Annotated in this window: 52 protein-coding genes and 1 tRNA gene (1 of these 53 only partly in view); 28 read left to right on the forward strand and 25 right to left on the reverse strand. The window is 72.4% G+C overall.

The annotated features are described in order from the left end of the window. Positions 1 to 225 precede the first annotated feature (225 nt). The 5 genes from ACFV20_RS24615 (at position 226) to ACFV20_RS24635 (ending at position 3203) form a co-directional block, all read left to right on the forward strand. Positions 226 to 510 carry a hypothetical protein gene (locus tag ACFV20_RS24615; RefSeq protein WP_385659752.1) on the forward strand — a complete coding sequence of 95 codons (285 nt, stop codon included), beginning with the start codon at positions 226 to 228 and terminating at the stop codon, positions 508 to 510. After that, a complete protein-coding gene (locus ACFV20_RS24620; RefSeq protein ID WP_385659754.1) occupies positions 507 to 1112 on the forward strand; it encodes a vitamin K epoxide reductase family protein in 606 nt (201 codons plus the stop codon). The genes ACFV20_RS24615 and ACFV20_RS24620 overlap by 4 nt, the downstream gene beginning before the upstream one ends. A gap of 136 nt (positions 1113 to 1248) precedes the next feature. Further along, a complete protein-coding gene (locus ACFV20_RS24625) occupies positions 1249 to 1767 on the forward strand; it encodes a hypothetical protein (RefSeq protein WP_385659756.1) in 519 nt (172 codons plus the stop codon). 106 nt (positions 1768 to 1873) lie between these two features. Beyond that, on the forward strand, positions 1874 to 2353 hold the full coding sequence (locus ACFV20_RS24630; protein ID WP_385659757.1) for a tyrosinase cofactor: 480 nt from the start codon (positions 1874 to 1876) through the stop codon (positions 2351 to 2353). Continuing rightward, the gene (locus ACFV20_RS24635) at positions 2337 to 3203 is read left to right on the forward strand and encodes a tyrosinase family protein (protein WP_385659759.1); all 867 of its coding nucleotides are present in this window, start codon (positions 2337 to 2339) and stop codon (positions 3201 to 3203) included. Before ACFV20_RS24630 ends, ACFV20_RS24635 begins: the two co-directional genes overlap by 17 nt. A 294-nt stretch (positions 3204 to 3497) precedes the next feature. On the opposite strand, the gene ACFV20_RS24640 is transcribed toward ACFV20_RS24635, so the two are convergent. Together ACFV20_RS24640 and ACFV20_RS24645 are read right to left on the reverse strand one after the other, a co-directional pair. Next, complete coding sequence (locus ACFV20_RS24640; RefSeq protein ID WP_385659761.1) at positions 3498 to 3779, reverse strand: chaplin; 282 nt, start codon at positions 3777 to 3779, stop codon at positions 3498 to 3500. A 166-nt stretch (positions 3780 to 3945) separates the two neighbouring features. Then, a complete protein-coding gene (locus ACFV20_RS24645) occupies positions 3946 to 4905 on the reverse strand; it encodes a D-2-hydroxyacid dehydrogenase family protein (RefSeq protein WP_385659763.1) in 960 nt (319 codons plus the stop codon). A gap of 544 nt (positions 4906 to 5449) precedes the next feature. Between ACFV20_RS24645 and ACFV20_RS24650 the strand changes: the two genes are divergently transcribed. Then, positions 5450 to 5725, forward strand: a complete 276-nt coding sequence (locus ACFV20_RS24650; RefSeq protein WP_385659765.1) for a hypothetical protein — start codon at positions 5450 to 5452, stop codon at positions 5723 to 5725. Next, entirely contained in the window at positions 5722 to 6498 is a 777-nt protein-coding gene (locus ACFV20_RS24655) for a hypothetical protein (protein WP_385659767.1), read from the forward strand. The genes ACFV20_RS24650 and ACFV20_RS24655 overlap by 4 nt, the downstream gene beginning before the upstream one ends. 144 nt (positions 6499 to 6642) lie before the next feature. Here the strand turns inward: ACFV20_RS24655 and ACFV20_RS24660 are convergent. Beyond that, a tRNA-Arg gene (locus ACFV20_RS24660) sits at positions 6643 to 6715 on the reverse strand. A gap of 321 nt (positions 6716 to 7036) precedes the next feature. On the opposite strand from ACFV20_RS24660, the gene ACFV20_RS24665 reads away from it, so the two are divergent. From ACFV20_RS24665 to ACFV20_RS24680, 4 genes are all read left to right on the forward strand, one after another. Next, positions 7037 to 8644, forward strand: coding sequence for a dynamin family protein (locus tag ACFV20_RS24665; protein ID WP_385659769.1), 1608 nt, complete (start codon positions 7037 to 7039; stop codon positions 8642 to 8644). 3 nt (positions 8645 to 8647) lie between these two features. After that, the gene (locus ACFV20_RS24670; protein ID WP_385659771.1) at positions 8648 to 10468 is read left to right on the forward strand and encodes a YfjP family GTPase; all 1821 of its coding nucleotides are present in this window, start codon (positions 8648 to 8650) and stop codon (positions 10466 to 10468) included. 195 nt (positions 10469 to 10663) lie between these two features. Beyond that, positions 10664 to 11128 carry a single-stranded DNA-binding protein gene (locus tag ACFV20_RS24675; RefSeq protein WP_385659773.1) on the forward strand — a complete coding sequence of 155 codons (465 nt, stop codon included), beginning with the start codon at positions 10664 to 10666 and terminating at the stop codon, positions 11126 to 11128. Positions 11129 to 11406: 278 nt separating this feature from the next. Beyond that, positions 11407 to 12816, forward strand: coding sequence for a Cys-Gln thioester bond-forming surface protein (locus ACFV20_RS24680; protein WP_385659774.1), 1410 nt, complete (start codon positions 11407 to 11409; stop codon positions 12814 to 12816). Positions 12817 to 12870: 54 nt separating this feature from the next. On the opposite strand, the gene ACFV20_RS24685 is transcribed toward ACFV20_RS24680, so the two are convergent. Beyond that, a complete protein-coding gene (locus tag ACFV20_RS24685) occupies positions 12871 to 13272 on the reverse strand; it encodes a DUF4234 domain-containing protein (RefSeq protein WP_385659776.1) in 402 nt (133 codons plus the stop codon). A gap of 340 nt (positions 13273 to 13612) precedes the next feature. On the opposite strand from ACFV20_RS24685, the gene ettA reads away from it, so the two are divergent. From ettA to ACFV20_RS24700, 3 genes are read left to right on the forward strand one after another with little or no spacing between them, the layout of a single operon-like run. After that, positions 13613 to 15277: an energy-dependent translational throttle protein EttA gene (ettA, locus tag ACFV20_RS24690; protein WP_234847448.1), complete on the forward strand. Its 1665-nt coding sequence runs from the start codon at positions 13613 to 13615 to the stop codon at positions 15275 to 15277. Positions 15278 to 15283: 6 nt separating this feature from the next. Then, positions 15284 to 15697, forward strand: coding sequence for an acyl-CoA thioesterase (locus tag ACFV20_RS24695; protein WP_385659777.1), 414 nt, complete (start codon positions 15284 to 15286; stop codon positions 15695 to 15697). Beyond that, positions 15694 to 16362 carry a hypothetical protein gene (locus tag ACFV20_RS24700; RefSeq protein ID WP_385659778.1) on the forward strand — a complete coding sequence of 223 codons (669 nt, stop codon included), beginning with the start codon at positions 15694 to 15696 and terminating at the stop codon, positions 16360 to 16362. Before ACFV20_RS24695 ends, ACFV20_RS24700 begins: the two co-directional genes overlap by 4 nt. 33 nt (positions 16363 to 16395) lie before the next feature. On the opposite strand, the gene ACFV20_RS24705 is transcribed toward ACFV20_RS24700, so the two are convergent. Beyond that, positions 16396 to 16809, reverse strand: a complete 414-nt coding sequence (locus ACFV20_RS24705) for a globin (RefSeq protein WP_234847451.1) — start codon at positions 16807 to 16809, stop codon at positions 16396 to 16398. Between the two features lie 78 nt (positions 16810 to 16887). On the opposite strand from ACFV20_RS24705, the gene ACFV20_RS24710 reads away from it, so the two are divergent. Then, entirely contained in the window at positions 16888 to 17871 is a 984-nt protein-coding gene (locus ACFV20_RS24710) for a methyltransferase domain-containing protein (RefSeq protein ID WP_385659780.1), read from the forward strand. A 30-nt stretch (positions 17872 to 17901) separates the two neighbouring features. On the opposite strand, the gene ACFV20_RS24715 is transcribed toward ACFV20_RS24710, so the two are convergent. The 14 genes from ACFV20_RS24715 to ACFV20_RS24780 all read right to left on the reverse strand — a co-directional run bounded on the left by ACFV20_RS24715 (position 17902) and on the right by ACFV20_RS24780 (position 37295). Next, positions 17902 to 19314, reverse strand: a complete 1413-nt coding sequence (locus ACFV20_RS24715) for an FHA domain-containing protein (RefSeq protein ID WP_385659781.1) — start codon at positions 19312 to 19314, stop codon at positions 17902 to 17904. A gap of 32 nt (positions 19315 to 19346) precedes the next feature. After that, complete coding sequence (locus ACFV20_RS24720; protein WP_385659783.1) at positions 19347 to 20693, reverse strand: VWA domain-containing protein; 1347 nt, start codon at positions 20691 to 20693, stop codon at positions 19347 to 19349. Positions 20694 to 20792: 99 nt separating this feature from the next. Then, positions 20793 to 22208, reverse strand: coding sequence for a PP2C family serine/threonine-protein phosphatase (locus ACFV20_RS24725; protein WP_385659784.1), 1416 nt, complete (start codon positions 22206 to 22208; stop codon positions 20793 to 20795). A 3-nt stretch (positions 22209 to 22211) separates the two neighbouring features. Then, entirely contained in the window at positions 22212 to 24878 is a 2667-nt protein-coding gene (locus ACFV20_RS24730; protein WP_385659785.1) for a tetratricopeptide repeat protein, read from the reverse strand. 17 nt (positions 24879 to 24895) lie between these two features. After that, positions 24896 to 26230, reverse strand: a complete 1335-nt coding sequence (locus tag ACFV20_RS24735; protein WP_385659786.1) for a hypothetical protein — start codon at positions 26228 to 26230, stop codon at positions 24896 to 24898. Positions 26231 to 26296: 66 nt separating this feature from the next. Beyond that, a complete protein-coding gene (locus ACFV20_RS24740; protein ID WP_385659923.1) occupies positions 26297 to 27277 on the reverse strand; it encodes a glutamate ABC transporter substrate-binding protein in 981 nt (326 codons plus the stop codon). Between the two features lie 68 nt (positions 27278 to 27345). Next, entirely contained in the window at positions 27346 to 28803 is a 1458-nt protein-coding gene (locus ACFV20_RS24745; RefSeq protein ID WP_385659788.1) for a hypothetical protein, read from the reverse strand. A gap of 416 nt (positions 28804 to 29219) precedes the next feature. Further along, complete coding sequence (locus ACFV20_RS24750) at positions 29220 to 30191, reverse strand: N-acetylglucosamine kinase (RefSeq protein WP_385659790.1); 972 nt, start codon at positions 30189 to 30191, stop codon at positions 29220 to 29222. After that, positions 30182 to 31447, reverse strand: a complete 1266-nt coding sequence (locus ACFV20_RS24755) for a 6-phospho-beta-glucosidase (RefSeq protein ID WP_385659792.1) — start codon at positions 31445 to 31447, stop codon at positions 30182 to 30184. The genes ACFV20_RS24750 and ACFV20_RS24755 overlap by 10 nt, the downstream gene beginning before the upstream one ends. Before the next feature lie 5 nt (positions 31448 to 31452). After that, positions 31453 to 32346, reverse strand: coding sequence for a carbohydrate ABC transporter permease (locus ACFV20_RS24760; protein WP_385659793.1), 894 nt, complete (start codon positions 32344 to 32346; stop codon positions 31453 to 31455). Next, positions 32343 to 33287, reverse strand: a complete 945-nt coding sequence (locus ACFV20_RS24765) for a carbohydrate ABC transporter permease (RefSeq protein WP_385659795.1) — start codon at positions 33285 to 33287, stop codon at positions 32343 to 32345. The genes ACFV20_RS24760 and ACFV20_RS24765 overlap by 4 nt, the downstream gene beginning before the upstream one ends. A 3-nt stretch (positions 33288 to 33290) precedes the next feature. Continuing rightward, positions 33291 to 34628, reverse strand: a complete 1338-nt coding sequence (locus ACFV20_RS24770; RefSeq protein WP_385659797.1) for an ABC transporter substrate-binding protein — start codon at positions 34626 to 34628, stop codon at positions 33291 to 33293. A gap of 61 nt (positions 34629 to 34689) precedes the next feature. Next, positions 34690 to 35901: an ROK family protein gene (locus ACFV20_RS24775; protein ID WP_385659799.1), complete on the reverse strand. Its 1212-nt coding sequence runs from the start codon at positions 35899 to 35901 to the stop codon at positions 34690 to 34692. 314 nt (positions 35902 to 36215) lie between these two features. Beyond that, positions 36216 to 37295: a mechanosensitive ion channel family protein gene (locus ACFV20_RS24780; protein ID WP_385659925.1), complete on the reverse strand. Its 1080-nt coding sequence runs from the start codon at positions 37293 to 37295 to the stop codon at positions 36216 to 36218. Positions 37296 to 37637: 342 nt separating this feature from the next. Between ACFV20_RS24780 and ACFV20_RS24785 the strand changes: the two genes are divergently transcribed. After that, the gene (locus ACFV20_RS24785) at positions 37638 to 38174 is read left to right on the forward strand and encodes an HNH endonuclease (RefSeq protein WP_086560153.1); all 537 of its coding nucleotides are present in this window, start codon (positions 37638 to 37640) and stop codon (positions 38172 to 38174) included. A gap of 99 nt (positions 38175 to 38273) precedes the next feature. On the opposite strand, the gene ACFV20_RS24790 is transcribed toward ACFV20_RS24785, so the two are convergent. The 4 genes from ACFV20_RS24790 to ACFV20_RS24805 form a co-directional block, all read right to left on the reverse strand. Continuing rightward, on the reverse strand, positions 38274 to 39629 hold the full coding sequence (locus ACFV20_RS24790) for an ABC transporter permease (RefSeq protein ID WP_385659800.1): 1356 nt from the start codon (positions 39627 to 39629) through the stop codon (positions 38274 to 38276). Next, complete coding sequence (locus ACFV20_RS24795; RefSeq protein ID WP_385659802.1) at positions 39626 to 40312, reverse strand: ABC transporter ATP-binding protein; 687 nt, start codon at positions 40310 to 40312, stop codon at positions 39626 to 39628. The genes ACFV20_RS24790 and ACFV20_RS24795 overlap by 4 nt, the downstream gene beginning before the upstream one ends. Then, on the reverse strand, positions 40309 to 40842 hold the full coding sequence (locus ACFV20_RS24800; RefSeq protein ID WP_385659803.1) for a helix-turn-helix transcriptional regulator: 534 nt from the start codon (positions 40840 to 40842) through the stop codon (positions 40309 to 40311). The genes ACFV20_RS24795 and ACFV20_RS24800 overlap by 4 nt, the downstream gene beginning before the upstream one ends. Positions 40843 to 40921: 79 nt before the next feature. Continuing rightward, positions 40922 to 43774: a beta-N-acetylglucosaminidase domain-containing protein gene (locus tag ACFV20_RS24805; protein WP_385659805.1), complete on the reverse strand. Its 2853-nt coding sequence runs from the start codon at positions 43772 to 43774 to the stop codon at positions 40922 to 40924. Positions 43775 to 43996: 222 nt separating this feature from the next. On the opposite strand from ACFV20_RS24805, the gene ACFV20_RS24810 reads away from it, so the two are divergent. The 8 genes from ACFV20_RS24810 (at position 43997) to ACFV20_RS24845 (ending at position 51822) form a co-directional block, all read left to right on the forward strand. Further along, a complete protein-coding gene (locus ACFV20_RS24810) occupies positions 43997 to 44251 on the forward strand; it encodes a hypothetical protein (RefSeq protein WP_385659807.1) in 255 nt (84 codons plus the stop codon). After that, positions 44252 to 46336, forward strand: a complete 2085-nt coding sequence (gene malQ, locus ACFV20_RS24815; protein WP_385659809.1) for a 4-alpha-glucanotransferase — start codon at positions 44252 to 44254, stop codon at positions 46334 to 46336. A gap of 63 nt (positions 46337 to 46399) precedes the next feature. Further along, positions 46400 to 46687, forward strand: a complete 288-nt coding sequence (locus tag ACFV20_RS24820; RefSeq protein WP_385659810.1) for a hypothetical protein — start codon at positions 46400 to 46402, stop codon at positions 46685 to 46687. Positions 46688 to 46796: 109 nt separating this feature from the next. Beyond that, entirely contained in the window at positions 46797 to 47807 is a 1011-nt protein-coding gene (locus ACFV20_RS24825) for an ABC transporter permease (RefSeq protein WP_385659812.1), read from the forward strand. Continuing rightward, on the forward strand, positions 47804 to 48886 hold the full coding sequence (locus tag ACFV20_RS24830; RefSeq protein ID WP_385659814.1) for an ABC transporter ATP-binding protein: 1083 nt from the start codon (positions 47804 to 47806) through the stop codon (positions 48884 to 48886). The genes ACFV20_RS24825 and ACFV20_RS24830 overlap by 4 nt, the downstream gene beginning before the upstream one ends. After that, complete coding sequence (locus ACFV20_RS24835) at positions 48883 to 50043, forward strand: ABC transporter ATP-binding protein (protein ID WP_385659816.1); 1161 nt, start codon at positions 48883 to 48885, stop codon at positions 50041 to 50043. The genes ACFV20_RS24830 and ACFV20_RS24835 overlap by 4 nt, the downstream gene beginning before the upstream one ends. Before the next feature lie 64 nt (positions 50044 to 50107). Then, entirely contained in the window at positions 50108 to 50782 is a 675-nt protein-coding gene (locus ACFV20_RS24840) for a trimeric intracellular cation channel family protein (protein ID WP_385659817.1), read from the forward strand. Between the two features lie 179 nt (positions 50783 to 50961). Next, positions 50962 to 51822 carry a thioesterase family protein gene (locus ACFV20_RS24845; RefSeq protein ID WP_385659818.1) on the forward strand — a complete coding sequence of 287 codons (861 nt, stop codon included), beginning with the start codon at positions 50962 to 50964 and terminating at the stop codon, positions 51820 to 51822. Positions 51823 to 51907: 85 nt separating this feature from the next. Here ACFV20_RS24845 and ACFV20_RS24850 read toward each other — a convergent pair whose 3' ends face one another. Then, the gene (locus tag ACFV20_RS24850) at positions 51908 to 52546 is read right to left on the reverse strand and encodes a TetR family transcriptional regulator (RefSeq protein WP_385659820.1); all 639 of its coding nucleotides are present in this window, start codon (positions 52544 to 52546) and stop codon (positions 51908 to 51910) included. A gap of 116 nt (positions 52547 to 52662) precedes the next feature. On the opposite strand from ACFV20_RS24850, the gene ACFV20_RS24855 reads away from it, so the two are divergent. The 3 genes from ACFV20_RS24855 (at position 52663) to ACFV20_RS24865 (ending at position 54448) form a co-directional block, all read left to right on the forward strand. Continuing rightward, positions 52663 to 52827: a hypothetical protein gene (locus ACFV20_RS24855; protein WP_385659821.1), complete on the forward strand. Its 165-nt coding sequence runs from the start codon at positions 52663 to 52665 to the stop codon at positions 52825 to 52827. A gap of 44 nt (positions 52828 to 52871) precedes the next feature. After that, positions 52872 to 53138: a DUF4190 domain-containing protein gene (locus tag ACFV20_RS24860; RefSeq protein WP_385659823.1), complete on the forward strand. Its 267-nt coding sequence runs from the start codon at positions 52872 to 52874 to the stop codon at positions 53136 to 53138. A 140-nt stretch (positions 53139 to 53278) separates the two neighbouring features. Continuing rightward, positions 53279 to 54448, forward strand: a complete 1170-nt coding sequence (locus ACFV20_RS24865) for a cysteine desulfurase family protein (RefSeq protein ID WP_385659825.1) — start codon at positions 53279 to 53281, stop codon at positions 54446 to 54448. Positions 54449 to 54468: 20 nt separating this feature from the next. Here the strand turns inward: ACFV20_RS24865 and ACFV20_RS24870 are convergent, their stop codons facing one another. Further along, a complete protein-coding gene (locus ACFV20_RS24870) occupies positions 54469 to 55134 on the reverse strand; it encodes an N-acetylmuramoyl-L-alanine amidase (protein WP_385659826.1) in 666 nt (221 codons plus the stop codon). Between the two features lie 59 nt (positions 55135 to 55193). Between ACFV20_RS24870 and mnmA the strand changes: the two genes are divergently transcribed. Beyond that, positions 55194 to 56019, forward strand: partial view of a tRNA 2-thiouridine(34) synthase MnmA gene (gene mnmA / locus ACFV20_RS24875; RefSeq protein ID WP_385659828.1) — the 5' portion only. The gene runs 305 nt beyond the window's last position; only the first 826 of its 1131 coding nucleotides appear in the window; it begins with the start codon at positions 55194 to 55196; its stop codon lies off the right edge, out of view.

A 56019-nucleotide genomic window follows, 5' to 3' on the forward strand; every position in this document is an offset into this window, starting at 1 on the left:
TGGGGTGTCCCCCCGGGGGGGGGGGGGGGGGGGGGGGGGGGGGGGGGGGGGGGGGGGGGGGGCGGGCGGCCCGCCACGGGGTGCGGCCCCCCAGACCGGCACGACTTCCGCTTGAGCGACTCATATGAGGTTCTGCCGACGGGGTTTCCGCACCGCACAGGCATCGTTAGGCACGGCGTCCGAATTCCCCGCCGGTGACGACAGTCGCCGAAGAAAGGATTCACGATGAAGTCCCTGAAGGCCGCCGCCGTCGTCGCCGGTTCCCTCGTCGTCGCCGGTGCCGCCGCACCCGCGCACGCCGACTACGACCCCGCCCACGTCACCCCCACCAGCCTCAACGGCGCCGTCAACGCGCTCACCAGGGAGCCCATCGACCCGATGCCGCTCAAGCACCAGTCCAACGCGCTCGACACCGAGAACAAGGACTCGATGCTCAGCACCGTCAAGCAGGCGACCACGCAGCTCAACTCGAACGGCGGGCTCCTCGGCGGTCTTCCGCTGCCGAAGTGACCCCGCCCGCACCGGCCCGGGCGCGCACGGCGGGCGCCGGCCGGGCGTTCGCCCTGCTGCTCGTGGGCACGGGAGCGGCCGGGCTGCTGGCGTCCTGGATCATCACCCTCGACGAGTTCAAGCTGCTGAAGGACCCGGACTTCACGCCCGGCTGCAGTCTGAACCCGGTGGTGTCCTGCGGCAGCGTCATGAAGAGCGACCAGGCCGAGGTCTTCGGATTCCCCAACCCGATGCTGGGCCTGGCCTCCTACGGCGTCGTGATCTGCGTCGGCACGAGCCTGCTGGCCGGGGCCCGCTTCCCCCGCTGGTACTGGCTCGCCTTCGACGCCGGATGCCTGTTCGGCGTGGGGTTCGTGACGTGGCTGCAGTTCGAGTCGCTGTACCGGATCAACGCGCTGTGCCTGTGGTGCTGCCTGGCCTGGGCCGCGACGATCCTCCTGTTCTGGTACGTGACGTCGTTCGCCGTACGGCAGGAGTTCCTGCCGGCGCCCGGGGCGGTGCGCCGGTTCCTCGACGAGTTCGCCTGGGTGCCGCCGGTGCTGCACCTCGGCGTCGTCGGCATGCTGGTCCTCACGCGCTGGTGGGACTTCTGGACGGGCTGAGCGGCACCCCGCCCCCGGGGGACCGGTCCGTCGTATTACTGCGGCAGTCGGGGGAATTGTGCGCTCGTGCGGTTCCCCGGCTCGTTACTCGGTACGCACGCTGAGCCCCCGACACGCGAAAGGGACCGTACCCCAGATGAAGTCGACCACCCGAGGAACCCTCGCCGCAGTGATCACGTGTGTGGCGGCCGCGGCCGGTGCCGCCGCCGCGACCCCCGCCGCCGCGGTCGGCACGGTCCCGGTCCCCCTGCCGCTGGGCGGCGCCGAGAAGGCACTCGGCATGGAACTGCCCGAGGTCACCGGGGAGCTCCCCGTGCCGCTGCCGGGCTCGCCCGAGGGCCCCCGCTATGTCGAGGGCCGGCTCCTCCCCGAGCGCGCCGTCCCGCAGCTGCCCCTCCACGGCGGACTGCCCGGCGCCGATGTGCGCGCACCCCTGCCGCACCTCCTCGGCACCGGTTTCGACCACATCGGCGTCGACGCCCCCGCCTCCGACCTGCGGACGCTCGCCCCCGGCGTCTCGGTCGACGCGCCGCTCACCTCCCCCACCGCGGACGGCTTCGGCCTGCCCCAGGCGAAGCTCCCGCAGGTGGGCCTGCTGGCCCCGCTCGTGCAGACGGTACCCACCGCCGACCTGGGCGTGGGCCCCGGCCTGTAGGACGTCGAGTCGTACCGGGTGTGCTCGTGTGGCCCCCGCGGTGGTGACCGCGGGGGCCTTCGGGCTGTTACCGCTACGACAACCCGAGCGGAACGAGGAGCGCGACATGGTCGTAGGCGTAGGCGGAGTACCGGTGGGAGCGGCGGGCGACGGCGAGGCCAGAGGCAGCAGGCGGGGCGTGCTGCGCGGCCTGGTGGCCGCGGCGGCCGGCGCCGCCCTCACCCCCGTGGCCCTGGCCGCCTGGCCCGACGAGACCGACGGCAGGAACACGGACGTGTGGGCCGACGACGGCATGTTCGAGGAGACCTACCGGGGCCGCCGCATCCGAGGCGTCCCGCTCACCTCCCCGGAGCAGCGGGCCGGTGACGCGGACTGGCACGTCACCGTGGACGGCCGGCCCCTGCACCTGATGCGCCGCGCCGACGGCAGCTGGCTGAGCATGGTCGACCACTACCGCTCCTACCCCACCCCCCTGGCGGCGACCCGCGCGGCCGTCGACGAACTGGGCCCGGGGCAGCACCTGCGCGACCTGCCCGGCCACGGCCCGGGCCACCTGGACGGGGGAGCCCATGGTGTACACGCGTAAGGACGTCAGCACCCTCACCCGTACCGAGAAACGCCGGTTCGTGAAGGCGCTGCTGGAGGTGAAGCGGCGCGGCGAGTACGACGAGTTCGTACGAACGCACATCGAGTACTACACCTCCGACGGCGAGGACGGCCTGCGCACCGCCCACATGGCGCCGTCCTTCCTGCCCTGGCACCGGCAGTTCCTGCTGGACCTGGAGAAGGCGCTGCGCCGGGTCGACTCGTCGGTGTCCGTGCCGTACTGGGACTGGACGCGCGACCGCACGACCACGTCCGCGCCCTGGACCGCGGACCTCCTCGGCGGCACCGGACGGCGCTCCGACCGCCAGGTGATGACCGGGCCGTTCGCCTACGCGGAGGGCAACTGGACCATCAAGGAGGGCGTCACCGACGAGGAGTTCCTCACCCGGGACCTGGGCCGCTCCCGCGACCCGATCCAGCTGCCCACCAAGACCGAACTCGAACGGGCCCTGAAGGACCCGCTCTACGACGCCTCCCCCTGGGACTCCACGGCGGCGAAGGGCTTCCGCAACAAGCTGGAGGGCTGGGGGAGCGGGCGGGGCAGCGCCTCCTGGCAGAACCACAACCGGGTGCACCGCTGGGTCGGGGGCGCCATGGTCGGCGGCGCCTCCGTCAACGACCCGGTGTTCTGGCTGCACCACGCCTTCGTCGACCTGGTGTGGTCCCGCTGGCAGCGGCGCCACCGCGAACACCGCTACCTGCCCGCGAAGCCGCCCGCCCGCGGCAGCGCGCAGTACCGGCGGATCGTGGCGAGACACGAGAAGCTGCCGCCGTGGGACGTGACGCCGGATCAGCTGGAGGATCACGGGCGGATCTACCGCTACGCGTGAGTCCTGCGGACGCGAGCACCGATGCGTGAGCCGTGGCTCCCTGGCCTCGGCGCTGCCGGGTATCGGCGCTCCCGGGTTTCGGCGCGCGTGGGCCGTGGCGCACGGGCCTCGGTGCTTGCGGGCCTCGGTGCTCACGGGTATCGGCGCATACGGGCGTCGGCGCTTGCGGACGTCGGTGCTCGCGGGTGTCGGTGCTCGCCGGGTGTCGGTGCTCGCCGGGTATCGGCTGCACGAGGAGAGCCCCGGCGCTCGAGGTGCCGGGGCTCTCCGTGCGTGCACGGGTGTCGCGTGCGATCAGTGGCCGTACCCGTAGCCACCCGGGTGGCCCTTGTGCTCGCTCTTGTTCTCGCACTCGTTGCCGAACGCGGGGTTCAGCAGACCGATCACGTTGACGGTGTTGCCGCACAGGTTGACGGGGATGTGGACCGGGACCTGGACGACGTTGCCCGAGAGGACGCCCGGCGACCCGACGGCCGTGCCCTGGGCACCCGCGTCGGCCAGGGCCAGGCCGGCCCCGCTGATGACCACGGCACCGGTGCCGAGCGCGACACCGGCTGCCTTCGCGATGCGAGACATCACGTTCTCCTTCTGACTCGGTGAGCACGCCGGCAGGTGGCGCCGCCGTGCTCACCGTTCAACGCGCCCGTGCACGGGTGGTCACGGCGATCATGGCCGGATCACCCGTCTTGGAGGGGCACGCACGCCATATGGGTCGTCCGGCGCCCGGATGCCCGTGCGACGGTCAGGGGAGCCGCCGCACGGGCGCCCCGTCGAGGAACGCGCGGATGTCCTCGACGGCCTGGCCGTAGTACGTCGCGTAGTTCGAGCGGGAGACGTAGCCGAGGTGCGGAGTGGCGAGGAGCCGGGGCGCCGTCCGCATCGGGTGGTCGGCGGGAAGGGGCTCGATGTCGAAGACGTCGACGCCGGCGCCGGCGATACGGCCCGCACGCAGGGTGTCGAGGAGGGCGTCCTGGTCGACGATCGCCGCGCGTGAGGTGTTGACCAGGTAGGCGGTGGGTTTGAGGAGGGCGAGTTCGGCGGGGCCCAGCAGGCCGCGGGTGCGGTCGCCGAGGGCGAGGTGGACGGAGACGAAGTCGCTGGTGGCGAGCAGGTCTTCCTTGGAGGGGGCGAGTTCGACGCCGACGTCGTCGGCGCGCTCGCGGGTGAGGTTCTGGCTCCAGGCCGTGACCCGCATGCCGAAGGCGAGCCCGACGTGCGCGACCCGGCTGCCGATCTTCCCCAGGCCGAGCAGCCCGAGGCGGCGGCCGTGCAGATCGGCACCGACGGTGCTCTGCCAGGGGCCGCCGGAGCGCAGGGCGTTGCTCTCCTCGACGATGCCGCGGGCCAGACCGAGCAGCAGGGCCCAGGTCAGTTCGACCGGCGGGGTGGAGGAACTGGCCGTGCCGCACACCGTGACGCCGTGGGCCTCGGCGGCCGCGTAGTCGATCACGGAGTTCCGCATGCCGGAGGCGACGATCAGTTTCAGCCGGGGCAGGCGGGCGATGAGCGACCCGGGGAAGGGCACGCGTTCGCGCAGGGTGACGACGATGTCGAAGTCGGCCAGGGCGGCGACGAGGTCGTCCTCCCGGTCGAGATGCCGGTCGAACGGGACGACCTCCACGTCGCCGGCGACCACGTCCCAGTCGGCGACCTCGGTCGCGACCTTCTGAAAGTCGTCCAGCACAGCACATCGCAGCCGCACGGCGTGCCCCTTTCACGACGCGGGGTCCGGTGAGAGGACCATGATCGCGCGTGGGGGGAGGGGAGGGAAGGGGGGTGGGGGGAGGGCGGCGCACGTGAGCTGGTCCGCGGCCGACGAAGGCCGATGCACGCCACGGCACCAGCCCAGGTGGCCGAGTGGGCCGGGAGTAGCGTTGCCGTGCTCCTGGCGACCACGCCCAATGCGTCGAGGGTTTGCTGCACGGCGGCTGGAGGCCGCGGGCGATCTGCCGCACGTGCCTGGCGCCGGCTGATCCGTCGCCGAGTTCGAAACCCCGGTGACAGCCGGCCAAGCGCTTAGAAGGTGCGCGGGCCTGAGTGATGCGCTCACCTGCGTGTTCGCACGTCGTCCACGAACGGAGATCCTCAAAGCGCTTGCTGTCAATTCCGGGATCCCTGCTCGATGGCGTCTCGGGTAGCGAAGGCGTGTGTCGTCGGCCGGAGCCAGGGCGCGTTCGGCAGCGGTGACACCGGAGCAACCACACCGTGAGGTATTTAGGTACCATGGCGGCGGAGGTGTGTTGACGATGACGACGGCGCCGAAGCCAGTACGCCAGTCCCCGCTGAAGGTGGACCCGGCGACGGACAAGTTGATCAGCCAGGGCGCTCATTTCCTGGGGCTGACGAAGAAGGACCTTGTGGCCGAGGCGGTCCGGGCGTATCTGGAGCAGCGTCGCGAGGATCTGCGGTCCGGCATGGTGGAGGCGCTCAGTGTGCTGGACGGCTCGCTGAAGTCGGATGTGATGCTGCTGACCGGGCTGACCGCGGAGGAGATCGACGCGGTCGGGGGAATCGAGGAATGAGCGGACCTGGCTCGCTGCGCCCGGCCCGCCCGACGCTGCGCTGCTTACGCGAGGATTTGTGCCTCGCGGTGCCGCCGGTCACGGTGCCGCTGGACGAGGTCGATCACCCGGTGCTGGCCAAGGTGTCCGAGCAGTTCGCGGACGAGGACGGCAAGCACGAACGCATTCGGTCAGTGGACGACCATGTGCTGTTCAAGGTCAAGGTGCAGCGGTGGCGCGGCGCGGTATGGCTGGACGCCGACCTGCCGTGGCTGGTCGCGGCGGGTCGGCGCGAGGACGGCTCGGGCGATGACTTCTATGCGGCCCTTGAGGCCGGCGGCCGCGCCGCCCGGGCTCGCTACAACGCGGAACGTCGCGACGGCCTGAAGACCGCGACGCACACGGCTCACCTCCTGCCCGCTCGCGAGGACCATGTCCGTTATCGCGCCGAGGCCGGTGTCCGCTTCATGCGTCGCCTGCGGGCGACTCTGCTGGACCTGGCGCACGCCACGCTGCGAGACGGCCGTGAGCACACACGCGAGTTCGACACCTTCACCCTTGGCCTCCAGGTGCGGGCGGACGACGGCCACGCGACCTACCTCGCCGTCCGGATCACTGGCTCCGTACCGCCGAACCTGACCGTGCTGATCCTGCGCAACGTCCCCGGCTGTGAGGCTGAGGGCTGGTATCCGGAGTACGCCCTGCCCGAGCGGGACCTGCTCCCGGCCGAACAGGCCTGGTCCAACCTCATGGACCCACGCGCGGCCGCCCAGGTGCTGGAGGAGGACGGGTAGCCAGGTATCTGTCAGCTCGCACTGCAACCTGGATCTCGGGCACGCATCCACGACTGTGGACAGTCAAGGCGCTTGCTCTCGCAGCGATGTGCACCCGGACGTCAAAGAACCCCTCACGCGTTTCCGCAGGGGAGAGGGTATGTGCGCCCCCGGCAGGACTCGAACCTGCGGCCAAGCGCTTAGAAGGCGCCTGCTCTATCCACTGAGCTACGGGGGCCGGGTGTGGTGGCCTCTGTCGTGGTGCCCTGGTGTGGGCCGATCCGTGACGTTGCCGGGGACAAGGATAGGGCTCCCGCGTCCTTGTCCCTGTTGCTTCGCCTCCGTGGCTCGATGTGGAGGTTCGGTGAAGCGGTCCTGATAATCGCAGGCAGGTACGAATCGTGCACCGCTTTTGGCGTCACAGGCATCGGGTGTTGTGCACTCGTTATGCCTGGAGTGGACCTCTGTCCCACTCGCCCCTTCCGTCCCTTGTGTTCCGTCGGCGCGCAGACATGCTCATATGCTTCAGAATTCCCCTAAAATTGGGCATTCTTCACATGTGGTGACCTTGGACGTACGGCCTCAGCTGCTCGACGCACTCTCCGCCCTGCGCGACCGTGTCGCCGCCGCACGCTTCCCGCTGCCCCTGGCGGGGGCCCCACGCGCGCGTGCCAACCGCGACGAGCTCCTCGCGCAGCTCGACGACTACTTGGTGCCCCGCTTGCGGGAGCCCGAAGCGCCGCTTCTGGCCGTCGTGGGCGGGTCCACCGGAGCCGGGAAATCGACGCTCGTGAACTCCCTCGTGGGACGGCGCGTCAGCGAGGCGGGCGTGCTGCGGCCGACGACACGCACCCCCGTGCTGGTCTGCCATCCGGAGGACCACCACTGGTTCAGCGGCATGCGGGTGCTGCCCGATCTCACCCGCGTGTGGGTGCCCCAGCAGGAGTCCACCGACGACCTGCTGCTCCCCGGCGAGAACCCCGCGCGCGTGCTGCGCGTCGAGACCGCCGACACGCTGCCGCCCGGCCTCGCCCTCCTCGACGCCCCCGACATCGACTCCCTGGTCGCCGACAACCGGGTCCTGGCCGCCGAACTCATCTGCGCCGCCGACATCTGGGTCATGGTCACCACCGCCGCCCGCTACGCCGACGCCGTCCCCTGGCACATGCTGCGCACCGCCAAGGAGTACGACGTCACCCTGGTGACCGTGCTCGACCGTGTGCCCCACCAGGTCGTGCACGAGGTGTCACGCCAGTACGGTGCCCTGCTCACCAAGGCCGGGCTCGGCGAAGTGCCCCGCTTCACCGTGCCCGAACTCCCCGAGTCCGCCTGGGGCGGCGGGCTCCTGCCGGCCTCCGCCGTCGCCCAGCTGCGCACCTGGCTGATCCACCAGGCCCAGGACCCCGCGGCCCGCCAGCAGGTCCTCGCCCGTACGGCCTACGGCGTCCTCGATTCCCTCAAGTCCCGCATGCCCGAACTGGCCGGTGCCGCCGCCGCGCAGTACGCCGCCGCCCTGCGTCTCACCTCCGCCGTCGAAGGGGCGTACGACAGCGAGCACGCGCGCGTGCGGGGCCGGTTGCAGAGCGGGGCGGTCCTCGCCGGGGACGCGCTCAAGCGGTGGCGCGCCTTTCCCCTGGACTGCACCGCTGGTGAACTGCTCGACGCGCTCGTGGAGAGCCTCGCCGCGCTGCTGCTGTGCGCCGTCACCGCCGCCGACGAGCGCGTCGACGACGCCTGGCGGCGCGAACCGGCGTCCGCCGCCCCGGAACTCGCCGCACGCGAGACCGGCGCGGACAGCGCCGAGCACCGCATCGGACTCGCCGTACGGCGATGGCGGCGCGAGCTCGAGGAACACGCCGAGGACGAGGTGCGCGAACTCGACCGCAACCTCGCACCCGACCCCGAACTGGTCGCCGCCCTGGTCGCCACCTCCCTGCTGGGCGGCCGCCGGGGCCGCACGGCCGGGGAGGGACTCGCCGAGCGGATCGGCGCCCACGGCGCGCTGCGGCTGCGCGACCGGGCCGGGCGGCTGCTCACCGAGCACGTCGACCGCGTCCTGCACGCCGAACGCGAGCGCCGCCTCGCCCCGCTCGACGCGCTGGACGTCCACCCCGAGCCCCAGGCCGAACTCATCGCCGCGCTGTCCGTACTGCAGAAGGAGAGGTGACCGGTGACCGCCGTCACTGACCAGGACCCCACCGAGCACTCCGACCAGCCGGACGACGACGCCCACAAGGCGGGCAGAGCAGCCGGCCGGGGCACGCCGGACGGCGAGCGTGCGGCCCGTACCGACTCCGCTGAGGCCTGGGACGACGGGCTCATCGCACGCCGGGTCAACGAGACCGCCGAAGGAGGCCGCTTCCCCGTGACGGACAGCCGCTGCGCCGCCCCGCCGACGGTGACCCCGCTGACGTACGAGGGGCCGCTGCGCGCCCGGCTCGAAGCGCTGCGCGAACTGGTGGGGCTCTCCCGTACCCGGCTCGACAGCCGGACGCTGTCGGAGGCCGGCCGGGTGCTCGACGAGGCGACCGCGCGGCGCAGACTGTCCGGGCAGCACACCGTCGTGGCCATCGCGGGCGCCACCGGAAGCGGCAAGTCACAGCTGTTCAACGCGCTCGCCGGGGTGACCATCTCGGAGACGGGCGTACGCCGTCCCACCACCGCGGCGCCCATCGCGTGCAGTTGGAGCGACGGCGCGGCCGGCCTCATCGAGCGGCTCGGCATCCCGCCCCGGCTGCGCCGCCGGCCGCTGCCGACCGGGGACGGCGAATCGCCCCTGCGCGGCCTCGTCCTGATCGACCTGCCCGACCACGACTCCGCCGCCGTGCAGCACCGCAGGCACGTGGACCGCATCCTGGGGCTGGTCGACGCGGTCATCTGGGTGGTCGACCCGGAGAAGTACGCCGACGCCGTCCTCCACGAGCGCTACCTGCGGCCGATGGCGGCGCACGCCGAGGTCATGTTCGTCGTCCTCAACCAGATCGACCGGCTGCCCGGGGAGGCCGCCGAGCAGGTCCTCGACGATCTGCGGCGGCTCCTGGACGAGGACGGCATCGCCCTCGGGGAGTACGGCGAACCGGGCACGACCGTGCTCGCGCTGTCCGCCCTCACCGGTGACGGCATGGGCGAACTGCGCGAGGCCCTCGGCCAGTTCGTCTCCGAGCGCGGAGCGCCGAACCGTCGTATCTCGGCCGACGTGGACATGGCCGCGGCCCGGTTGTGGCCCGTCTACGCCACCCAGCGGCGGACCGGGCTGAGCGAACAGGCCCGGGAGGAGTTCTCCGACCGGCTCGCGGACGCGGTGGGCGCCACGGCGGCGGGCGAAGCGGCCGAACGGGCGTGGCTGCGCAACGCCAACCGCGCCTGCGGCACGCCCTGGCTGCGGTTGTGGCGCTGGTACCAGGACCGGGGCGAGCCCACCACGGGACGGCTCCCCTCACGCACGCAGGCCGACGAGGAGGCCACCGCCCGTCAGCGGGTCGAACAGGCGGTGCGGACCGTCGCCGACCGGGCGTCGGCCGGGCTGCCCGCGCCCTGGGCGCAGGCCGTGCGCGAGGCCGCCGTCCGCGGTGCGCAGGGACTGCCCGAGGCGCTGGACGAACTGACCGTGCGGGCGGGGGTTCCGGCGGGGCGGCCGCCGCGGCCCGGGTGGTGGCCGTTGGCCGTGCTGATCCAGGCGTCCATGACGATCGTGCAGTTCCTGGGCGGGCTGTGGCTGCTGGGCCAGATCATCGGGGTCATGGCGCCGAATCTGGGGGTGCCGGTGCTGCTGATGGTGATCGGCATCGTGGGCGGCCCGCTCATCGAGTGGAGCTGCCGGATGGCGGCCCGCGGCCCGGCCCGGCGCTACGGCCTGGAGGCGGAACGCCGATTGCGGGAGGCCGCGTCCGGCTGCGGCAGGGCCCGGGTGCTGGACCCGGTGGCGGCGGAGCTGTTGCGGTACCGGGAGGTCCGGGAGCAGTTCGGGAGGGTGGTGGGAGCGGGGCGCTGACGCCCCTGCCCCCCGCCCCCGCCCAGGCCCGGGTCACTCGTGTGGGTGGCGGCGTTGTCCACAGGCCGGGGGTGGTCCACAGCGCTCAGCGGGCCCGGCCCGGCGGCGGCAGTCTGGAAGACGCAGCCGTACGGGACGGGCCCGTACGCGTGTCGGCCCGGCGCGTTGCCGCAGGCCGGGCGAGGGAGGTTCGCGATGAACGAGACGATGGTCTGCGCGGTCGGCAGGGTGGCGACGCAGCCGGTGTACCGGGAGATGGCGTCCGGTCCGTCGGCGAGGTTCCGGCTGGCGGTGACCGCGCGCTACTGGGACCGCGAGAAGAACACGTGGACCGACGGGCACACCAACTTCTTCACGGTGTGGGCCAACCGCCAGCTGGCCACGAACACGGCGGCGTCGTTGACGGTCGGCGAGCCCGTCATCGTGCAGGGCAGGCTGAAGGTGCGGACCGACGTGCGCGAGGGGCAGAGCTGGACGTCGGCGGACATCGACGCCGTCGCGATCGGTCACGATCTGGCGTGGGGCACCGCTGCCTTCAGGCGGGCGGCCAAGGCGGACGTCACCCCGTCGCCGGCCCCGCCCGAGCCCAACTGGGAGACACCGCCCGAGGGTTCGGCAGGTCCGCCCCAACCCCACGTGACAGCACCCGCTCTGACGTAACGTCAGTCACCTGGTGACTCTGTCCGAAGTGCGGCTTATCGACGAATGCGCACCGATGGCCAGGGGTGGATTTGTCGATAAGCCCTGCTCGCAGCGGATCTTGGCGATAACGATTCCGAGTCGGATCACTCGTCCGACCGTCTGACCGGCGGGCGGCGTCCCCCGCGTCCCTAGGATGCCGGACATGGCTCTCGGGACACTTGTGTCCGATGAGGCCTCTGATTCTGCAGGTGGGACCGTCCCCCCACGTCAACGGGTCCTGCTCGAAGGGGAATTTGGTGTTTGCTTCGTTCTCTGAGCTGTTCGTCCACCGGCGAGGCGCGGCCCGCCTCGCCACCGCGACCGTGGTGTCCGGGCTCGTCGCCGCCGGCGGGCTGACCGGCGCCGGCCGGGCGGTCGCCGACGAGACGACGCAGAGTCAGGGCGGGGCGGCCGCGACGATAGGCGGCCTCAAGACGTTCGGCGCGGCGGTGATACACGCCGGCACCGGCGACCAGGAGATCCCGGCGGGCCTGTTCGAGATGTCCGTCGACGGCGGCGGCATGCTGCAGACGTACTGCGTCGATCTCCACAGCCCCACGCAGCGGGACGCCAAGTACCACGAGACGCCCTGGAGCAGCACGTCCCTGGGTGCCAACAAGGACTCCGGCAAGATCCGCTGGATCCTGCAGAACTCCTACCCGCAGGTGAACGACCTCGCGACCCTGGCGCGCAAGGCGGGCGTCCGGGGCCCGCTGACCGAGCAGGACGCGGCGGCCGGTACGCAGGTCGCGATCTGGCGCTACTCGGACGAGGTAGCCGTCGACGCCCTCGACCCGCAGGCCGAGCAGCTCGCGGACTACCTGGAGAAGCACGCCCGCACCCTGCCCGAGCCCCGGGCCTCCCTCACCCTCGATCCTCCCGCGGTCTCCGGCCGGCCGGGGGAGCTGCTCGGGCCGGTGACCGTGCGCACCACCGCCGGCAGCGTGACGGTCAGCCCGCCCGCGGACGCCGCCACCAGCGGGGTGCGGGTCGTCGACAAGCAGGGCAAGGCCGTCACCTCCACCGTCGACGGTGGCCAGGTCTTCTTCGACGTTCCGGAGGACGCGGCGGCCGGCACGGCGGAGCTGACCGTGCAGGCCTCGACCACTGTGCCGGTCGGCCGGGCCTTCGCCTCCGAGAGCCGCAGCCAGACGCAGATCCTGGCCGGTTCCAGCGAGTCGACGGTGTCCGCGGCGGCCGGGGCGACGTGGGCGAAGCAGGGCCCGGTCCCGGCGGTGTCGGCGGCGAAGAACTGCGCCGAGGGCGGCGTCGACATCATCGCGTCCAACAAGGGCGACGAGCCGTACACCTTCGAGCTGGCCGGGCTCCGGCACACCGTCGCCGCGGGCGAGACCCGCACGGTGACGGTCCCGCTCCAGGAGGACCAGTCCTACGACTTCACGATTCACGGTCCCGGCGGCTTCGAGAAGCGCTTCACCGGCCTGCTGGACTGCCTGACCCGCGGCAGTGACACCGGCACCACCACGCAGACCCTGAGCGAACCGAGCCCGGCGACGGTGGGCGGCACGGCCGCGGACACCAACCTCGCCGAGACCGGCGGCTCCGCGATAACGCCCATGATCGCGGGTGTGGCCATCGGCTTGGTCGTGATCGGCGGGGCGACGCTGATCGTGCTGCGCCGAAGGGAGCAGACGGCGGGGGAGTGACCAGGGCGAACGCCGTTCGCTTCCGCCGGGTCCCCGGTCCGGCCGCGGCGCGGGTCAGGCGGCGAGAGGCACGTGCGCTCCCTCTGCCGGGATCTGGTAGTGAGCCCAGATCTGGTTCACCTCGTGCTGGTAGTAGAGCGGATACAGACCGGCCACGATGAAGAGGATGACGCCGATCCAGGGGTTGCACTCCTGCTCCATCCCCGCGGACCGCTCCATACGGGCGATGCGCAGACCGGTGTTGTACACCGAGATGAAGGGGGGAACGATCAGCAGCCAGCCGAGGGTGATGGCCACGACCGCCATGGCCGGATTGACCTCGATCCGGCTGTCGAAGTCCCTGGCCTCCCGGTTGATCTTGTAGTACCAGACCAGGTGATAGATGCCCAGCGTGATCAGCGGCCAAATCAGCCAGACGAGAAATATGTTGCGGGTTTTCCCCACGCGACCTGACATGACACACCTCCCATATGTCCAGTTCATCACGGTCGGGAGTGGGGCGCGCGGGGTGAGATCGAAGGCCTGACGGGATGAGACCGAAGACCTGAGGCGCAGGTCAGAGGGTCGCGGTCAGCCGAGCGATCACCACCGGGCCGGCCCCGGGCCGTCGCTGGGCCGTGCGAGGGTGACCGAGGTCCGTCAACGGTGATGGGCGAAGACGGGCGAGCCTCCGCCGTCCCTCGCAAAGAACGAGGTCAGCCGCCCCCCGTCATACGCGTTTCCACCCAGGGGTGGCGGTACGGCAAGATGGGGTGTATCTGCCCACTGCCAGTTTCAAGCTGCCGGACGGTTTCTCTTGGCTGAGTTCATTTACACCATGCGCAAGGCGCGCAAAGCGCACGGCGACAAGGTGATCCTCGACGACGTGACGACGAGCTTCCTGCCGGGGGCGAAGATCGGCGTCGTCGGCCCGAACGGCGCCGGCAAGTCGACGATCCTGAAGATCATGGCCGGCATCGAGCAGCCGTCCAACGGGGACGCCTTCCTCACGCCCGGTTACACGGTCGGCATCCTGCTCCAGGAGCCCCCGCTGACCGAGGACAAGACGGTCCTGGAGAACGTCCAGGAGGGCGTCGCCGGGATCAAGGGCAAGCTCGACCGGTTCAACGAGATCGCCGAGCAGATGGCGACCGACTACACCGACGCGCTCATGGAGGAGATGGGCAAGCTCCAGGAGGACCTCGACCACGCCAACGCGTGGGACCTGGACGCCCAGCTGGAGCAGGCCATGGACGCCCTGGGCTGCCCGCCCGGCGACTGGCCCGTCACCAACCTGTCCGGTGGTGAGCGCCGCCGCGTCGCGCTGTGCAAGCTGCTGCTGGAGCAGCCCGACCTGCTGCTGCTCGACGAGCCCACCAACCACCTCGACGCCGAGTCGGTGAACTGGCTGGAGCAGCACCTCGCCAAGTACCCCGGCACCGTCGTCGCGGTCACCCACGACCGGTACTTCCTCGACAACGTCGCCCAGTGGATCTGCGAGGTCGACCGCGGTCGCCTCTACCCCTACGAGGGCAACTACTCGAAGTACCTGGAGACCAAGGCCGCCCGCCTCAAGGTCGAGGGCCAGAAGGACGCCAAGCGGCAGAAGCGGCTCAAGGAAGAGCTGGAGTGGGTGCGGTCCAACGCCAAGGGGCGTCAGGCCAAGTCCAAGGCGCGTCTGGCCCGCTACGAGGAGATGGCCGCCGAGGCCGACAAGATGCGGAAGCTGGACTTCGAGGAGATCCAGATCCCGCCGGGCCCGCGCCTGGGCAACGTCGTCGTCGAGGTCAGCAACCTCACCAAGGGCTTCGGCGAGAAGCTGCTCATCGACGACCTCAGCTTCACGCTGCCGCGCAACGGCATCGTCGGCATCATCGGCCCGAACGGCGCCGGCAAGACCACCCTGTTCAAGATGATCCAGGGCATCGAGGAGCCGGACTCCGGCGCCATCAAGGTCGGCGACACCGTCAAGATCTCCTACGTCGACCAGAGCCGCGAGAACATCGACCCCAAGAAGACGCTGTGGGCCGTCGTCAGCGACGAGCTCGACTACATCAACGTCGGCCAGGTCGAGATGCCGTCCCGCGCCTACGTCTCCGCGTTCGGGTTCAAGGGCCCGGACCAGCAGAAGCCGGCCGGCGTGCTCTCCGGCGGTGAGCGCAACCGGCTGAACCTCGCGCTCACCCTCAAGCAGGGCGGCAACCTGCTGCTCCTCGACGAGCCGACCAACGACCTCGACGTCGAGACGCTCTCCAGCCTGGAGAACGCGCTGCTGGAGTTCCCCGGCTGCGCCGTCGTCGTCTCCCACGACCGGTGGTTCCTGGACCGCGTCGCCACGCACATCCTCGCCTACGAGGGCGAGTCCAAGTGGTTCTGGTTCGAGGGCAACTTCGAGTCGTACGAGAAGAACAAGATCGAGCGGCTCGGCCCGGACGCCGCCCGTCCGCACCGCGCCACCTACAAGAAGCTGACCCGGGGCTGATCGATCTTGCGGCACATCTACCGCTGCCCGCTGCGCTGGGCGGACATGGACGCGTACGGCCACGTCAACAACGTGGTGTTCCTCCGCTACCTGGAGGAGGCCCGTATCGACTTCCTGTTCCGCCCGGAGAAGGACTTCAAGCAGGGGTCCGTGGTGGCACGCCATGAGATCGACTACAAGCGGCAGCTCGTCCACCGGCACCACCCGGTCGACATCGAGCTGTGGGTCACCGAGATAAGGGCCGCGTCCTTCACCCTCACCTACGAGGTGAAGGACGGCGACCAGGTCTACGTGCGGGCGTCGACGGTGATCGTGCCGTTCGACTTCGAGGCCCAGCGCCCGCGCCGGATCACCGCGGAGGAGCGGGAGTTCCTGCGCGAGTACATGGATGACACCGAGGAGGAGGCCGTCGCCGCATGACGGTGCTCCACCTCGCCGACGAGGGGGAGGCGGCGGATCTCGCCGCCTTCCTCTCCCGGCTGCTCCACTACGACCGTGGGGCCGCGGTGCGTCTGCAGGCCGCGGGCACCGCACTGGCCGTCTTCGGGCGGCCGCCGTCCTTCGAGGTGCTCGCCGTGCGGGCGGTGCGGCTGGCGAAGCCGTACGAGAAGGGCCTGGAGGTCACGCTGGACGTGACCGTGTCCGCCGGGGAGTTCCTGGAGACGGTGGACGAGACGGCCTGCACGGCCGTCGTGCCGAGCGCGGTGACCGGGCCGCCGTGGGCGGGTGTGCTGCCGCCCCGGAGCGGCTGGCGGGCCGAGCCGGGACTGCCGGCGCCGGACGCGCTGCGTGAGCTCGTGGCCGCCGTCGTCGCCGAATTCCGTTCCCGCACGCGGGAGTTGTCCCCCGAGGGGCGGACGCGGGCCGAGCTGGACCGGATCGGGCGGGACGTCTGGTCCCGTACCGTCGGGGACACCCGGCTGCCCGTCCGGGCCGTGCACGCGGCGCACTCCCTCGGCTTCCTGCGGCCCGGGGTGCCGCCCGCGCTGTTCTCGTCGGGCGCGTGGCTGAGGCTGCGCACGCCGTACGGGTCCGTCGCCGTACGCCGCGCCGGGCTTGGGGCCCTGGACGTCAGCGTCCGCTGAGCGGCGCCCTTCCCCGTCCGCGCGCGGTGGGAGTCAGCCCGCGGTGTTGACCATCGAGGCCGCCGCGTACGTCAGGTACTTCCACAGCGTGTGCTCGTGCTCCTCGGACAGGCCGAGTTCCTCGACGGCGACCCGCATGTGCTTCAGCCACGCGTCGTGCGCCGCCCGGTCGACCGTGAAGGGCGCGTGCCGCATCCGCAGCCGGGGGTGGCCGCGGTTGTCGCTGTACGTCGTGGGGCCGCCCCAGTACTGGATGAGGAACAGCGCGAGGCGCTCCTCGGCCGGGCCCAGGTCCTCCTCGGGGTACATGGGCCGCAGCAGCGGGTCCTCGGCGACTCCCTCGTAGAAACGGTGGACGAGCCGACGGAAGGTCTCCTCACCGCCGACCTGCTCGTAGAAGGTCTGCTCCTGAAGCGTGCCGCGCCGAATCTCATTCACGCGATCCATGGTCTCAGACGCCGCGGCATAGGACTCAAGCCCTAGGACCCGGCTCTCCTGCCAGGACGCTGCCCCTACTGTGGAGACATGGGCGGCTACGCACCCGGCAGTGAACTCGACGGCCTCGCCGCCGCCGCGCGGGCGGCGCTCGTGGAGCGGATCGAGGCGAGCGGGGCCTGGTCCGGCGATCCGGCCTGGCGCGAGGCCTTCGCGGCCGTCCCGCGGCACCTCTTCGTGCCGTACTACTACGTCGGTGCCGCCCGCGGCTACGAACGCCGGTGGGGCGAGAGCGCCGACCCCGGGGCGCGGGAGCGGTGGCTGCGCGGCGCCTACGAGGACACCCCGCTGGCCACCCGGCTGCGCGACGGCGAGCTGCTGTCCTCCAGCAGCCAGCCGTCGCTGATGGCGGACATGCTGGCCGCGCTGGAGGTGCGGGACGGCCACACGGTCCTGGAGATCGGCGCCGGGACCGGCTACAACGCGGCGCTGCTGGCGCACCGGCTGGGCGACGACAAGGTCACCACCGTCGACCTCGACCCGGAGATCACCGAGTCGGCCCGCCGGCACCTGGCGGCCGCCGGGTACCACCCGGTCGTCGTCACCGGCGACGGCGCCCGGGGCGTGCCCGAGCGCGCTCCGTTCGACCGGATCATCGCCACCTGCGCCCTGGGCGGCGTCCCGCGCGCCTGGGTGGCCCAGAGCCGCCCCAGGGGCCGGATCCTCATGCCGCTGGCCACCGGGCTGATCCTGCTGACGGTGACCGGCGCGGGGCGCGCCGAGGGACGCTTCCTGCACACGCCCGCCTACTTCGTGCCGCTGCGCGGCGCCGGTCGGCCGGGGGGCGAGCCGACGCAGTTGGGCGGGGTGCCGCACCGGGCCCGGGAGGACGACCTCTTCCGGTTCCTGCTGGCCCTGACCCGGGGCAGCCTGGACCCGCAGGAGGCCCACGCGCTGTGGGAGCAGGAGGGCAGACCGCAGCGCGAGCGCTACGGCATCACGGTCGGCGAGGAGGCGGAGTGGGCCTGGCTGGACGACCCGGAGGGGCCGTACGCCTGGCCCCTCCCGTCGTGAACGACCTCACCGAACGCCCGGTGAGCGGTCTCAGCCGCGGCGGATCGTGATCGTCGTCCAGGCGCCCACGTGCACCCGGTCGCCGTCCTGGAGCGGCACGGGGACGAAGGGCTGGATCGGTTCGTCCGAGCCGTTGACCGTCGTGCCGTTCGTCGAGTTCTGGTCGACGACCGCCCAGCTGCCGTCCGGCTGCTGGACCAGCACCGCGTGCTGGTGCGAGACGCCCGGGTCCTCCGGCGGTGTCGACAGGTCGATGTCGGGGGTGTCGCCGGTGGAGTGCCGGCGGCGGCCGATCGTGAGCTGGTTGCCGGTGAGGGTGCGCTGCTGCTCGGGCGAGTACGCGGGCAGGTTGAGGCCCGCCGCCTCGGGGCCGGAGCGCTGCATCATCGCCATGAAGTAGTCACGGTCCGGGCCGATGGTCGCGGTCCACGTCGCCGGTCCCTGCGGCGCCTGGGGCTGCTGCGGGAAGCCGCCGGGGCCGGGCGGGGCCTGGGTCGCGCCGGGCTGCGGGTAGCCGTAGCCGCCCTGGCCGGGACCACCGGGGCCGCCCTGGCCGCCCGGGCCGGACGTCGGCGGGGAGATCACCCAGTCGTCGTCACCGCCGCCGAAGGACGGGCCGCCCTGCTGCGGGGGCCGCTGGGTCTCCTGGGGGAACCCGGGCGGGGCCGGCGGAGCGGACGGGTGGAACGCCTGCGGGGCACCGGGCCCACCGGGACCGGGCGGGGTCGGCCGCGAGGGGTCGCCACCGAAGCCACCGGGACCACCGGGGCCACCGGGACCACCAGGGCCGCCGGGACGTCCCGGACCGCCGGGTCCACCTGGGCCGCCTGGGCCGGAGGGGCCGCCGAAGGCACCGGGGCCGCCCGGGCCGCCGGGGCCGGGCTGGGTCTGCGCGGGGCCGGGCTGCGGGTAGCCGTAGCCGCCGCCCTGCGGACCGCCGGGACCGCCGGGGCCGGGGCGGCCGGGCGGGTCGCCGAACGGCGGGATCGGCTCGGCCGGGCGGTTCACCTGGGACGGGCGGGAGCCCTGGTACTCGTAGGAGTCACCGCCGCCGTACGACGGACCGGGCGGGCCCTGCCGGCCCGGCGGCGGGAAGTGCGACCCGGGTCCGGACGGCGGGGCCGCGGGGGTGTACGACGTCGCCGTGTTCGTCAGGAAGTTCCACCGGCACTCCTCGCAGAACGGCGCGCCGCCCTCGCGGGGCGTACGGCACTGCGGGCAGAGCTCCGGCTCGGCGTTCGGCACGGCGGACAGGTGCGGCGGGCGTCCACCGGGCTGGCCGCCGGGACCCTGCGGGCCCCCCTGGCCGGCGGAGGGCGGGAAGCCGTAGCCGCCGGGCGGCGGCGGGGGAGGAGGCGGAGGCACGGCACCCGCCATGCGGTGACCGCAGACCTCGCACCAGTCGTCGGAACCCGACTGGTGTCCGTTCGGGCAGGTCGGCATGTCGGCGCGTCCCTCCTTCGATCTCTTCCAGGTCACTTCTTGACACGAACGGTCTTGGTGGAACGAGTTTCGAGCGTCATCTCGTCAGCCTCCGCGACCTTCGCCTTAAGTCGCACAGTACCGGTCGCGGCATCGACCACGTCCACCACCTTCGCAAGCAGTTTCGCAGTATCGGCGTTCCCGGAGGCACTCGCGAGCTGAACGGCCCGGCCCAGTTTGGCCGTTGCTCCATCCATATTGCCCGACTTGCGAAGATCCAGGCCTTGTTGGATGACTTGTGCCAGTTCGGCCTGCCCGGTGTAGTGGGCGACCTGAGGGTTGATCGACGTCGAGGCGACCATGTCGTCCGTCCACACCGCCCGCACCAGACCCTGCGCGCCGAGGTTGTGGACGCTGCCGTCGGGCTGCGGAACGACCAGCGAGATCCGGGCCGCCAGCATCTCCTGCCCGATGTGCGCGACCGGGACCTGGACGCAGACGTGGTAGTCCCGCGACTCGTCTCCCCAGGAACCAAGGGGGTAGTCGCCGGCGCGCGGGCCCGCCTCGGTGCGCCGGCCGGTCAGTTCCTCGACCGTCGGCGCGACCTGTTTGACGAACTTCACGGTCGTGCCGACCGGGGTCCACAGCCGCAGCGAGACGTCCGCGACCTCCTTGCCCATCGCCGTCTCCATCATCTGCGTGAAGTCGGCGGCGAGCGCGGCCGGGTCGGCGACGATGTCGGCGGTGCCGAGCAGGGCGGAGGCGATCCCTGTGACTTCTTTCACTTCCCAGTCGGTGCCCACGCCGCGCGCGTCACACGTGAAGCGCCCGGCGCACGCGTCGAGCGCGGCCTTGAGGTCCTGGGGTGACTCGTGCTCGTTGCGGCCGTCGGTGAGCAGGATGCCGTGCCGGATCGCGACGTCCGCGGAGGACAGCAGGCGGTCGGCCAGCTTCAGCCAGGTGCCGATGGCCGTGCCGCCGCCCGCGCTGAGCGAGCGCAAAGCCTGCTTGGCCTGCTCCCGGGTGGTGGCGTCGGCGACGGCGACGCGGCCGCCGCCCGGGTAGATCTCCTTCGCGACGTGCGTTCCGCCGATCACCGCGAAGTGCACGCCGTCGCGCAGGGTGTCGATCGCCGCGGCGGTGGCGTCGCGGGCGTTGCGCATCTTGGCCGGCGGGTAGTCCATCGACCCCGAGCAGTCGACCATGATCGCCACGGCCGCCGACGGGCCCTGGCCGGGCGCGTAGAGGTGGGGGGCCGCGACCGCGCTGCCGATCGTGCCGCCGCCGGTCGCCGTCACCGTGACGATGGCGTTGACCTCGCCGGCCCCCTCCGGCAGGTACTCGTTCTGGTAGACGTCCACCGAGAACTGGGGCACGTTCGACTTCGAGAAGTTGGCCATGCCTGCTTCGATCCCCCTTCAAAGCCCCCGCCGAGGCGGGGTGATGACGGTAGGCGGACCGGTCCCCTCCGGTCCGCCGAGGCGTCCCCGTACGTGGCCTCAGGCCGATCCTGCCCCCTGGGGCACGGCCGGGAACGGCACGAGCGCCACTGTTACGTTGTCGTGGCCCCCGCCGTCCAGGGCGTGACCGACGAGCACCCGGGCGCTGTGCAGCGGATGCGCGCTCGCGTCGAGGGGGACGACCCGGGCCATCTCCTCGGCCGCCTCCGCGTAGTTCCACAGGCCGTCCGTGCAGACCACGACCACACCGGGCCGGTCCGGCTTGAACGCGGCGGTGTGCGGCTCCAGCTCGTAGGCGTCGGCGCCGAGCCAGCCGGTGATCGCGTGGGCGCGTTCGTCGGCGTAGGCCTCCGCCTCGTTCATCAGGCCCGCGGCGACCATCTGCGCGGCCCAGGAGTCGTCCTCGGTGAGCCGGGCGGGGGGAGCGCTCCGGTCGACCGGCACCCAGTAGGCGCGGCTGTCGCCGACCCAGCCGACGATCAGCAGGCCCGAGGTCACCACGGCGCCGACGATGGTGCACGCCGGGGCGTTCTGGTGCGGGGCCTGCTCGCGGGCCGTGGCCGGTTCCGCGGCGAGCGAGTTGACGGCACGGGAGGCCGCGAGGATCGCGTCGTGCATCGCCTGCTGCGGGTGCGCGCCGCGCGGCAGGGCCGCCAGCAACGTGTCACCCGCCGCCTTGGACGCCGCCGCGGAGGCGTCGTCGGGGCGGGTCGCCGAGGAGACGCCGTCGCAGACGATCGCGACGGAGGCGGGCGAGCCGTCGGGCAGCGTGGTGGTGCCGACGGCGAACGCGTCCTCGTTGCGGTGGTGGCGCAGACCGCGGTCGCTGACCGCGGCCACCGGGCCGGACTCCTGCTCCATGTGGTCCCGTTCGCGCGGCTGGGCGTGGCCGCAGTTCTCGCAGTAGCCGTCGTCGTCCACGCGGCCGGCCCGGCAGGCGACGCAGACCTTGCCGCCGGCGCCCGCGGCCTGGGCCGCCGGCTCGGCGGACACCCGTGGGTCCGGTGCCTGGAGGAGGTACTCGTCGGGCTGTGTCTGGTAGATCTCCGGCGACGCGGCGGGCTCGTCGGGCCGCGGCGGCCGGTCGAAGCGCACGCCCCCGGCCCCGGCCGGCGGGGCGCCCGGCGGGCAGGGCGCCTCCGGCGGCAGGGGGGAGCCGCCCGAGTCGGTGCCCGGCAGGTCCGACGGCAGGTGCGCCGCCTCAGGGGCACCCGCGCCGTCCGGTCCGGGAGCGGGCCAGGCCGCGCCGGCGGGGGGCGCCGACGGGGGCTCGGGGTACGCGCCGGGCCCAGTGCCCTGGGCGGGCACCGAGCCGTTCAGGGCGATGGTGGGGTTGTCCTGCGGCCGTTCCGGCACGGCGGACAGGTCGTATCCGCACGCGCCGCAGAAACGGTCACCCGATTCGAGGGGTTCCTCGCAACTCGGGCAGGCGGACAACCGGGGCATCTGCGACATCAACTACACCCACGTCCGGGGGCGGTAACGATTGGCACGTTCCACCAGGTCGATCCTCTCCTCGCCGCCCCGCGCCAGCCGGGCCAGCATGCGGTACGAGCGTTCCAGACCGAAACGCAGGCCCCGCTCGTCCAGGCCGCTGCCGAGCAGCGTCCGTCCCCCGGCGGCGGGAGGGGCGGAACCCTGGCCCCCGGAGAGTACCCAGTCCAGCGCGCAACCGAGGACTTCGGCCGACAACCGCTCCCGGCGCGCCGGGTCCAGACCGTACGCCTCCAGTGCCTCGACCTGCGCGGCGGCCGCCGTCAGATCCCCGAGGAACGCCGCGTCGGCGGCGGTCGGAGTGCGCTGCCGCAGCCGCGCGCGGACGGCCGCGACCCGCGCGGCCGTGTAGTGGATGGACGACTCCGGGACCGACTCCAGCGTCCGTACGGCACCGTGCCGGTCCCCGGTCGCCAACTGGACGCGGGCCAGGCCGAACGCGGCGCTCACATGGCTCGGGTCGGTGGACCACACCAGCCGGTAGTACTCGGCGGCGTTGTCGAGCTGGCCCAGCACCTCCGCGCACAGGCCGAGCGCTAGCTTGGGCGCGATCTCGCCCGGGAAGGCGTCGTAGATCGCGTCGAAGGCGAGCGCGGCGCCCTCGTCGTCGCCCGTCACCAGGGCCGCCACGCCCCGGTACCAGACCACCCGCCAGTCGTCGGGCCGCTCACCCTCCAGCGCGACCAGTTCCCGCAGCGCCGCAGCCGGGTCCCCGGTCTCCAGCCAGGCCCGGATCTGCCGCAGCCGCGTCTCGATCGACGGGGCCGGGGCGGCCGCCAGCGCACCGAGCAGCTCCCCCGGTGCCGAGGTCATCAGGCCGGCCAGGAAACCGGCGTTGGGGTCGGTCGGGTCGACGCGCGGGACGGGCAGGGAGAAGGCGGCGGCCGGGGTGTCGACGGGTCTGACGAGGCCGTGCGGGCCCTCGGGACCCCGCGGGGGCGCCAGGACGGCCGCAGCGCCGGTGCCCGCCCGGGCGGGGCCCACCCGCGCCCCCAGCCGGGACACCTCGCCGTCCAGCCGCGGGAACAACTCGGTGTCCGTCACCCGCAGTTCCGGACCGAACAGCGTGGACAGGGCAGGGCGGGCGCGGCCCGTCTGGAGGGAGACCACCTCCCGCAGGACGCCCGTCAGCTGCTCGGTCATCTCCTGCGCGGAGGCGAACCGGCGCGCCGGGTCGGGATCCGTGGCGCGCACCAGGAGCCGGTAGAACGACTCGTACTGCCGGAACACCTCGATGTGGTCCGGGTCGGGCAGCGAGTCGGCGTAGACGTTCGTGTAGCCCTGGAAGTCGAAGGTCATGACCGCCAGGGTCCGGGCGACCGTGTACAGGTCGCTCGCCACCGACGGGCCCGCCTCGGCCACCTCCGGGGCCTGGTAGCCGACCGTGCCGTAGATGGCCGACTCCTCGTCGTCCATCCGGCGCACCGCGCCCATGTCGATCAGCTTCAGCTGGTCCTCGGTCTGGATGGCGTTGTCGACCTTGAAGTCGCAGTACAGCAGGTTCCGGCTGTGCAGGTGCCCGAGCGCCTCCAGCGCCTCGATGCCGTACGCGCAGGCCTGCTCCACCGGCAGCGGGTCGCGTCTGCCCTGCGGGGTGCGGCGGGCGTTGGCGATCTCCTTGAGGGACTTGCCGCCGACGTACTCCATGACGATGTAGCCGTCGAGCGAACCCGTGCGCTGGTCCAGGTGCTCCACGAAGTTGTAGATCCGGACGATGTTGGCGTGCTCGATCTCCGCGAGGAACCGCCGCTCGGAGATCGCCGCCGCCATCGCGTCCTGGTCGCCCGTGTCCAGCAGGCCCTTGAGGACCACCCAGCGGTCCGAGACCGCCCGGTCGACGGCGAGGTAGATCCAGCCGAGACCGCCGTGCGCCAGGCAGCCGACCACCTCGTACTGGCCGTGCACCACGTCGCCGGACCTCAGCTTCGGCACGAAGGAGTACGGGTGGCCGCACTTGGTGCAGAACCCCTCCGTGCGCCCGGGCCGGTCGCCGCGCGCCCGGCCCACCGGGGCGCCGCAGTCCGAGCGCGAGCAGAACCGCTTGCGCTCGGGCACCTCCGGGTTGTCCAGGACCATCTCGCGCGGGTCGGGCCGCGGGATCGGCGGTACCTGCACCAGCCCGGCGCCCAGCCGGCCACGCGATCCGGAACCGGCGGTCGATCCGGAGCTGCGCACCGACACCGAGCGGCCCGTCGACTTTCCCGACAGGGACCGCGACAGACGCCCCGACACCGAGCGGCGGGACTTCGACGACTGCGACGAGGTGCGCGAACTGCGGCCGCTGGAGCGCGAACTGCCACTCCCGGCCGACCCGCGCGAGCCGCCCCTGCCTCCGGCGGTGACGCCGGTGGGCGGCGAACCGACCATCCCGTTCGCCGCGACGACCGGGGCCAGACCGCAGGTGTCGCAGTACAGTTCGCCGCCGCCCATGTCCTCGTACGCGCCGTCGCAGCCGGGGCGCTGGCAGGCGCGCGGCGAACCGGCCGTACCGTTCGCCGCGACGACGGGGGCCAGGCCGCAGGTGTCGCAGTACAGTTCGCCGCCGCCCATGTCCTCGTACGCGCCGTCGCAGCCGGGGCGCCGGCAGGCGCGCGGCGGCGCGCCGGCGGGCTCCTGCGGTGCCTGCGTCATGGAATCCCCCTCGTCGCTCATGCGCCCGGCCCCCTCCGGTCGTCCTGCGGCACGTCCTGCCCCGGCACCCGCGGGCCACCGAGCAGCTCGGCGGCCGCGTGCTGGAAGCGCAGCACCGCCTGCTCGGCGGCGCGCAGGTCGCAGGGGGCGCTCCACAGCATGCGGCGCGCCTTCTCGTACCGCTCCACCAGCAGGGTGTCCTCGGCGAAGCCGTGCCGGGCGACCTTCGCCTTGTACGCGTCGAGACGGCCGCGCAGCTCCGCGCGGACCGCCAGCGGGGCGGTGACCGCCGTCAACGACTCGCGGGCCCGCAGCAGTTCGTCCTCGGCCTTCTGCTCCAGGGCTTCCAGCAGCGGCGACAGCCGGTGCCACTGCGCCTGCCTGCGGTACTCGGCCGCGGCCGCCAGCTGCTCCTGCAGCACGGTCGGCGGTCCGCTGACGACCGGCACCTCCGTCGCCGCGATCTTCGCGAGGACCTCGCCGCGTGCCGTGCGTGCCTCGGCCAGCGTGCGGTCCGCGCGGCTGAGGATGTCCCGCAGCCTCACGATCCGCTTCTCGGCGTCCTGGCGGACCGTCAGCACCGCGTCGATCTCGCGCCGCACGTCCTCCAGGGCGCGTGCCTCACGGTCGTACACCGTCGTGTCCGGTCTGCCGCCGCCCGGCGCCGAACTGCCCTCCGCGGCCAGCCAGAACGCCAGCGGGTCCGAGACCACCTGCTCGCGCAGTGTGGTCAGTATCCGCGTGATGCGCTCCAGGTCGTCACCGGCCGGGTGCTCGCCGGGGCGCACGCCGACGGAGTGCGCGAGGCGGCGGGTGCGCTGGAGTTCCGCCGCGAGCAGGTCGATCCTCGCCGGCAGCGCCGACCAGACCGCGTCCGCGGCGACCACCATGTCCAGGCTGGTCGCGTACAGCTCGTTCATCCGGTCGACGAGGGTGCTGAGCGAGTAGCGCTCGCTCAGCTTGGTCGGACCGCCGTGCAGGGTGGGGGCGTTGGCCGTCGCCGCGGCGCTGCCCGCGACCGTGACGGACTCGCCGTTCAGCAGTTCCGTCAGCTCCACGAGGTCCTCGCGGCTGGACCAGCGGCGGCGGGCCCGGATGTCGCGGGCGGAGCGCAGCGCGTCGGTGTACGCGTCGAAGTAGGTCCACAGCAGCGTGATCGACGCCTCCGTGGACGTCCAGCGCTCCCGGGTGACGCCGGTCAGCTCGGCGCCCTCCAGGAGTCTGCGGCCCGCGTGGTCCTGGAGGGCGAGGAGCGAGGTCTCGATCGCCTCGTGTTCCGCGCCGAGCCGCGCCAGCGCACGGTCCACCTCGTCCCGGTCCATCACCGGCCCGGTGGGTCCCGTGGCGCCCATCGATCACCTCTCGCTGCGGTCGTGCCCGTCGGGGCGTGTCGTCGTGGTCCGGTCGTGCGCCGGTCGTCAGCTCGTGCGGAGGTACTGCGGTGCCGGGGGTTCCGACTTCTTCGCATCCTTGCCCAGTGTTGCCGACAGCCATTGGTCGTACGACGCCTGCCAGCCGTTCGCGGTGTCCTCGCGGTAGTCCACGAGGATCCGGTTGACCCGGCGTACCAGATCGTCCGCGTCCTTCTTCATCGCCACGCCGTAGTACTCGGCAGTGAAGGGGTCACCCTTGAGCTGAACCGTCGGATCCTGCGCGGCCTGGCTCGCGGCGAGCGCGCCGTCGGTGACCACGGCGTCGACCTCGCCGAGCTGGAGCCGCACCAGACAGTCGAGTTGGTTCGGGACGGTGGTGGATATGTCGGTGCTGGCGGGCAGTTCGCCGGCCTTCTGGTCCGCCTCCAGCGTGGAGTACGCCGTGGAGCCGGCCGCGGTGCAGACCTTGCGGCCGGCGAGCGTGTCGTCGTAGCCCTTGACGGGCGAGGACTTCGGGGCGAGGACCTGCTGGCCCGTCTGGAAGTAGGGCGCGGAGAAGGCGACGTCGGCGATGCGATCGCAGTTGATCGTCATGGTGCGCACGACCATGTCCACACTGCCGTCCTGGATCGCCGGGATGCGCTGGTTGGTGGGGATCGCCTTGAACTGGACGGCGTCGGGGTCGCCGAGGATGTCCTCGGCGATGCGGTGGACCAGGTCGATGTCGAAGCCCTCGAGCTCCGCGGTCTTGCCGCTGTTGGGGTTGCGGTAGCCCCACCGGTAGCTGTTCTGGTCGACGCCGACGACCAGCTTGCGCTTCTCGCCCTCGCGGTTCTTGATGGCCCGGATGGTGTCGCCGTCGGCGGACGAGGGGGAGAGGGTCTGCTTCTCGGGGGCCTCGCAGTCCTCCTCCGCGCCGGTCTCGACGGTACGGGTGGTCGCGGTGGCGCTCTGGGCGGTCCTCGTGCTCGTGGTGAGCGGCAGGCACAGGGCCACCAGCGCCACCAGGGCGCAGACGACTGCCATCGCGGTCACTCCGCCCCAGCCCCTGAGCGTGTCTCGCACGGTCGTTCCTCCCTTCGCCCCTGGCCTGTTCATCGGTACTCCGACAGCCTGCGGCCGATGCCCACGACCGCGCCCGCGGCGCCCAGCACCGCCAGTACGGCCGCTCCCGCCGGCATGCCCGTCAGCGCGTCACGGCCGTCGCCCGCCGCGCGCTTGAACTCCGTCTCCTCGTGCGCGAGTGCCGTGCGCAGGTTCTCGTCGACGCTGTCGAAGCACTCGCCGGTCGCGCCCTTGGCGCCGATGACCCGGTCCAGCGCCTGCTGGTAGTTGCCGTTCTCGTCCTGCTCGCGGGCCGCGCCGTGACGCTTCTGCCACTCCTGCATGTTGCCCAGGGCGGCGGTGAGGGGGCGTTCGCCCGCGGAGTCGTCGGCGAGCTTCCCGGCCGCCGCCAGGTGGGTGGCGAGGGCCTTGATGTCCCTGCCGAAGTCGTAGTCGTAGGCGTCGTACGTCTCGTCGCCGACCTTCTTCGTCTCCGCGCCGCGGGCCACCAGCGTCAGGTTCTCGTTGCCCCGGGCCTTGAGGGAGGCGATACGGGCGTCGTGCAGGACGTTCAGGGAGCGGACGCCGTGGTCGAAGGAGTCGTTCAGGCCCGCGCGGGCCAGGGTGTGGCCGACGACCAGCCAGAGCAGGACGACCGTCGCGGTCGCGGTCGCGGCGACCAGGCCGTGGTTGAGGACCCTGTTCGTCCGCCGGTAGGTGCGGTGCTGGGCCCAGGCGAGGGCGGCCAGGGCGGCGAGGCCGAGGGCGATGGCCGCCCAGGGGTAGGGCGTGGCGGCCGCGTAGTCCGCGGCGAGGCGCTGGTTCTCCTTGGTGTAGAGGTCCTGTGCCGCCGGGAGCATCTGCCGCTGCATCTTCTCATTGGCGTAGCGGAGGTAGGCGCCGCCTACCGGGAAGCCCTGCCGGTTGTAGGTGCGGGCGCGCTCCACCAGGCCCTTGTACTCCGGCAGGAGCCGGTTGAGCTTCGCGATCGTCCGGGTGGAGGGGGAGTCGGGGTCCGCGTTCGCGGCGGCGTTGACGAGCTTCTCCGCGGCGGTGCGGATGTCCCGCTCGTAGCGGTCGCGGGTGGCGGCCGACTCCTGGCCGCCGGCGAGGAAGCCGCTGGAGGCGGCGGTGTTGGCGTCCGCGAGGGAGCGGTAGATGTCGGCGGCGTCCGAGCTGAGGGGCTGGCTGCGGGTGAGGACGTCGTCGGCGGCGGCCGCGCGGTCGGTCATCTGCCAGGCGGTGACGGCGCCGAAGGCGAGGACGAGGAGGGCCAGGAGGGCGCCGATGACGCGCAGTCGGCCCGGCTCGGTGGTGGCGGCCGAGCGGAGCTGGTCGACGCCCTCGGCGAAGGCGGTGCGGCGGGGGCCCGTGGGGGGACTGGAGGGCGCGGGGGTGTGTGCGCCGGGCCCGGTGGGGGGTGCGGGTGCCACCTGCGCCGGGACCGCCGGGAGGACGGGCAGGCCCGGGCCCGGTGGTGGCGGACTGCTCTTCGGCGTGTACGTCACTGTGACCTCCCCCATGGTCATCCGTCGACGCAAGTATCGCTGCCGGGGCCGACATCCGCACCGGCCTTGCCCCGATCTTGATCGGATCGCAGCGTGGCGCTCCGCCCCCAGGCGCCACGCCCCGTCATGGAACACGTACGGGGGGTTGGTTCGGTTCCCGAGCGGGTGGGTGGGGGCGCGCGTCCTCGCCTGCCGACGGGTGGTGGGGCGGGGACGTGTCGGGGGGTGTCCGTCCTCGGAACGGCGCGATGGACGTGCGTGCCGACTGACTGTTCGTTGACGCGCCAACCGCTGCGGGCGGACCCCCCGACCCGTCCCCTTCTCGCCGTGCGCGGGTGCGGGTGCGTGCGGACTTCCGCCCCCGCTGCGGGCAGTCGTGGGCGAGTTGCGCATCGCGCCGCCTCAGCCCCGGCGGGTCATACGCCGTAGTACCTCCGCAACCGGCCCTGTGCCTCCTCGCTCGCGTCCACCGCGTCCAGGCCCAGCAGCGCCGCGCCCAGGACGGGGCTCGCCGTCACCACGTGCGGCGTCGCCTTCGGGGCGCGGGCTGCCAGCAAGTGGGCGATGTGGTCGTTCAGTTGGGCGTGCCGGGCCGCCAGGACGCCGCCGCCCAGGAGGACCGGTGCCGGCTCGTCGAGGAGGTCCAGGCGGGTCAGGGCGACCACCGCCATGCCGACCACCTCCTCGGCCTGGCGTTCCACGATCGTGCGGGCGATCGGGTCGCCGCCGGCGGCGGTGGCGAAGAGGACCGGGGTCAGTTCGTGGCGGCGCAGCGCCGGGATGTGGTCCAGGTGCAGTGCCTCCACCAGGGCGTACACGGAGGGCAGACCGAAGTGGGCGGGGAGGGTGTGGGACAGGGCGGTGGGGGCGCCGCGGCCGTCCTCCGCCCGGGACGCGTGCCACAGGGCCTCCTCGGACAGGCCCCAGCCGCCGCCCCAGTCGCCCGAGACCCTGCCCAGGGCCGGGAAGCGGGCCGTGCGGCCGTCGGGGCGCATGCCCACGCAGTTGATGCCCGCGCCGCAGACGACCGCCACGCCCCGGGGTTCGGTCGCACCGGCCCGCAGGATGGCGAAGGTGTCGTTGCGGACCGTCACCGTCGTGCCCCAGGCGCGGGCCCGCAGCGCCGCGGCCAGTCGCTCCTCCTCCACCGGGAAGTCGGCGTTCGCCAGGCACGCCGACACGTGGGTGACCGAGGTGAGCCCCGCGGTGGCGAGGGCCTCGGCGACGGTCACGGCCAGATCGTCCGTCGCCGCGTCCACGCCCACGGCCGGCGGGCGGAAGCCGCCCCCGCGTGCCGTGGCGAGGACGTCCCCGTCCGCCGTCACGATCGCGACGTCCGTCTTGCTGTTGCCCGCGTCGATGGCGAGGACTCGTGCGCTCAGGCCCACGCGAGGTGCTCCCGGTTGTGTGCGATCAGCCGGTCGGTGAGCGTCTGGGCGTACGCGTACTGGCCGACGAGGGGATGGGCGAGCAGGGCGCGGAAGACGCGGTCCCGGCCGCCGTGCAGGGCGGCCTGGAGGGCCAGGTCCTCGTAGGCCGTCACGTTCGCCATCAGACCGGCGCAGAGCGGGTCCACGGGGGGCACGGGCAGCGGGGACGCGCCCTTGGACCCCACCGCGGCCTGCACCTCGATCACCGCGTCGTCGGGCAGGAACGGCAGCGTGCCCCGGTTGCAGGTGTTCACCACCTGGTACGGCGAGCCGCCGCCGCCCAGCAGGGCCGCCGCCAGGTCCACCGCCGCCTCCGAGTAGAAGGCGCCGCCCCGCTTGGCGAGCAGCTCCGGCTTCTCGTCCAGGGCCGGGTCCGCGTACAGCGAGAGCAGTTCGCTCTCCATCGCCGCCACTTCGGCCGCTCGAGACGGCTTCGTCCGCAGGTCCCGTACGACCTCGTCGTGCGCGTAGTAGTAGCGCAGGTAGTAGGAGGGGACCACGCCCAGGGTGTCGAGCAGGGGGCGGGGCAGGCGGAGGTCGGCGGCGATCGTGTCGCCGTGCTCGCCCAGCAGTTTCGGCAGCACGTCCTCGCCTTCGGGACCGCCCAGGCGTACGGCCGTCTCCCAGGTGAGGTGGTTGAGGCCCACGTGGTCGAGGTGGACGTCCGGCGGCGTCACGTTCAGCAGGGCGGCGAACTTGCGCTGGAGGCCGATCGCCACGTTGCACAGGCCCACCGCCTTGTGGCCGGCCTGGAGCAGGGCGCGGGTGACGATGCCCACCGGGTTGGTGAAGTCGATGATCCAGGCCCCGGGGTTGGTGCGGCGGACGCGGTCCGCGATGTCCAGGACGACCGGGACCGTGCGCAGGGCCTTCGCCAGGCCGCCGGCGCCGGTGGTCTCCTGGCCCACGCAGCCGCACTCCAGGGGCCAGGTCTCGTCCTGCTCGCGGGCCGCCTGGCCGCCCACGCGCAGTTGCACCAGGACCGCGTCCGCGCCGTCCACCGCCTCGTCCAGGTCGCCGGTCGTGGTGACGCGGCCCGGGTGGTCCTGGCGGGCGAGGATACGGCGGGCCAGGCCGCCGACCAGCTCCAAGCGGTCCTGGGCGGGGTCCATCAGGACCAGCTCCCCGACGGGCAGGGTGTCCCTCAGGCGGGCGAAGCCGTCCACGAGTTCGGGGGTGTAGGTCGAGCCTCCGCCGACCACGGTGAGTTTCATGCTGTTCAGCCCTTCACTCCGGTGAGCGTGACACCCTCGACGAACGCCTTCTGGGCGAAGAAGAACACGAGGATCACGGGGGCCATGACCAGCACGGTGGCGGCCATGGTGAGGTTCCAGTCGGTGTGGTGCGCGCCCTTGAACGACTCCAGGCCGTAGGAGAGCGTCCAGGCGCCCGGGTTCTCCGAGGCGTAGATCTGGGGGCCGAAGTAGTCGTTCCACGCGTAGAAGAACTGGAACAGCGCCACTGCGGCAATGCCCGGTTTCGCCATCGGGAGCACCACCTTCAGCAGGGTGCGCAGGTCTCCGCAGCCGTCCACCCTGGCCGCGTCCACGTACTCGTCGGGGATCGTCGTCAGGAACTGGCGCAGCAGGAAGATGGAGAACGCGTCGCCGAACGCCATGGGGACGATCAGCGGCCAGAGGGTGCCGGACAGGTCCAGTTGCTTCGCCCAGAACAGGTACATCGGGATGACGATCACCTGCGGCGGCAGCATCATCATCGAGATGACCAGCATCAGCGCGAGATTGCGGCCGCGGAAGCGGAACTTGGCCAGGGCGTAGGCGACGGGGATCGAGGAGACGACGGTGAGGACCGTGCCCAGGCCCGCGTAGACGAGGGTGTTCTTCCACCAGGTGAGGAAGCCGGGGGTGTCGAACACCTTGGTGTAGTTGCCCCATTCCCAGGTGTGCGGGATCAGGTCGCGGCTCAGCGCCTGGCTGTCGCTCATCAGCGAGGTGAGGAGGACGAAGACGAAGGGGAGGGTGAAGAAGAGCGCCGCCGCGATGCCGAGCGAGTGGATCGCGATCCATTCCAGCAACGCCCTGCGGTGGGCCGTGCGTTGTGCGGGTGAGGGCGGGGCTTTCAGCGCCGGGGGCGTGTCGAGCAGCTGTGTCATCGTTCACCTGCCTGGATCAGGCCGCCCCTGCGGCGCATCAGAAGTGCGGTGAAGGCCATGGAGAGGGCGAAGAGGACCAGGGCCACCACACAGGCCGAGCCGTAGTCGAAGCGCTGGAACCCCAGGTTGTAGACGAGTTGGGGGAGGGTCAAGGTCGACTTGTCGGGGTAGCCGGGCTCGAACAGTGTGCCCGCGCCCTGGATCACGCCCGAGGCGACCTTCCCGGCGATCAGCGGCTGTGTGTAGTACTGCATCGTCTGGATCACGCCCGTGACGACCGCGAACATGACGATCGGTGAGATGTTCGGGAGCGTCACGTAACGGAAGCGCTGCCAGGGGCTCGCGCCGTCCAGTTCCGCCGCCTCGTACTGCTCCTTCGGCACGTCGAGCAGGGCCGCCATGAAGATGACCATCAGGTCCCCGATGCCCCAGAGGGCCAGCAGGGTGAGGGCCGGCTTGGACCAGGCCGGGTCGTTGAACCAGCCGGGGGCGGGCAGCCCGGCTCTCTCCAGGAGCGAGTCGACCGGGCCCGTGCCGGGGTTGAGGAGGAAGGCGAAGGCCATCGTGGCCGCGACCGGCGGGGCCAGGTAGGGCAGGTAGAAGAGGGTGCGGAAGACACCCGTGGCCGTCCTGATCCTGGTGATCAGCAGGCCCACGCCCAGGCCGAAGACCACCCGGAGCGTGACCATCACGACGACCAGCCACAGGGTGTTGCGCAGGGCGGGCCAGAAGAGGGGGTAGTGCTCGAAGACGTACGCCCAGTTCTTCGTACCCACCCACGCCGGCGGCTTGAAGCCGTCGTAGCGCATGAAGGAGAAGTAGACGGTGGAGATCAGGGGGTAGGCGAAGAAGACCGAGAAGCCGATCAGCCAGGGGGAGAGGAAGGCGAGGGTGCGCAGGGCCGAGCGGCGGTGTTTCGCCCGCAGCGTGTGGGTGCTCATGGGCTACTTCGCCTGCGCGATGTCCGTGTCGATCTGCCGGGCGGTCTGCTGAAGGCCCTTCTTCAGGTCGGTCTCCTTGCCGCTCTCGTAGGCGTAGCCGAACTCCTGGATGGTCGTGAGGTAGACGCCGCCGTTGACGGAGGCGGGGGACGTGGTGGAGTCCGGGTTCGCGGCGATCTCCAGGAACGTCTTGAAGCGGGGGTCGTACGTCAGCTTCGGGGACTTCAGGGCCGCCAGCGTCGAGGGCACGTTGTGGATGGCGTTGGAGAAGTTCACCACCGCGTCCGTGTCCGTGGTCATGTACTTCACCAGCTCCCAGGCCGCGTTCTGCTTCCGGCTGGTCGCGGCGATGCCGGCGATGGTGCCGGTGATGTAGCCCTTGCCGTACTGGTCGGCCTGGTCGTCGGGGACGGGCAGCGGGGCCACCCCGATCTCGAACGCCGGCTTGGCGTCCAGGGCCATGCCCAGGCGCCACTCGCCGTCGAGCTGCATGGCGACCTGGCCGGTGTGGAAGGGGTGCTTGGGGCCCCACTCGTCACCGAGCTTCGAGCGGTACGTCTCCAGCCTGCGGTAGCCGCCGAGTGCGTCGACCAGCTTCTTCTGCAGCGTGAACGCCTTCTCGAACGCGGGGTCCTTGCCGACGTTCGAGGTGCCGTCCCGGTCGAAGTAGGTCGGGGAGAACTGGCCGAGGTAGTGCTCGGTGGTGGTCTCCCAGCCGTGGTAGTTCGGCATGAAGCCGAGCTGCTGGTACGTCTCGCCCTGACGGATCGTCAGCTTCTTCGCGTCCTTCTCGAACTCCGACCAGGTCTTCGGCGGGGCGGTGATGCCGGCCTTCTTGAACGCCGTCTTGTTGTAGTAGAGGCCGTACGCGTCGCCGAGGAGGGGGACCGCGCAGCGGTTGCCTTCGAACTGGGTGTACTCGTTCATCGCCTTCGGGAAGGTCTTCTCCGGGTCGATGCCCGACTTCTCGAAGAACGGGTTGAGGTCCACCAGGGCGCCCGAGGAGCAGAACTTGCCGACGCTGTTCGTGGTGAACGAGGAGATGACGTCCGGGGCCTTCGCGCCGCCGGTGCGCAGGGCCTGGTTCATCTTGTCGTCCGTCATGTTGCCGACGACGTCGACGTGGAGGTTGGGGTGCGCCTTCTCGAATCCCGCGACCAGGTCCTGGACGGCCTTCACCTCCGACGGCGCGCTCCAGGCGTGCCAGAAGGTGAGGGTCGTCTCCTTGGACGCGTCGTCGCTCGCACCGGCGCCGGACTGGCCGGTGCACGCGGTGGCGAGGAGGGCGAGGGAGGCGGACGCGGCGAGCGCGATGGCTGCTTTTCTGGATGTTCCGGGCATGACGGAGCTCCCTGAGGACGGGGGAAGAGGGGGAGACGGGAAATGCGGGGAGGAGGTGGGGTCAGCGGGAGGTGTCGAAGACCTCGTCGCGCGTCGTCGCGAGCGCGCTCTCCAGGGCGCCGCGCAGCACGGGGTGTTCACGGACGTCACCCACGACCAGGCGGGGGCGGGAGGCGGCCAGCTCTTCCAGTTCGGCCTGGACGAGGGCGCGCAGCGGCTCGCCGCCCGAGGTGAGCAAGGCACCGCTCAGCACGACGAGTTCCGGGTCGAGGACCGAGACCAGCGAGGCCAGGCCGGTGGCCAGCCGGGTCGCGTAGGCCTTGAGGAGGTGCCGGTGGGCGTCGTCCTCCGACCGGGCCGCCCTGGCCAGCAGCTCGGCGGCGGCCTCGGCGTACGCGCCCTGAGGGATGTCCTCGATGCCGAGCTCGGCGGCCAGCCGGGGAACGGCCTGCGAACCGGCGAGTTCCTGGTAGCCGCCGCTGTTGGCCTTGGTGACCTGGCGCACCAGAGGGGTGCCCGGCACCGGCAGGAAGCCGACTTCGCCGGCGCCGCCGGTCCAGCCGCGGTGCAGCCGGCCGCCCAGCACCAGGGCGGCGCCCAGACCCTCCTCGTTCCACAGCAGCACGAAGTCCGAGTGGCCCCGGGCCGCGCCGAGGCGCTGTTCGGCGAGCGCGACCAGGTTGACGTCGTTCTCGTACTCGAACGGCATCGGCAGGGCGGCGGCGAGCTCGTCCAGCAGGGTGGGGGAGTGCCAGCCGGGAAGGTGGGAGGCGTAGCGCAGCCGGCCGGTGGCGGGGTCGAAGGCGCCCGGGGTGCCGATGACCAGGCGGCGGATGTCGTCCCGGGCGAGGCCCGCCGCCTTCACCGCGCCGTCGAGGGCGTCGGTGACCTGCTGGACGACCGGGGTGCCGGTGCGCCGGCCGGGGGTGGGCAGCTCGTGGCGGCCGACCGTGCGGCCGGTGATGTCGGCGACGGCGGCGCGGATCCGCTGGGGGGTGACGTCGAGCCCGGCGGCGTGACCGGCCGCCGGGTTGACCTCGTAGAGCTGGGCGCTGGGCCCCGGCCGGCCTTCGGTGGTGCCGGTGGCCAGGACGAGGCCCGCCGCCTCCAGGCGGGCCAGCAGCTGGGAGGCGGTCGGCTTGGACAGGCCGGTGAGCTTGCCGATCCGGGTGCGGGAGAGCTGTCCATGCTCCAGCAGCAGGTCGAGGGCGGCCCGGTCGTTCATGGCGCGCAGGACGCGTGGGGTGCCCGGCGTGCCGGCGGTTCCTGCCATGCGTGTCCACACCTGCCCTTCGGCTGCTCAGCTTCTCAGTGATCAGGCGGGGAAGTCCATCGGGGCCGTTCCCTTGCGATCATGGCTCGAGATCATTGTTAGGAAAGTTTCCTATCGATGGGAGGAAGGTAGGCCCGGCGTCGCACGGGCGTCAAGAGGGGACGGCCTGTCGTGGGCCGGCGGGCCGGACCTGCCTTCCCGGCATCCCTGCCGGACATGCCGAGAGGGCGGTGTCCGGCAGAACCGGACACCGCCCTCTTCCGTCAGGGGTGCTGCTGCTTCGTGGTGCTCTTTCGTGGTGCTGCTTCGTGCTGCTACTTCGTGGTGCTCGTCGGGGTGGGAGGAGTGAGCGGGGACGCCGCCGCCGACTGCGGGGACGCCGTGTTCGCGTACACCGACGGCGCGGCCATCCCCGCCGTCGGGTCGGCGGGCTGTTCCTCCGGTGCGGCCGTGGCGCCGCCGACGATCCGGATGTCCGCCGCGTCGAAGGCCCGCTTCACGCGCCAGCGCAGCTCGCGCTCCACGGTCAGGGACTTGCCGGGCATCGTCTTGGCCGTGACGCGCACGACCATCGAGTCCAGCAGCACGCTGTCCAGGCCGAGGACCTCGATCGGGCCCCACAGCAGTTCGTTCCAGGGCTCCTCGGCGCTCATCTTCTCGGCGACCTCGTCCAGGGTGGCCTTCACCTTGTCCAGATCCTCACCGGCGTGGACGGTGACGTCGACGTTGGCGGTGGCCCAGCCCTGGGAGAGGTTGCCGATGCGCTTGACCTCGCCGTTGCGGACGTACCAGATCTCACCGCCGTCGCCGCGCAGCTTGGTCACGCGCAGGCCCACCTCGATCACCTCGCCGGAGGCGACGCCCGCGTCGATCGTGTCGCCGACGCCGTACTGGTCCTCCAGGATCATGAAGACGCCGGACAGGAAGTCCGTGACGAGGTTGCGGGCGCCGAAGCCGATCGCCACGCCCGCGACACCGGCCGAGGCCAGCAGCGGGGCGAGGTTGATCTGGAAGGTGCCGAGGATCATCAGCGCCGCGGTGCCGATGATCAGGAACGACGCCACCGAGCGGAGCACCGAGCCGATGGCCTGCGAGCGCTGCCGACGGCGTTCGACGTTGACGAGGAGCCCGCCGAGCGCGCTGCCGTCCACGGACGGGACGGTCCGGTTCATGCGGTCGATCAGCTTGGTGATCGCCCGTCGCACGAAAACCCTCAGCACCGCGGCTATCACCACGATGAGCAGCACCCTCAGGCCGATCGCGAGCCACGTGGACCAGTTCTGCTCGACCCAGCCCGCGGCGTTCGTCGCGCTCTCCTGGGCGTCCTGGAGCGAGGGCACTCTCGGGGACTGGGTCTCCGAGGGGGTCGGCGACGGTGACGGGTCGGCGGCCATCAGGACGGCGTCCGCGAGGGACAGGGACACGGCAGGTACCTCCAGGTGCAACGGTCCGCCCCGGTGTGGTGGTTCAGGGGGTCGAGGTCACGACTGGGTCACCGAAGGGGCAGAACCACCACACTAACGGGGCATTGTGTGTGCTCTCGCGGAATGTGTGAAGGAGAGACCGTGCTCACCTGGGCTTGAACCGGCCATGGTCCGGGGGATGAATGGGATGTGGTCGAAAACACTCCCAGCCCGTTACGGGGACATGGTGGCGCTTCCACCAGGCATGAGGGGAGACTGACTACGAATCGTCCCGGCGCGAGCCACGCGCCGCCGGCGTCCAAGGAGGCATCCGTGCCGCATGTCCTGGTCCTCAACGCGTCGTACGAGCCACTCGGCGTCGTACCGCTCCGCCGCGCGCTCGTCCTCGTCCTCGAGAACAAGGCCGTCTGCCTCGAGGAGTCCGGCGCCTATCTGCACAGCGCGACCGTCACAGTCCCCGCACCCAGCGTGGTCCGGCTCAAGCGATTCGTCCGGGTTCCCTATCGGGGGCCCGTTCCTCTCACCCGCCGGGCGCTGTTCGCCCGCGACGGGGGCCGGTGCATGTACTGCGGTGGCGTCGCAACCAGCGTCGACCACGTCATCCCGCGCAGCCGCGGGGGCAAGCACGTCTGGGACAACGTGGTGGCGTCCTGCCGCCGCTGCAACCACGTGAAGGCCGACCGGCACCTCTTCGAGATCGGCTGGCGCCTGCGGCACAAACCCGCCCCGCCGTCGGGCCTGGCCTGGCGCATCATCGGGACCGGCCATAGGGACCCGCGCTGGCTGCCGTACTTGCAGCCGTACGGCGCGGACGACGCCATGGCCCGGATCGACGGCATTTCCGCCTGACGAGGATCCGGGCCTTCGTACTGCCGCGTACGGTGAGCCGGCCCCGGGAGTCCCCTGTTCCCCCGGGGCCAGCCGGTCATGGGCCGGCCGGGGCGGCGCTCACGCGTACCGCAGCTCCGCCGGCCGCACCGAGCGGCCCAGCAGCGGCAGTGAGGTCGCCGCGGCGAGCAGACAGCCGGCGTAGACGGCGACGGGCACCAAGGCCGCCGCCCACGGGAACGGGTGACCGGTGAGCAGCGCGTACCAGGCGGCGACGGCCGTCCCGCCCAGGCCCGCGAGGAGCACCGCCGGTGCCAGCGGCAGCGCGGTCTCCAGCAGCAGGGCGCGGCCGAGGACCGCGCGCGGGACCCCGGCGGCGACCTGCGCGGCCAGACCGCGGCGGCGGGTGGCCAGGGACTCGGCGGTGCCGACGGCGAGGCCCGACAGCGTGATCGCGAGGGCGACCGCGATGGCGACGCTGGTGAGATCGAGGCCGGTGATGTAGTAGTCCGGGCTCTCGGAGAGCTGCTTGCCGGAGCGCACTTCGGCGAGGAGCACCCCGCGCACGCCCATGAAGCCGCCCCCGACGACCGTCACCAGCAGCACCGCCGCGTGCGTACGGGCAGCCGCCCACGGGTCGTCACGCAGCCGCTCCGCCGCGATCAGCGCCGCCGCCGAACGGGCGCGGGTCGCGAGGGCCCGTCCGGTCATCTTGGCCACGGCCCCGGAGAGCCACACCGCGCCCGTGCCGACCGCGAGCACCACGCCCACCATCATCAGCGGCGGCCCGGCGTACGGCCGGTTGGGGGCGGCCGAGGACGCGCCGAGCACGGCGACCAGCGCCACCGCCCCGACCAGCACGACCCCCGCCAGGAACAGCAGCCCCGGCCCCCGCCCGGTACGCGGCCCGACCCTGCGCACCCAGCCGAGCGGTGAGGCCACCACCCGGCGCAGCGCCAGCGCGCCCGCCGCGGCCCCCAGCAGCGGCACGCCGACCGCGACCAGCGCGATCCCCGCCCAGGCCAGGACGGTCGGCCGGTGCCACAGGCGCAGCAGGAGCAGCACCGAGAAGGCGGTGGCGACCGACGAGCCCAGCAGACAGGCCAGACCGGTCTCCAGCGCGGCGATCCGCCGCACCTGCCAGGGTGCCGCCCCGGCCAGCCGCAGCCCGGCCAGCCGCCGGTCGCGGTGCACCGCCCCGATCCGGGCGCACTGGCCGAGGAACCCGAGCACCGGCACGAGCAGCAGCAGGAGGCCGGCGGCCACACCGGACCGGGTGCCCGGCTCGTCCAGCAGCCCGGCGGCGACGGGCACGTCGTAGCCGCCGCGCAGCGACGCCAGGGCGACGGCGCTCAGCGCGAACCCGGTCGCGAGCGCCGCCCCCGTCGCCGTCAGGGCCACCCGCCACCACTCGCCGCGGTCGGAACCACGGGTCAGGTCCCAGGCCAGGCGCAGATCTGTTCCCAGTGACGTCACGCCGTCACCCCCAGCGCGGTCACGGCGCCGTCCCGCAACTGGACCTCGCGGTCCGCGTACGCGGCCACCTGGGCGTCGTGCGTGATCAGCAGGACGGCCGTGCCCGCGTCGCGGGCCGTGTGGACGAGGGCCGTCATGACCTGCTCGCCGGCCAGGGAGTCCAGCGCGCCCGTCGGCTCGTCGGCGAAGACCACCCGCGGGCCGGTGACCAGGGCCCGGGCCAGTGCTGCCCGCTGCGCCTGGCCGCCGCTCAGCTCGCCCGGCCGCAGGTCCTCCTGGCCCCGCACCCCGAACCGCTCCAGCCACTCACCGGCCCGGGCCCGGGCCTCGGCCCGGCCGGTGCCCGCCAGCAGCAGGGGCAGGGCGGTGTTGTCCAGGACCGTCAGCTCGGGGATGAGCTGGCCGAACTGGAACACCACGCCGAACTCGGTGCGCCGCAGCTCGCTCAGCCGCTTCTCGGGCAGGTCCTCGAGCCGCCGGCCGTCATAGGTCACCGAGCCGGCGTCCGGGCGGACGATGCCGGCCAGGCAGTGCAGCAGCGTCGACTTGCCGCTGCCGCTCGCGCCGGTCACGGCGAGGATCTCGCCGGCGTGCAGCTCGACCGAGGCGCCGCGCAGGGCCGGGGTCCGGCCGTGCGCCTTGGTGAGGCCGGTGGCCGAAAGGAGGGGCACGGGTCTGCTCATGCTGCGTCGACCTCCGCGGTCAGGGTGGTGAGCCGGGCCGCCGTGGTGCTCATCCAGCGGAGGTCGGCGTCGAGGTGGTTGAGGGCGTAGTCCGCCGAGAGCACGGTCGCCAGATCGGCTCCCCCTGCGGCTTTCAGGGCCGTCAGCTCCCGCATCCGCTCCATGTGCGCGGCGCGCTGGGCGCTCAGGTACCGGGCCGGGTCACCGCCGGAGAGGATCGCGACCACGACCTTGGCGAAGATCTCGTTGGCCACGAAGGGCGCGGGCGGTGCGATCTCCCCGGCCCAGCGGGCCAGTTCCCGCGTCCCCTCGTCGGTCGCCCGGTACGCGGTGCGCTCCGGGCCGCCGTCCGAACCGGTGCCGTCGACCTCGGCGAGGCCGTCCCGCACGAGGCGCTGCAGGGTCGTGTAGACCTGCCCGTAGGCCAGCGGGCGGGCCTGCGGGAAACGTTCGTCATGACGTCGCTTGAGGTCGTAGCCATGGCTCGGACCTGTCGCGAGCAGGCCCAGCAGGATGTGGCGGGTGCTCATGGCGATCATTATGTACTGAGTACATGTACTGAGTGAATAGTGGACGGCGGGAAATGTCGAGGGGGGGACTTCCCGGGGTTCACTCCGAGACCGCGTACGCCTCCGCCGACCACAGCGAATACCCGTACTGCGTCGCCCGCCGGTCGCCCTGCACCCGCACGAAGCGCACGTCCCGCTCGTCCATCGGGACGCTCTCCCGGCCGCCCCGGCCGTTCCGCACGGTGGCGGCGGTGCGCCAGCGGCGGCCGTCCGGGGAGACCTGGACGCGGTACGCCGCGGGGTGCGCGTCCTGCCAGTGCAGCGCGAGACGGCCGAGCCGCGCCGGGCGGGCCAGTTCGACCTGCCACCAGGCGCCGTCGTCGACCGGGGACGACCAGCGGGTCTGCGGGTCGCCGTCGTTCGCCGCCGACGCGGGGAAGTCGGGCGTCTCGTCGCCCGAGGAACGGGCGGTGCCGCCGCGCGCCAGGTCGGGGCCGCCGGTGGGCGGGACGGCCCGGACGGTGAGCGTGCGGTCCGTCCCCGCGAACCCCAGCCGGATGTCGTACGACCGCAGCGGGGTGCCCCGCTCGACGGTCACCTCGACCGGGACCTCCACCGTCGTGCCGCGCCGCACGGTCAGCTCCCCCCTCGGCACCCGGACCCGGACGCCGTCGGGCGCCTCGGCGGTGAGCCTGCCGCGCACGTCGGCGGGGCGCAGCGACCCGAGCCGGGCGGTCAGCCGCTCGGTCCGCCCCGTCTCCACGTCCACCCGGTCGCGGGGCAGAGCCAGGGAGGTGGCGGGGGAAGCGGTGAACCAGGGGATGAGGTGGTGGACGCGGGACGGGTCGGGGCCGGTGACCCGCAGGGCGTCGGCTCGTACCGCGCACCGCACCTCGGTCGCACCGGACGCGTCCAGCCGCCCCGCCTCGCGCCAGCCCCGCCCCGGCACGTGCACCTCGACGGTCCCCTCGGTGCCGGGCTCGGTCAGGGCTGTCACGGCGGTCAGCGCCCGCGCCCGCGGCAGGCGCAGCGTGCGGCCGTCTCCGGGGTTGCGTGGCGGCTCGTGGTCGATGCCCGACCAGGCCGCGTACGACTTCTGCGCCCGCTGCAGGAACGGGTCCAGCACGCCCCTGCCGACCTCGACCGGCGCCGACTCCAGCCGGGCCCGCAGCGCGCCCAGCCCGCGGTACGCGGTCCAGGCCGCGGCCGCGTCCCCGGCGTGCTGCGCCTCCAGCATGCCGAGCGCGGCCGTGCCCGCCTCGCCGTAGCGGGCGAGCTGCTCCGACCAGGGGGCGACCTCGGCGCCGAGGCCCGTCCCCGACAGCCGCCGGGGCAGCTCGCGCAGCACGGTGAAGGCCTCGCGCAGCCGCCGAGCGGCGTCGTCGCCGGTGCCCGTGCCGCCCGCCGTGCGGGACTCCCAGTACGCCTCGGTCAGCGGGCGCAGATACGCCGACTCCCCGTCGTCCAGCACCGACGAGGCGTCGTTGCCGGCGAGGGCGGCCAGGGCCTGCTCGCGCCGCCGGTCCCCGCCCGCGAGGTCCGCGATCGCGGCGCGCCAGGACTCCCCGGGCCGGTAGGCGCGCGGGTTCCAGGCGTAGTCGGCGCTGGTGAACAGCGGGATGCGGGAGGCCTCCGGCTGCTGCATCGCGTTGGCCAGCAGTGCGGCCGAGCCGGTCGCGACGGCCGGTTCACGGCCGCGGTACGGGCCGAGGAAGATGCGGCCGGGGTCGTAGTCGTTGACCGGATAGTTGTCCATCGTGACCAGCGGGTGCCCGAACGCCCTGCGCGCTTCGGCCAGTTCGCCGCCCGTGATGGTGCGGGGCACGACCCCGACACCCGTCCACGCCACCTCGACGCGCGCGGCCAGCTCGCTCGCCAGGGCGCGCCGGTAGTCGGTCGTGCCGTCCTCGTAGTACTCGGTCGGCATCAGGGACAGACCGGCGGCGCCGGGGTGGCGCCGCGCCAGGTGCCGGGCCACCGCGTTCGCCACCCGGGCCTGCGCCCGCGCCGCCGCCTCGGGGCCGGAGCCGAACCGGTCGGCGTCCGCTCCGCAGTGCCACTCGCTGTAGCTGACGTCCTGGAACTGCAGCTGGAACGCCCGGAAGCCCAGCGCCCACATCGCGTCCAGCTTGCGGGTCAGCGCCCGCACGTCGGCGTCCGAGGCGAAGCACATGGCCTGCCCCGGGGCCACCGCCCAGCCGAGCGTGACGTGGTTGCGGCGCGCCCGCTCGGCCAGCTCCCGGAACCGGGCCCGCTGCGCGGCGGGGTAGGGCTCCCGCCAGCGGGCCTGCCGGTAGAGGTCGTCCCCCGGGGCGTACAGGTAGCGGTTCTGCTTGGTGCGCCCCATGAAGTCGAGCTGCGCCAGCCGCTGCCCGTGCGTCCACGCGGTGCCGTAGAAACCCTCGGTGATGCCGCGCACGGCGCTGCCGGGCCAGTCGCGGACGACGGCCGCCGCGATCGTGCCGTCGGGGCGCAGGAGCTGCCGCAGGGTCTGGACGGCGTGGAAGAGGCCGTCCTCGCCGGTGCCGGTGAGCAGGACCCCGCCCCGGCCCACGGTCAGCTCGTACCCGCCGGAGGGCAGGGCGTGGCGGTCGCCCGGGCGTGCGGGCTCCGTACGGGCGTGCACGGCCAGGGCGCCCGGTCCGGCCGTGTCGGTGATCCTTCGGGCCCCGGCCCGCCGCAGCAGCTCGCGCAGGGTCTGCACCGCGTGGGGGTCCGCCTGCGCGTCGGTGATCAGGGCGACCTCGTCGGGCACCGCGACCGGGGCGCCGTTCGCGCGCAGCGACTGCGGGCGCGGCCAGACGGAGAGGTCCGCTCCGGCGGTCTCGGGGGCCGGTGTCGCGGCCGGGCCCGGGGGAGAAGGCGCCGCCAGGGCGGCGGGCGGGGCGACGAGGCTCCCGGCGACGACGGCGACCGCGAGGGCCACGGTCCGCTTCCCACGCCGCAGTCCCACAGGCCCCCTCCAGATGCGCTCGACCGGCGGAACGAGCCCACCACTCGTCCGGTGAGGGTGTCAACGAGAGTGGCCTTTGTGTCGTGAATGCCGGAATCTTGACCGTGTGGAGGGGAGTGGAGTGTGAGCAGGAGCACGATGTCGGGCCCGGGGCGTCTGCCTTCGCGCCGACTGGGTAGGGCTGCCATGACCCATTGAGCAGAAACCGACAAGGAGGCCCCCGTGGCTGCGATGACTTTCCTTCCGCTCCCGGCCCCGTCCAAACCCGTGGCGGACCCGTCCGCCGACCTCGACGACCACCACGACGACCCGCGCTACTGCGTCTTCAGCTCCGAGAGCACCCACACCGAACTGCCGCTGACCAGCGAGCCCCCGCTGCCCGACGCCGAGCCCCTCACCAGTGAGCCGCCGCTCGCCGAAGCCGCCCCCCTGACCAGCGAGCCCCCGGCCTTCGTCCCGGACTTCACGAGGATGTAGATGACCGCACCCCGGCCGGCCGACCCGCCCTCCGAGGACCTGTCCCGCCTCGCCGCCCTGCACGGCGTCGCCACCTCCTACAGCCCGTCCCCGGACCGCACGGTCGCGGCCTCGGCCACCGCGGTCACCCTGACCCTGGCCGCCCTCGGCGTGGACGCGAGCACGCCCGGCGCGATCCGCGCCGCGCTCGCGGCCCGCGAGGAGGAACGGGGCGAACGGCTGCTGCCACCGACCGTCGTCGGCTGGGGCGGCAGCCCCCCGGCCGCCCTGACCGCGCTCCCCGCCGGAACCCGGCTGCGGATCGACACCGAGCAGGGCGAGAGCCGCACCGACGCGGACGGCCTGCCGCCCGGCGTGCACCGGCTGACCGCCACCGCCCCCGACGGCCGCACCGCCACCGCCCACCTGATCGTCGCCCCGCCCCGCCTGCCCACGCCCGCCGGACGCTCCTGCGGACTCCTCGTCCAGCTCTACTCCCTGCTGTCCCACCGCTCCTGGGGCATGGGCGACCTCGGCGACCTCGCCGAACTGGCCGGCTGGGCCGGACGCTCGCTCGGCGCCGGATTCGTCCAGGTCAACCCGCTGCACGCGGCCGTACCCGGAACCCCCACCGACCCCTCCCCCTACCGCCCCTCCTCGCGCCGCTTCCCCGACCCGGTGCACCTGCGCGTCGAGGACGTCCCCGAGGCCGCCTACGTCGAGGACCCCGCACGCCTGCGCGACCTGCTGGACAGGTCCGCCCGGCTGCGCGAAGCGGTGCTGCGGCAGGGCGCGCTGATCGACCGGGACGCGGTGTGGGAGCTCAAGCGGGAGGCACTGGAGCTGCTGGGCGAGGTGCCCCTCGGCCCCGGGCGGCGCGCCGCCTACTGCGACTTCCTCGCCGGGCAGGGCCAGGCCCTGGAGGACCACGCCACCTGGTGCGCGCTCGCCGAGGTGCACGGCTCGGACTGGCACCGCTGGCCGACCGGCCTGCGCGATCCGCGGTCCGCCGAGACCGCCCGGGCCCGCAACGGCCTCATGGACCGGGTCGACTTCTGGTCCCGGCTCGCCTGGCTCACCGACACCCAGCTGACCGCCGCGCAGCGCGCCGGGCGCGAGGCCGGGATGCCGGTCGGGATCGTCCACGACCTCGCGGTCGGCGTGCACCCCGGCGGCGCCGACGCCTGGGCGCAGCAGGAGTACTTCGCCGCGGGCATGTCGGTGGGCGCCCCGCCGGACGCCTTCAACGCCCGAGGCCAGGACTGGGGCCTGCCGCCCTGGCGGCCCGACCGCCTGGCCGCGTCCGGCTACGCCCCCTTCCGTGAGCTGCTGCGGGCCCTGTTCCGCTACGCCGGAGCCCTGCGCATCGACCACGTCATGGGCCTGTTCCGCCTCTGGTGGGTCCCGCAGGGCCACCCGCCCACCGAGGGCACCTACGTCCGCTACGACGCCGAGGCCATGCTCGCCGTGCTCGTCCTGGAGGCGTCCCGGGCCGGGGCGCTGGTGATCGGCGAGGACCTCGGCACCGTGGAGCCGGGCGTCCGCGAGGCGCTGCGCGAGCGCGGTGTGCTCGGCACGTCCGTGCTGTGGTTCGAGCGCGACTGGGAGGGCGACGGCCGTCCGCTGCCCCCCGAGAGCTGGCGCTCCGACTGTCTGGCCACCGCCACCACCCACGACCTGCCCTCCACGGCAGCCCGCCTGACCGGCGAGCACGTCGAACTCCGCGACAGCCTGGGGCTGCTGACCCGGCCCCTGGAGGAGGAGCGCGCCGAGGCCGCCGCCGACGCGGGGGAGTGGCTGTCCCTGCTCTCCCGGCTCGGCCTGCTGCACGGCACGAGCGGCGGCGGCGACACCTCCTCGGAGGAGGCGGAGATCCAGGCCGTCCACCGCTTCCTGCTGCGCACCCCGGCCCGCATGATCGGCGTCTGGCTCCCCGACGGCGTCGGCGACCGCCGCCCGCAGAACCTCCCCGGGACCTGGGACCAGTACCCGAACTGGCGCCTGCCGATCGCGGACGCGCAGGGGCGGCCGGTGACGCTGGAGGACCTGGCGGCCTCACCGCGCCTGCACGCGCTGATGGAGGTGCTCAGGGAGGACGGGTCGTGAGCCCGGGGCCCCTTACGGCACCCCGGGCGCGCGGGCCCGCCGGGCGTTGGATATTTTGACACCGTGGACAAGAAGAACGCCCTGCGCGCCGGCGCCCTGGCAGCCGGTACGACGCTGATGATGCTGCTCCTGTCGTCGCCCGCCTCCGCGCTCACGCGCGACGACGGTGACGACCCCGGCACGGGCCTGAGCGTCATCGAGACGCTGGGCCTCTTCGTCTTTGCCCCGATCGTGCTCTACCTGGTCATCGCCGGGCTGGTGATCGTCGGCGACAAGTCGCACAAGAAGAAGGACCCGACCAGCTCCAACATCGCCACCAAGGCCGAGGCGACGAGCGAAGTCAAGGCCTGATCCGCGTTCCTCTCCGAGGGCGGGCGCGCGGGACCCCGGGGGGGGCCCGCGGGTGGGGGAGGGGCCGCCCGGCCCCCCCCCCCCGCCCCCCACCCGGGGCCGTACCGCTGTGGCTGCGTACATCATCCGACGCGTCATGGGCGCAGTGCTGTTGCTGCTGGTGGTCAGCGCAGTCACGTTCGCCATCTTCTTCCTGGTACCCCGCCTCGGCGGGCAGACGGCCGACCAGTTGGCCACCCAGTACGTCGGCAAGGACGCGAACCCCGCATCCGTCGCCGCGATCAAGCAGAACCTGGGTCTGGACCAGCCGCTCTACGTCCAGTACTGGGACTTCATCAAGGGCCTCGTGGTGGGCGCCGACTACAAGTTCGGCCCCGACGCGACGCACTGCAGCGCACCCTGCTTCGGGTACTCCTTCAAGGCCCACATCGAGGTGTGGCCGCAGTTGGAGCAGCGGATCCCGGTCTCCTTCTCGCTGGCCGTCGGTGCGGCGGTGATCTGGCTGGTCACCGGTGTGACGACCGGTGTCATCTCCGCCCTGCGCAAGGGCAAGCCGATCGACCGCTTCTCCATGTTCATCGCGCTCGCCGGCGTCTCCCTGCCGATCTTCTTCACCGGCCAGATCCTGCTCGCGCTCTTCGTCTACGAGATCCCGATCTGGGAGAGCATCGACTACGTCCCGTTCACGGACAACCCGGCCGAATGGGCCTGGCACCTGATGCTGCCCTGGATCAGCCTCGCGTTCCTCTTCTCCGCGCTCTACGCCCGGCTCACCCGGGCGGGCATGCTGGAGACGATGAGCGAGGACTACATCAGAACGGCCAGGGCCAAGGGTCTGAAGGAGACCACGGTCGTGGCCAAGCACGGCCTGCGCTCCGCGCTCACCCCGATCGTCACCATCTTCGGCATGGACTTCGGCACCCTGGTCGGCACCGCGGTGCTCACCGAGACGGTGTTCTCGCTCCAGGGCATCGGCGCCTACTCGGTCCAGGCCATCAAGGACAACGACCTGCCCATCGTGATGGGCGTGACCCTGGTCGCCGCGTTCTTCATCGTCTTCTGCAATCTGATCGTCGACCTGGTGTACGCCGCCATCGACCCCCGGGTGAGGTACTCGTGAGCAAGCTCGACAAAGCCGCGCTCGGCGAACCGGACACCACCGCCGCGTCCGTACCGGACGACGTCTTCCTGTCCGTCCGCGACCTGCGCATCCACTTCGACACCGACGACGGCCTGGTCAAGTCCGTCGACGGCGTCAGCTTCGACGTGCGCAAGGGCCAGACCCTGGGCATCGTGGGCGAGTCCGGCTCCGGCAAGTCGGTCACCTCGCTCGGCGTGATGGGCCTGCACCGCTCGGCGCGCGCCAAGGTCTCCGGCGAGGTCTGGCTGGACGGCCAGGAGCTCATCGCGGCCGACCCCGACGACGTGCGGCGGCTGCGCGGCCGGAAGATGGCCATGATCTTCCAGGACCCGCTGTCGGCGATGCACCCCTACTACTCCGTCGGCCAGCAGATCGTCGAGGCGTACCGGGTCCACCACGACGTCAGCAAGAAGGTCGCCCGGCAGCGGGCGATCGAGATGCTCGACCGCGTCGGCATCCCCGAGCCCGCCAAGCGCGTCGACGGCTACCCGCACGAGTTCTCCGGCGGTATGCGCCAGCGCGCCATGATCGCCATGTCGCTGGTGAACAACCCCGAGCTGCTCATCGCCGACGAGCCGACCACCGCCCTGGACGTCACCGTGCAGGCGCAGATCCTCGACCTGATCCGGGACCTGCAGAAGGAGTTCGGCTCCGCGGTCATCATGATCACCCACGACCTGGGCGTGGTCGCCGAGATGGCCGACGACCTCCTGGTCATGTACGGCGGCCGGTGCGTGGAACGCGGCCCCGCCGAGGACGTGTTCTCCGAGCCCCGCCACCCCTACACCTGGGGCCTGCTCGGCTCGATGCCGCGTCTGGACCGGGAGGAGACCGACCGGCTCATCCCGATCAAGGGCGCGCCGCCCTCCCTCATCAACCTCCCGTCCGGCTGCGCCTTCCACCCGCGCTGCCCGTACGCGGACATCCCGAAGGACAACGTCACCCGCACGGTCCGCCCCGAGCTGACCGAGGTCGGCGGCTCGCACTGGGCCGCCTGCCACATGACGCAGGAGCAGCGGGAGCGTATCTGGACCGAAGAGATTGCGCCGAAGCTGTGAGCGACGACAAAACGGTGAGTACACCGGACCCCAGCGGGAGCACCCTCACCCAGGGCACCACCGCCGACCGCGAGGTCCTGCTGAAGGTGACCGGCCTTCAGAAGCACTTCCCGATCCGCAAGGGCCTGCTCCAGCGGCAGACCGGCGCGGTGCGTGCCGTCGACGGCATCGACTTCGAGGTGCGCAAGGGCGAGACGCTCGGCGTCGTCGGTGAGTCGGGCTGCGGCAAGTCCACCATGGGCCGGCTGATCACCCGGCTGCTCGAACCGACCGGCGGTACGGTCGAGTTCGAGGGCAAGGACATCACGCACCTGAAGACCGGCGAGCTGCGCCCCATGCGCCGCGACGTGCAGATGATCTTCCAGGACCCGTACTCCTCGCTGAACCCCCGCCACACGATCGGCACGATCGTCAGCGCCCCCTTCCGCCTCCAGGGCGTCGAGCCCGAGGGCGGGGTGAAGAAGGAGGTCCAGCGGCTGCTGTCGGTGGTCGGCCTCAACCCCGAGCACTACAACCGCTACCCGCACGAGTTCTCCGGTGGTCAGCGCCAGCGCATCGGCATCGCCCGCGCGCTCGCGCTCAACCCCAAGCTGGTCGTGGCGGACGAGCCGGTCTCCGCGCTGGACGTGTCGATCCAGGCGCAGGTGGTGAACCTGCTGGACGACCTCCAGCAGGAACTGGGCCTGACCTATGTGATCATCGCGCACGACCTGTCGGTCGTCCGGCACGTCTCGGACCGGATCGCGGTGATGTACCTCGGCAAGATCGTGGAGCTGGCCGAGCGCGACCAGCTGTACAAGTCGCCGATGCACCCGTACTCCAAGGCGCTGCTGTCGGCCGTGCCGATCCCGGACCCCAAGCGCCGGGGCGTCAAGAGCGAGCGCATCCTGCTCAAGGGCGACGTGCCCTCGCCGATCGCCCCGCCGAGCGGCTGCCGCTTCCACACCCGGTGCTGGAAGGCGACGGAGATCTGCAAGACGACCGAGCCGCCGCTCAAGGAGCTGCGGGCCGGGCAGCAGGTCGCCTGCCACCACCCGGAGAACTTCGAGGACCAGCAGCCCCAGGACACCAAGCTGCTGTCCTCGGCGCACGAGATCTCCGCGGAGAACGGCGTGGAGAAGTCCACGGGCAGCGACGCCGCGACCGCCGGGAAGTGAGCCGCCCCGAGCCCCCGCCCTCGTACATCGGGGCGGGGGCTCACCCGTGGGTGAAAATGTTCGGGTGCTCCAGCAACTCTTCAGCCCGTCCGTCCAGCACACGCTCGACCTGATCGGCATCTTCGTCTTCGCGATCTCCGGCGCCCTGCTGGCGGTGCGCAAGAACTTCGACGTGTTCGGCATGGCCGTGCTCGCCGAGGTCACCGCGCTGGGCGGGGGGCTGTTCCGCGACCTGGTCATCGGGGCGGTGCCGCCGGCCGCGTTCACGGACCTGGGGTACTTCCTCACCCCGCTGCTCGCCACCCTGCTGGTCTTCTTCCTGCACCCCCAGGTGGAGCGCATCCAGGTCGCGGTGAACGTCTTCGACGCGGCGGGCCTCGGCCTGTTCTGCGTCGCCGGCACGACCAAGGCCTACGAGTACGGGCTCGGCCTGACCGCCTCCGCCGGGCTCGGCCTGACCACCGCCGTGGGCGGCGGCGTGCTGCGGGACGTGCTCGCCAACGAGGTGCCCTCGCTGCTGCGCTGGGACCGCGACCTGTACGCGGTCCCGGCGATCGTCGGCTCCGCCCTGGCCGCCCTGTGCATCCGCTACGACGCCCTGAACCCGCTCACCAGCTCCCTCGCGGTGATCACCGCCTTCGTCCTGCGCCTGCTCGCGATGCGGTACCACTGGCGAGCTCCACGGGCCTGGCACCGGCGGTCGACGGTGAGCGAGGAGGAGCAGCCCGTCCTGCCGTGACGGGTCCGACGCCCATCTCCTGGGCGAGCCACCGGAAGGCGGGGACCACGTTGGCGTTGTGGGCGATGGGTTACGGATCAGTCGGACACTTACCGAAGAGTTGCCCGTGTCTCACCAGGACGGTCGAGAGCGGAGCAGCAAAGCTACCGCTTAGTAGTTAGTTCTTGTACTGTTCAGCCATGCCAGAAGCAGCCACCGCCCCGGCCGCCCGGGCCACGATCGGCGACAGCGAGTTCGACCGCGACACCGCGCTCACCCGCCGCGCGCCCGGCGTCTACGACATCGACCTCTCCGCCGGCTGGACGATCATCAGCGCCGTCAACGGCGGCTACCTGCTGGCCGTCCTCGGCCGAGCCCTCGCGGACGCCCTGCCGCACGCCGACCCCTTCACGATCTCGGCGCACTATCTGACCGCGTCCCAGCCCGGCCCCGCGGTCGTCCGCACGGACATCGTCCGCACCGGCCGCACCCTGTCGACCGGCCAGGCCTCCCTCTTCCAGTACGACGACGAGGGCCACGAGGTGGAACGCATCCGCGTCCTCGCCTCCTACGGCGACCTGGACGCCCTGCCCGACGACGTCCGCACGACCGCCCGGCCGCCCGCGATCCCGCCGATGGAGCACTGCTTCGGCCCGGAGGACGGGCCCGCCCCCGTCGACGGCAGCTCGGCCATCACCGAGCGCCTGATGCTCAAGCTCGACCCGTCCACCCTCGGCTGGGCCCTCGGGCAGCCCTCCGGCAAGGGCGAGATGCGGGCCTGGTTCGGACTCAAGGACGGGCGCGATCCCGATCCGCTGTCCCTGCTGCTCGCGGTCGACGCCCTGCCGCCCACCGCGTTCGAGCTCGGGCTGAAGGGCTGGGTGCCGACCGTCGAGCTGACCGTGCACGTCCGCTGCCGCCCGGCCCCGGGCCCGCTGCGGGTGTCGATCGCCACGCGCAACCTCGCCGGCGGCTTCCTGGAGGAGGACGCCGAGGTGTGGGACAGCGCGGACCGGCTGGTCGCGCAGTCCCGGCAGCTGGCACGGGCCCGGCTGGGCTGAATCCCACGCCCGGGTCCACCCGGGACAGGGTGAGGGCGGCGCGTCCGGCGAAGGGGCGCGCCGCCCTTGCGTGGTGCCCGGGGTGTCAATCCAGCCAGTGACGGCGCCCGAGCCCGATCAGCCGCATCTGACGCGCCGCCAGCTCCGTGACATGCCGGGTGCGGGCCGGGCGCTCCTCCTCCGGCCCCTCCAGGGCCTCCAGGAACAGCGACGCCGTACTCAGCATCTGGTCGACGTAGAGATGGGCGAGCATCAGCAGATCGTCCTCGCTCCAGCCCTCGGACACCGGGTCCTTGGCCAGCTCGTCCTTGACCTCCTGGGCGAACCGGGCCAGTTGCTCCCGTATCGCCTCCCGGACCGGCTGAACTCCGCCATGTCGCTCACGGGCGATGAAACGGACATGGGCGGGGTACCCGTCGACGTGACGGGCGATCAACTCGATGGTGCGCGTGATGCGTTCCTCGTGGTCGCCGGTCGTGGACACCGTCGTCCGGATCATCGGATGCAGGCTGCCCAGCGCCTCCTCGACCAGGGCCACGCCCAGGTCCGCCGTGGAGCGGAAGTGGCGGTAGAAGGCGGTCGGGGCGACGCCGACGGCGCGGGTGACCTCGCGCAGTCCCAGGCTGCTCAGGCTCTGCCCCTCCAGCAGCCCGAGGGCCGCGTCGAGGAGTGCCTGCCGGGTCTTCTGCTTCTGGGCCTGCCGGATGCCGAGGGTGTGACTCATACCATGCAGTTAACAACTGTTCTCTGGAATTGGGAAGTCATGAGAGGCGTTAGACTGGGAAGTCAGTGAACAAGTGTAACCACAACCGTTCACCGAAACCCTGGGGGTTGTTTCCCGTGTTGTTCATCGTCGCCGCACTTCTTCTGCTGGGCGTCGTCCTGGGCACCGTGGCCCACGCACCGCTCACCTTCTCCCTCGCCGTCGGCGCCGTCATCGCCGTCTGGCTCGGCATCTTCGCGCTCCGCGAACGCGGCCGCCGCCGCCACACCCAGGCCCACTGACCCCGACCGCCCCTGGCCCGATCCGACCTCTGGAGTCGATCATCATGCAGCTCACCGCTCCGGCCTCGCGCCGCACCGGTATCCGTGACACCGACGGCATGGCCGTCGCGTCCTTCATCCTCGGCCTCCTCGGCCTGCTCGTGCTCAATCTCTTCCTCGGTCCGATCGCCATCGCGCTGGCGAGCGTCGCCCTGTGGCGCGGCACCGAGCGCCGCGGCCGCGCGCTGCTGGGTCTGGGCCTGGGCGTCGCCGACCTGCTGGTCCTCGCGGTCTTCATGGAGTTCGACAGCACCATCTCCTGGAGCTTCTGAGCCGCCGTCGGACAGCCGTCCGCCGGTACGCCGCGGCCGGGCCCGGGGACGACGGGCCGTCGCCGCGCCGCACAGCGGTCCCCGTTCGGCCAGCCTTGCTCTCAGGCCGGTCGAGGAGGAGCCGTAGAATCGGGCTCACCATGGCTTATCTCGACCACGCCGCGACCACCCCGATGCTCCCGGAGGCGGTTGAGGCGTTCACCGCCCAGCTGGGTGCCACCGGCAACGCGTCCTCCCTCCACGCATCCGGCAGGCAGGCCCGCCGCACCGTCGAGGAGGCCCGCGAGACCCTCGCCGAAGCCCTCGGCGCCCGCCCCAGCGAGGTCGTCTTCACCTCGGGCGGCACGGAGGCCGACAACCTCGCCGTCAAGGGCCTGTACTGGTCACGCCGCGACGCCGACCCGGCCCGCACCCGTGTCCTCGCCAGCCCCGTCGAGCACCACGCGGTCCTCGACGCCGTGCACTGGCTCGGCGAACACGAGGGCGCCACCGTCGAGTACCTGCCGGTCGACCCCCACGGCCGCGTCCACCCGGACGCTCTGCGCGAGGCGATCGCCCGCAACCCCGACGACGTGGCCCTCGCCACCGTCATGTGGGCGAACAACGAGATCGGGACCATCCTGCCCGTCCGCGAACTCGCCGACGCGGCAGCCGAGTTCGGTGTCCCGCTGCACGCCGACGCCGTCCAGGCCTTCGGTCAGATCCCCGTGGACTTCGCCGCCTCCGGCCTCGCCGCGATGACCGTCTCGGGCCACAAGATCGGCGGCCCCTACGGAATCGGCGCGCTGATCCTCGGCCGTGAGTACACCCCCGTGCCGGTCCTGCACGGCGGCGGTCAGGAACGCCACGTGCGCTCCGGCACCCTCGACGTGCCCGCCATCGCCTCCTTCGCCGTCGCCGGGCGACTGGCCGCCGAGCAGCGCCAGTGGTTCGCCACGGAGATCGGCGCCCTGCGCGACGCGCTCGTCACGGCGGTCCGCTCGGCCGTGCCGGACGCGATCCTCGGCGGTGACCCCGACCCGGCCGGACGTCTCCCGGCCAACGCGCACTTCACCTTCCCCGGCTGCGAGGGCGACTCCCTGCTGCTCCTGCTCGACGCCCAGGGCATCGAGTGCTCGACCGGCTCCGCCTGCACCGCCGGCGTCGCCCAGCCCAGCCACGTCCTCCTCGCCACCGGCACCGACCCCGACCTGGCCCGCGGCACCCTGCGCTTCTCCCTCGGCCACACCTCCACCGAGGCCGACGTCGAGGCCCTCGCCAAGGCCATCGGCCCTGCGGTGGAACGGGCCAGGGCGGCGGGACTGAGCTAGCGGGACGGCGTTCCCGGAGATCAGGCCGGGCCCGTACGCGCCCGGCGTATCAGGCGCAGGTACTTCTCCCAGTCCCAGTGCCGCCCCGGGTCGGTGTGGTCCGTGCCCGGGACCTCCACGTGACCGATGATGTGCTCGCGGTCGACGGGTATGTCGTAGCGGGCGCAGATCCGGGCCGTCAGACGCGCCGAGGCCTCGTACATCTCGTCCGTGAAGTCCTGCGGGCGGTCCACGAAGCCCTCGTGCTCGATGCCGACACTGCGTTCGTTGTAGTCGCGGTTGCCCGCGTGGTAGGCCACGTCCAGCTCGCGGATCATCTGGGCCACATGCCCGTCCTGCCCCACGATGTAGTGCGCCGCCGCCCGGTGCCCCGGGTCCTGGAAGGCCTTCACCGCGCTGGCGAAGCTGCCCTGGGTGACATGGACGACGACCATGTCGATGCCGTAGTCGTCGGGGCGGTCCGCACGGCGCCAGTTCGCCTCCGACGCCGCCACCCAGCGCGCGCCCGCGTAGTCGACCTCGCCCTCCTTGCGCGGCTTCTCCACGCCGGGAGTGCGCCACCACAGACGCGCCAGCTCGTCCCGGGCGAGCAGGGCGGAGCCCGCCGCGGCCGCCGTGCCGCCGATCAGCAGCGCGCGGCGGCCGACCTTGCGGTCACCGTCCTTCGAAGCCTTCCCCTGTCCCATGTGATCGACAACGGATACCCGGCGGCCCCGGTTCCCGCGCCCCGTACCCTGGAAGGGTTATGACTGAGACCCCGCAGCGCCCCCGCCCCCTCCGCGTCCTGGCCGCCATGTCCGGCGGAGTCGACTCCGCCGTCGCCGCCGCCCGCGCGGCCGAAGCGGGCCACGACGTGACCGGCGTCCATCTCGCCCTCTCCGCCAACCCCCAATCCTTCCGGACCGGCGCGCGGGGCTGCTGCACCATCGAGGACTCGCGCGACGCGCGCCGCGCCGCGGACGTCATCGGCATCCCGTTCTACGTGTGGGACCTCGCCGACCGCTTCCGCGAGGACGTCGTCGAGGACTTCGTCGCCGAGTACGAGGCCGGCCGCACCCCCAACCCCTGCCTGCGCTGCAACGAGAAGATCAAGTTCGCCGCGCTCCTCGACAAGGCGCTCGCGCTCGGCTTCGACGCGGTCTGCACCGGCCACTACGCCCAGGTGATCGTGCGCGAGGACGGCACCCGCGAGCTGCACCGCGCCTCCGACATGGCCAAGGACCAGTCCTACGTCCTCGGCGTGCTCGACGACCGGCAGCTCGCCCACGCGATGTTCCCGCTCGGCGACACCGTCACCACCAAGGACGAGATCCGCGCGGAGGCCGAGCGCCGGGGCCTGGCCGTCGCCAAGAAGCCCGACTCGCACGACATCTGCTTCATCGCCGACGGCGACACCCAGGGCTTCCTCGCGAACCGGCTCGGCCGCTCCGAGGGCGACATCGTCGACGAGTCCGGCGCCAAGCTCGGCACGCACGAGGGGGCGTACGGCTTCACCATCGGCCAGCGCAAGGGCCTGCGCATCGGCACCCCCGCCCCCGACGGCAAGCCGCGCTACGTCCTCGACATCTCGC

Source organism: Streptomyces sp. NPDC059696 (assembly GCF_042733745.1).
Taxonomy (GTDB): domain Bacteria; phylum Actinomycetota; class Actinomycetes; order Streptomycetales; family Streptomycetaceae; genus Streptomyces.

Excerpts from the sequence above, each read along its gene's own strand:
- ACFV20_RS24615 (WP_385659752.1), top strand. The coding sequence starts at position 226 with ATGAAGTCCCTGAAGGCCGCCGCCGTCGTCGCCGGTTCCCTCGTCGTC.
- ACFV20_RS24625 (WP_385659756.1), top strand. The coding sequence starts at position 1,249 with ATGAAGTCGACCACCCGAGGAACCCTCGCCGCAGTGATCACGTGTGTG.
- ACFV20_RS24630 (WP_385659757.1), top strand. The coding sequence starts at position 1,874 with ATGGTCGTAGGCGTAGGCGGAGTACCGGTGGGAGCGGCGGGCGACGGC.
- ACFV20_RS24635 (WP_385659759.1), top strand. The coding sequence starts at position 2,337 with ATGGTGTACACGCGTAAGGACGTCAGCACCCTCACCCGTACCGAGAAA.
- ACFV20_RS24640 (WP_385659761.1), bottom strand. The coding sequence starts at position 3,779 with ATGTCTCGCATCGCGAAGGCAGCCGGTGTCGCGCTCGGCACCGGTGCC.
- ACFV20_RS24650 (WP_385659765.1), top strand. The coding sequence starts at position 5,450 with ATGACGACGGCGCCGAAGCCAGTACGCCAGTCCCCGCTGAAGGTGGAC.
- ACFV20_RS24655 (WP_385659767.1), top strand. The coding sequence starts at position 5,722 with ATGAGCGGACCTGGCTCGCTGCGCCCGGCCCGCCCGACGCTGCGCTGC.
- ACFV20_RS24675 (WP_385659773.1), top strand. The coding sequence starts at position 10,664 with ATGAACGAGACGATGGTCTGCGCGGTCGGCAGGGTGGCGACGCAGCCG.
- ACFV20_RS24685 (WP_385659776.1), bottom strand. The coding sequence starts at position 13,272 with ATGTCAGGTCGCGTGGGGAAAACCCGCAACATATTTCTCGTCTGGCTG.
- ACFV20_RS24700 (WP_385659778.1), top strand. The coding sequence starts at position 15,694 with ATGACGGTGCTCCACCTCGCCGACGAGGGGGAGGCGGCGGATCTCGCC.
- ACFV20_RS24705 (WP_234847451.1), bottom strand. The coding sequence starts at position 16,809 with ATGGATCGCGTGAATGAGATTCGGCGCGGCACGCTTCAGGAGCAGACC.
- ACFV20_RS24710 (WP_385659780.1), top strand. The coding sequence starts at position 16,888 with ATGGGCGGCTACGCACCCGGCAGTGAACTCGACGGCCTCGCCGCCGCC.
- ACFV20_RS24715 (WP_385659781.1), bottom strand. The coding sequence starts at position 19,314 with ATGCCGACCTGCCCGAACGGACACCAGTCGGGTTCCGACGACTGGTGC.
- ACFV20_RS24720 (WP_385659783.1), bottom strand. The coding sequence starts at position 20,693 with ATGGCCAACTTCTCGAAGTCGAACGTGCCCCAGTTCTCGGTGGACGTC.
- ACFV20_RS24725 (WP_385659784.1), bottom strand. The coding sequence starts at position 22,208 with ATGTCGCAGATGCCCCGGTTGTCCGCCTGCCCGAGTTGCGAGGAACCC.
- ACFV20_RS24730 (WP_385659785.1), bottom strand. The coding sequence starts at position 24,878 with ATGACGCAGGCACCGCAGGAGCCCGCCGGCGCGCCGCCGCGCGCCTGC.
- ACFV20_RS24735 (WP_385659786.1), bottom strand. The coding sequence starts at position 26,230 with ATGGGCGCCACGGGACCCACCGGGCCGGTGATGGACCGGGACGAGGTG.
- ACFV20_RS24740 (WP_385659923.1), bottom strand. The coding sequence starts at position 27,277 with ATGGCAGTCGTCTGCGCCCTGGTGGCGCTGGTGGCCCTGTGCCTGCCG.
- ACFV20_RS24755 (WP_385659792.1), bottom strand. The coding sequence starts at position 31,447 with ATGAAACTCACCGTGGTCGGCGGAGGCTCGACCTACACCCCCGAACTC.
- ACFV20_RS24760 (WP_385659793.1), bottom strand. The coding sequence starts at position 32,346 with ATGACACAGCTGCTCGACACGCCCCCGGCGCTGAAAGCCCCGCCCTCA.
- ACFV20_RS24765 (WP_385659795.1), bottom strand. The coding sequence starts at position 33,287 with ATGAGCACCCACACGCTGCGGGCGAAACACCGCCGCTCGGCCCTGCGC.
- ACFV20_RS24770 (WP_385659797.1), bottom strand. The coding sequence starts at position 34,628 with ATGCCCGGAACATCCAGAAAAGCAGCCATCGCGCTCGCCGCGTCCGCC.
- ACFV20_RS24775 (WP_385659799.1), bottom strand. The coding sequence starts at position 35,901 with ATGGCAGGAACCGCCGGCACGCCGGGCACCCCACGCGTCCTGCGCGCC.
- ACFV20_RS24780 (WP_385659925.1), bottom strand. The coding sequence starts at position 37,295 with ATGGCCGCCGACCCGTCACCGTCGCCGACCCCCTCGGAGACCCAGTCC.
- ACFV20_RS24795 (WP_385659802.1), bottom strand. The coding sequence starts at position 40,312 with ATGAGCAGACCCGTGCCCCTCCTTTCGGCCACCGGCCTCACCAAGGCG.
- ACFV20_RS24800 (WP_385659803.1), bottom strand. The coding sequence starts at position 40,842 with ATGAGCACCCGCCACATCCTGCTGGGCCTGCTCGCGACAGGTCCGAGC.
- malQ (WP_385659809.1), top strand. The coding sequence starts at position 44,252 with ATGACCGCACCCCGGCCGGCCGACCCGCCCTCCGAGGACCTGTCCCGC.
- ACFV20_RS24845 (WP_385659818.1), top strand. The coding sequence starts at position 50,962 with ATGCCAGAAGCAGCCACCGCCCCGGCCGCCCGGGCCACGATCGGCGAC.
- ACFV20_RS24850 (WP_385659820.1), bottom strand. The coding sequence starts at position 52,546 with ATGAGTCACACCCTCGGCATCCGGCAGGCCCAGAAGCAGAAGACCCGG.
- ACFV20_RS24860 (WP_385659823.1), top strand. The coding sequence starts at position 52,872 with ATGCAGCTCACCGCTCCGGCCTCGCGCCGCACCGGTATCCGTGACACC.
- ACFV20_RS24865 (WP_385659825.1), top strand. The coding sequence starts at position 53,279 with ATGGCTTATCTCGACCACGCCGCGACCACCCCGATGCTCCCGGAGGCG.
- ACFV20_RS24870 (WP_385659826.1), bottom strand. The coding sequence starts at position 55,134 with ATGGGACAGGGGAAGGCTTCGAAGGACGGTGACCGCAAGGTCGGCCGC.